Annotated in this window: 51 protein-coding genes, 1 tRNA gene and 1 pseudogene (1 of these 53 cut by a window edge); 36 read left to right on the top strand and 17 right to left on the bottom strand. The window is 66.3% G+C overall.

Features of this window, described 5'->3' with window-relative positions; all coding sequences use genetic code 11:
• The 4 genes from C722_RS0110735 to C722_RS0110720 form a co-directional block, all read left to right on the top strand.
• Nucleotides 1–105 carry the 3' end of a septation protein A gene (locus C722_RS0110735; protein ID WP_017640491.1) on the top strand. The gene continues 480 nt to the left of window position 1, outside the view, so only the last 105 of its 585 coding nucleotides appear in the window; its start codon lies off the left edge, out of view; the stop codon is at nt 103–105.
• A 4-nt stretch (nt 106–109) separates the two neighbouring features.
• Complete coding sequence (locus C722_RS0110730) at nt 110–787, top strand: response regulator transcription factor (protein WP_017640490.1); 678 nt, start codon at nt 110–112, stop codon at nt 785–787.
• Between the two features lie 111 nt (nt 788–898).
• Nucleotides 899–1333, top strand: a complete 435-nt coding sequence (locus C722_RS0110725; RefSeq protein WP_017640489.1) for a Spy/CpxP family protein refolding chaperone — start codon at nt 899–901, stop codon at nt 1331–1333.
• A gap of 243 nt (nt 1334–1576) precedes the next feature.
• Nucleotides 1577–2950: a HAMP domain-containing sensor histidine kinase gene (locus C722_RS0110720; RefSeq protein ID WP_017640488.1), complete on the top strand. Its 1374-nt coding sequence runs from the start codon at nt 1577–1579 to the stop codon at nt 2948–2950.
• On the opposite strand, the gene C722_RS0110715 is transcribed toward C722_RS0110720, so the two are convergent.
• The gene (locus C722_RS0110715; RefSeq protein WP_017640487.1) at nt 2925–3491 is read right to left on the bottom strand and encodes a nitroreductase family protein; all 567 of its coding nucleotides are present in this window, start codon (nt 3489–3491) and stop codon (nt 2925–2927) included. The genes C722_RS0110720 and C722_RS0110715 overlap by 26 nt on opposite strands.
• A gap of 200 nt (nt 3492–3691) precedes the next feature.
• On the opposite strand from C722_RS0110715, the gene C722_RS0110710 reads away from it, so the two are divergent.
• Complete coding sequence (locus C722_RS0110710; RefSeq protein WP_017640486.1) at nt 3692–5074, top strand: adenylate/guanylate cyclase domain-containing protein; 1383 nt, start codon at nt 3692–3694, stop codon at nt 5072–5074.
• A gap of 69 nt (nt 5075–5143) precedes the next feature.
• Here the strand turns inward: C722_RS0110710 and C722_RS0110705 are convergent, their stop codons facing one another.
• Nucleotides 5144–6838 (bottom strand): DEAD/DEAH box helicase, encoded by a 1695-nt coding sequence (locus C722_RS0110705; RefSeq protein WP_017640485.1) that lies wholly within the window; start codon nt 6836–6838, stop codon nt 5144–5146.
• Nucleotides 6839–7119: 281 nt separating this feature from the next.
• Nucleotides 7120–7869 (bottom strand): spermidine synthase, encoded by a 750-nt coding sequence (locus C722_RS0110700; RefSeq protein WP_017640484.1) that lies wholly within the window; start codon nt 7867–7869, stop codon nt 7120–7122.
• Nucleotides 7870–7981: 112 nt separating this feature from the next.
• Between C722_RS0110700 and C722_RS0110695 the strand changes: the two genes are divergently transcribed.
• The gene (locus C722_RS0110695; protein WP_017640483.1) at nt 7982–9328 is read left to right on the top strand and encodes a class II 3-deoxy-7-phosphoheptulonate synthase; all 1347 of its coding nucleotides are present in this window, start codon (nt 7982–7984) and stop codon (nt 9326–9328) included.
• Between the two features lie 16 nt (nt 9329–9344).
• Here C722_RS0110695 and C722_RS0110690 read toward each other — a convergent pair whose 3' ends face one another.
• Both C722_RS0110690 and C722_RS0110685 read right to left on the bottom strand, forming a co-directional pair.
• Nucleotides 9345–10544 carry a winged helix-turn-helix domain-containing protein gene (locus C722_RS0110690; RefSeq protein WP_017640482.1) on the bottom strand — a complete coding sequence of 400 codons (1200 nt, stop codon included), beginning with the start codon at nt 10542–10544 and terminating at the stop codon, nt 9345–9347.
• Nucleotides 10545–10578: 34 nt separating this feature from the next.
• The gene (locus C722_RS0110685) at nt 10579–10830 is read right to left on the bottom strand and encodes a DUF1127 domain-containing protein (RefSeq protein ID WP_017640481.1); all 252 of its coding nucleotides are present in this window, start codon (nt 10828–10830) and stop codon (nt 10579–10581) included.
• A 101-nt stretch (nt 10831–10931) separates the two neighbouring features.
• On the opposite strand from C722_RS0110685, the gene C722_RS0110680 reads away from it, so the two are divergent.
• Complete coding sequence (locus C722_RS0110680; RefSeq protein WP_017640480.1) at nt 10932–11783, top strand: LysR substrate-binding domain-containing protein; 852 nt, start codon at nt 10932–10934, stop codon at nt 11781–11783.
• 176 nt (nt 11784–11959) lie between these two features.
• On the opposite strand, the gene C722_RS0110675 is transcribed toward C722_RS0110680, so the two are convergent.
• From C722_RS0110675 to earP, 3 genes and pseudogenes are all read right to left on the bottom strand, one after another.
• The gene (locus C722_RS0110675; RefSeq protein ID WP_026083774.1) at nt 11960–12700 is read right to left on the bottom strand and encodes a sulfite exporter TauE/SafE family protein; all 741 of its coding nucleotides are present in this window, start codon (nt 12698–12700) and stop codon (nt 11960–11962) included.
• Between the two features lie 259 nt (nt 12701–12959).
• A complete protein-coding gene (gene efp / locus C722_RS26430; protein ID WP_007158497.1) occupies nt 12960–13526 on the bottom strand; it encodes an elongation factor P in 567 nt (188 codons plus the stop codon).
• Nucleotides 13527–13574: 48 nt separating this feature from the next.
• Nucleotides 13575–14702 (bottom strand): annotated as a pseudogene (earP, locus tag C722_RS26425) (elongation factor P maturation arginine rhamnosyltransferase EarP); the annotation flags it as partial.
• Nucleotides 14703–14840: 138 nt separating this feature from the next.
• Here earP and C722_RS0110665 point away from each other — a divergent pair.
• Nucleotides 14841–15533: an endonuclease gene (locus tag C722_RS0110665; protein WP_017640477.1), complete on the top strand. Its 693-nt coding sequence runs from the start codon at nt 14841–14843 to the stop codon at nt 15531–15533.
• Between the two features lie 27 nt (nt 15534–15560).
• Here C722_RS0110665 and C722_RS0110660 read toward each other — a convergent pair whose 3' ends face one another.
• The 3 genes from C722_RS0110660 to C722_RS0110650 all read right to left on the bottom strand — a co-directional run bounded on the left by C722_RS0110660 (nt 15561) and on the right by C722_RS0110650 (nt 18264).
• On the bottom strand, nt 15561–16172 hold the full coding sequence (locus C722_RS0110660; RefSeq protein WP_160922795.1) for a tRNA-(ms[2]io[6]A)-hydroxylase: 612 nt from the start codon (nt 16170–16172) through the stop codon (nt 15561–15563).
• 73 nt (nt 16173–16245) lie between these two features.
• The gene (locus C722_RS0110655; RefSeq protein WP_026083772.1) at nt 16246–16722 is read right to left on the bottom strand and encodes a DUF1289 domain-containing protein; all 477 of its coding nucleotides are present in this window, start codon (nt 16720–16722) and stop codon (nt 16246–16248) included.
• A 96-nt stretch (nt 16723–16818) separates the two neighbouring features.
• Entirely contained in the window at nt 16819–18264 is a 1446-nt protein-coding gene (locus C722_RS0110650; RefSeq protein ID WP_017640474.1) for an NCS1 family nucleobase:cation symporter-1, read from the bottom strand.
• Nucleotides 18265–18562: 298 nt separating this feature from the next.
• Here C722_RS0110650 and C722_RS0110645 point away from each other — a divergent pair, with 298 nt between their 5' ends.
• The 11 genes from C722_RS0110645 to C722_RS0110595 all read left to right on the top strand — a co-directional run bounded on the left by C722_RS0110645 (nt 18563) and on the right by C722_RS0110595 (nt 31793).
• On the top strand, nt 18563–19267 hold the full coding sequence (locus C722_RS0110645) for a GntR family transcriptional regulator (protein ID WP_017640473.1): 705 nt from the start codon (nt 18563–18565) through the stop codon (nt 19265–19267).
• An 8-nt stretch (nt 19268–19275) separates the two neighbouring features.
• Nucleotides 19276–20007 (top strand): aspartate/glutamate racemase family protein, encoded by a 732-nt coding sequence (locus tag C722_RS0110640; RefSeq protein ID WP_017640472.1) that lies wholly within the window; start codon nt 19276–19278, stop codon nt 20005–20007.
• Between the two features lie 360 nt (nt 20008–20367).
• Entirely contained in the window at nt 20368–22968 is a 2601-nt protein-coding gene (acnB, locus tag C722_RS0110635; RefSeq protein ID WP_017640471.1) for a bifunctional aconitate hydratase 2/2-methylisocitrate dehydratase, read from the top strand.
• 157 nt (nt 22969–23125) lie between these two features.
• Nucleotides 23126–23338, top strand: coding sequence for a hypothetical protein (locus C722_RS0110630; protein ID WP_017640470.1), 213 nt, complete (start codon nt 23126–23128; stop codon nt 23336–23338).
• Between the two features lie 328 nt (nt 23339–23666).
• On the top strand, nt 23667–23885 hold the full coding sequence (locus tag C722_RS0110625; protein ID WP_017640469.1) for a hypothetical protein: 219 nt from the start codon (nt 23667–23669) through the stop codon (nt 23883–23885).
• 142 nt (nt 23886–24027) lie between these two features.
• Nucleotides 24028–24117, top strand: coding sequence for a potassium-transporting ATPase subunit F (locus tag C722_RS26190; protein WP_017640468.1), 90 nt, complete (start codon nt 24028–24030; stop codon nt 24115–24117).
• Nucleotides 24118–24126: 9 nt separating this feature from the next.
• Nucleotides 24127–25824, top strand: a complete 1698-nt coding sequence (gene kdpA, locus C722_RS0110615; protein ID WP_017640467.1) for a potassium-transporting ATPase subunit KdpA — start codon at nt 24127–24129, stop codon at nt 25822–25824.
• Nucleotide 25825: 1 nt separating this feature from the next.
• Nucleotides 25826–27856 (top strand): potassium-transporting ATPase subunit KdpB, encoded by a 2031-nt coding sequence (kdpB, locus tag C722_RS0110610; RefSeq protein WP_017640466.1) that lies wholly within the window; start codon nt 25826–25828, stop codon nt 27854–27856.
• Between the two features lie 10 nt (nt 27857–27866).
• Nucleotides 27867–28418: a potassium-transporting ATPase subunit KdpC gene (gene kdpC, locus C722_RS0110605; RefSeq protein ID WP_017640465.1), complete on the top strand. Its 552-nt coding sequence runs from the start codon at nt 27867–27869 to the stop codon at nt 28416–28418.
• Nucleotides 28415–31042, top strand: a complete 2628-nt coding sequence (locus C722_RS0110600; RefSeq protein ID WP_017640464.1) for a sensor histidine kinase KdpD — start codon at nt 28415–28417, stop codon at nt 31040–31042. The genes kdpC and C722_RS0110600 overlap by 4 nt, the downstream gene beginning before the upstream one ends.
• Before the next feature lie 61 nt (nt 31043–31103).
• Entirely contained in the window at nt 31104–31793 is a 690-nt protein-coding gene (locus C722_RS0110595) for a response regulator (protein ID WP_017640463.1), read from the top strand.
• Between the two features lie 28 nt (nt 31794–31821).
• On the opposite strand, the gene C722_RS26185 is transcribed toward C722_RS0110595, so the two are convergent.
• The 5 genes from C722_RS26185 to C722_RS0110575 all read right to left on the bottom strand — a co-directional run bounded on the left by C722_RS26185 (nt 31822) and on the right by C722_RS0110575 (nt 34753).
• Nucleotides 31822–31962 (bottom strand): hypothetical protein, encoded by a 141-nt coding sequence (locus C722_RS26185; protein WP_156522342.1) that lies wholly within the window; start codon nt 31960–31962, stop codon nt 31822–31824.
• Nucleotides 31963–32095: 133 nt separating this feature from the next.
• Complete coding sequence (locus tag C722_RS0110590; protein ID WP_017640462.1) at nt 32096–32470, bottom strand: histone-like nucleoid-structuring protein, MvaT/MvaU family; 375 nt, start codon at nt 32468–32470, stop codon at nt 32096–32098.
• Between the two features lie 362 nt (nt 32471–32832).
• Nucleotides 32833–33408 carry a hypothetical protein gene (locus C722_RS0110585; RefSeq protein ID WP_017640461.1) on the bottom strand — a complete coding sequence of 192 codons (576 nt, stop codon included), beginning with the start codon at nt 33406–33408 and terminating at the stop codon, nt 32833–32835.
• Nucleotides 33409–33563: 155 nt separating this feature from the next.
• Nucleotides 33564–33640, bottom strand: a tRNA-Asp gene (locus tag C722_RS0110580).
• Nucleotides 33641–33805: 165 nt separating this feature from the next.
• Complete coding sequence (locus C722_RS0110575) at nt 33806–34753, bottom strand: LysR family transcriptional regulator (protein ID WP_017640460.1); 948 nt, start codon at nt 34751–34753, stop codon at nt 33806–33808.
• Nucleotides 34754–34931: 178 nt separating this feature from the next.
• Here C722_RS0110575 and C722_RS0110570 point away from each other — a divergent pair, with 178 nt between their 5' ends.
• The 6 genes from C722_RS0110570 (at nt 34932) to C722_RS0110545 (ending at nt 41384) form a co-directional block, all read left to right on the top strand.
• Nucleotides 34932–36230 carry an MFS transporter gene (locus tag C722_RS0110570; RefSeq protein WP_017640459.1) on the top strand — a complete coding sequence of 433 codons (1299 nt, stop codon included), beginning with the start codon at nt 34932–34934 and terminating at the stop codon, nt 36228–36230.
• 13 nt (nt 36231–36243) lie between these two features.
• Nucleotides 36244–37428: an L-rhamnonate dehydratase gene (gene rhmD, locus C722_RS0110565; protein ID WP_017640458.1), complete on the top strand. Its 1185-nt coding sequence runs from the start codon at nt 36244–36246 to the stop codon at nt 37426–37428.
• 21 nt (nt 37429–37449) lie between these two features.
• Nucleotides 37450–38784: an MFS transporter gene (locus C722_RS0110560; RefSeq protein WP_017640457.1), complete on the top strand. Its 1335-nt coding sequence runs from the start codon at nt 37450–37452 to the stop codon at nt 38782–38784.
• A gap of 20 nt (nt 38785–38804) precedes the next feature.
• Complete coding sequence (locus C722_RS0110555) at nt 38805–39605, top strand: aldolase/citrate lyase family protein (RefSeq protein WP_017640456.1); 801 nt, start codon at nt 38805–38807, stop codon at nt 39603–39605.
• A gap of 13 nt (nt 39606–39618) precedes the next feature.
• Nucleotides 39619–41052, top strand: a complete 1434-nt coding sequence (aldA, locus tag C722_RS0110550) for an aldehyde dehydrogenase (RefSeq protein WP_017640455.1) — start codon at nt 39619–39621, stop codon at nt 41050–41052.
• Between the two features lie 107 nt (nt 41053–41159).
• Nucleotides 41160–41384, top strand: a complete 225-nt coding sequence (locus C722_RS0110545; protein WP_017640454.1) for a DUF2188 domain-containing protein — start codon at nt 41160–41162, stop codon at nt 41382–41384.
• Nucleotides 41385–41403: 19 nt separating this feature from the next.
• Here the strand turns inward: C722_RS0110545 and C722_RS0110540 are convergent, their stop codons facing one another.
• The gene (locus C722_RS0110540) at nt 41404–42312 is read right to left on the bottom strand and encodes a LysR family transcriptional regulator (RefSeq protein WP_017640453.1); all 909 of its coding nucleotides are present in this window, start codon (nt 42310–42312) and stop codon (nt 41404–41406) included.
• Nucleotides 42313–42677: 365 nt separating this feature from the next.
• Between C722_RS0110540 and C722_RS0110535 the strand changes: the two genes are divergently transcribed.
• The 11 genes from C722_RS0110535 to C722_RS0110485 form a co-directional block, all read left to right on the top strand.
• Nucleotides 42678–43841 (top strand): isovaleryl-CoA dehydrogenase, encoded by a 1164-nt coding sequence (locus C722_RS0110535; protein WP_017640452.1) that lies wholly within the window; start codon nt 42678–42680, stop codon nt 43839–43841.
• Nucleotides 43842–43851: 10 nt separating this feature from the next.
• A complete protein-coding gene (locus tag C722_RS0110530) occupies nt 43852–45459 on the top strand; it encodes a carboxyl transferase domain-containing protein (protein WP_017640451.1) in 1608 nt (535 codons plus the stop codon).
• A gap of 3 nt (nt 45460–45462) precedes the next feature.
• A complete protein-coding gene (locus tag C722_RS0110525) occupies nt 45463–46263 on the top strand; it encodes an enoyl-CoA hydratase-related protein (protein WP_017640450.1) in 801 nt (266 codons plus the stop codon).
• Nucleotides 46260–48194 carry an acetyl/propionyl/methylcrotonyl-CoA carboxylase subunit alpha gene (locus C722_RS0110520; protein ID WP_017640449.1) on the top strand — a complete coding sequence of 645 codons (1935 nt, stop codon included), beginning with the start codon at nt 46260–46262 and terminating at the stop codon, nt 48192–48194. The genes C722_RS0110525 and C722_RS0110520 overlap by 4 nt, the downstream gene beginning before the upstream one ends.
• Nucleotides 48191–49105, top strand: a complete 915-nt coding sequence (locus C722_RS0110515; RefSeq protein WP_017640448.1) for a hydroxymethylglutaryl-CoA lyase — start codon at nt 48191–48193, stop codon at nt 49103–49105. Before C722_RS0110520 ends, C722_RS0110515 begins: the two co-directional genes overlap by 4 nt.
• Before the next feature lie 79 nt (nt 49106–49184).
• Complete coding sequence (locus tag C722_RS0110510; protein WP_017640447.1) at nt 49185–50219, top strand: LacI family DNA-binding transcriptional regulator; 1035 nt, start codon at nt 49185–49187, stop codon at nt 50217–50219.
• Between the two features lie 148 nt (nt 50220–50367).
• Nucleotides 50368–51723: an MFS transporter gene (locus C722_RS0110505; protein WP_017640446.1), complete on the top strand. Its 1356-nt coding sequence runs from the start codon at nt 50368–50370 to the stop codon at nt 51721–51723.
• 18 nt (nt 51724–51741) lie between these two features.
• Complete coding sequence (gudD, locus tag C722_RS0110500; protein WP_017640445.1) at nt 51742–53100, top strand: glucarate dehydratase; 1359 nt, start codon at nt 51742–51744, stop codon at nt 53098–53100.
• Nucleotides 53101–53304: 204 nt separating this feature from the next.
• Nucleotides 53305–54015, top strand: a complete 711-nt coding sequence (locus C722_RS0110495; RefSeq protein WP_017640444.1) for a YfdX family protein — start codon at nt 53305–53307, stop codon at nt 54013–54015.
• Nucleotides 54016–54125: 110 nt separating this feature from the next.
• A complete protein-coding gene (gene mdcA, locus C722_RS0110490; protein ID WP_017640443.1) occupies nt 54126–55802 on the top strand; it encodes a malonate decarboxylase subunit alpha in 1677 nt (558 codons plus the stop codon).
• The coding region (locus C722_RS0110485; protein WP_017640442.1) for a triphosphoribosyl-dephospho-CoA synthase at nt 55802–56155 on the top strand (354 nt) is incomplete at its 3' end. The genes mdcA and C722_RS0110485, both read left to right, overlap by 1 nt.

Genomic DNA, 56155 nt, shown 5'->3' with positions numbered 1-56155 from the left:
GACTTCAAGGTCTTTGGCAGTCTGGCGATGACCCTGGTATTCATGCTCGGTCAGGGCCTCTATCTGGCGCGCCATCTGCAACCCATGGATGAACCGCGAGACTGATCCCATGAGTCAGATACTGCTGATCGACGACGACCAGGAACTGTGCGACCTGCTCGGTGCCTGGCTGAAACAGGAAGGCTTCGAGGTCACCGCCTGTCATGCCGGCAGCGACGCGCGCATCCAGTTGCGCGAGGCGACACCGGACGTGGTGGTGCTGGACGTGATGCTGCCTGACGGCAGTGGCCTGGAATTGCTCAAGCAGCTGCGCAGCGATCATCCGCAACTGCCCGTGCTGATGCTGTCGGGACGGGGAGAACCGCTCGACCGGATCCTCGGCCTGGAGCTGGGTGCCGATGACTACCTGGCCAAGCCCTGCGATCCGCGCGAACTCACCGCCCGCCTCCGAGCCATCCTCAGACGCAGTCATCCGGCCCAGCCCGCGGCCCGCCTGCAGCTGGGCGACCTGTCGCTGAGTCTGGCGCGCGGCGTCGCCAACATCGGCGAAACCGAGATCACCCTGACCCTCACCGAGAGTCGCATCCTCGAAGCCCTGCTGCGCCAGCCGGGCGATCCCCTGGAAAAGCAGGCCCTGGCCCAGGCGGCCCTGGGCCGCAAGCTGACCCTCTACGATCGCAGCCTGGACATGCATGTCAGCAATCTGCGCCGCAAGCTCGGCAGCCATGCCGACGGTCGTCCGCGCATCCTGGCGCTGCGGGGCCGCGGCTACTACTACAGCGTCTAGCCCACCGCGCAGCCTTTACCCCCTCTTTACGCCCGCTGACCGCCACTGACTCCCCCGCTCCTAGACTGGGCTCATCCGGTGTTGCACCGGTCATCCCAAGGAGATTTCTCGATGCGCAAACTCATGCCCGCCGTGCTGTTCGCCGCCCTGCTGCCGACCCTGACCCTGGCCGCTACCCAGGACAGCACCGACATCACCCCGCCGCCCCACGGCAAGCTGATGGATGGCGGTCCGCGTGGCGACGGCCCCCTGCGCGGTCTCAAGCTGACCCCCGAGCAACGCGAGCAGGTCGGCAAGCTGATGGGCGAGGAACGCCAGCAGCAGCGCGAGATCGTCAAGAGCTACCTCGACAAGCTGCCCGAGGATCAACGCAAGGCTCTGCACGATCAGCTAGATGGCAATCGCGACAAGACCCGCCAGTCCATTCGCGCCCTGCTCAAGCCCGATCAGCAGAAGCGCTTCGACGAAATGGAGAAGAAGCGTGAGGATCGCACCAAGGAGTGGGCCGAGTTCCAGCAGTGGAAGCAGGACCACAAGTCCTCCTGATCCCCGATCGCTGCGCCGATGGTCCTCGGCGCAGCGTCTGACTAAGAATCTGCCCAAAGTCTCGCGAGCTAGAGACAAACAAGGCCTAGGCGGCCCCACGAAAATGCCTAAGGAAGCGGATCGGACCCGCGCTCGGGTTTATAAGTGGTAAATGAGCATTCGGACGGGGCTGGCCTTCCAGGGCATTTTCAACGCCGTTTGGCCGACGCGCAGCAGACTTTGAGCAGCTTCTAAGGCGACTGCATGGTTTTTCGTTCTCTCTTCTGGCGCATCTTCGCCACCTTCTGGCTGGCCATCCTGTCCGCGGTCGGCCTGACCATGCTGCTCGGCCACCTGGCCGATCAGGATTCCTGGATCCTCGCGCAGCATCCCGGCCTGCGCGACCTCCCCGAACAGTGGGTGCAACGTTATGAAAACGAAGGTCCCGCCGCCGCTCAAGGCCTACTCGAACAGCGCAAGGGCCGCTATGGCATCGATGTGCTGGTGCTGGGCGAGAACGGCTCGCCCCTGGTGCGCGGCACCCTGCCACCGCGCATCTTCGACCAGGATCTCGACCAGCCGCAGCGTCAGCAGCGCCCCGGCCCCGGCGCCCGCGACCCCAACCGGCCGTTGCCCTGGCGACGCCTGACCGACGAATACACCAGCCCGAGCGGCCAGACCTACCTGTTCATCTACCACCTGCCCACCCCCGAGCTGGGTGCCTGGCGCCGGCAGAGCCTGTTCTGGCCGGTCGGCATGCTGGCCATCGCCACGGTGGTGCTGACCCTGTTCAGCCTGCTGCTGACCCTCAGCCTGACCCGCCCGCTCAATCATCTAAGGCGTGCGGTCCATGATCTCGGGCAGACCGCCTACCAGCAGGACACCCTCGCCCGCCTCGCCCGCCGCAAGGACGAACTGGGCGTGCTGGCCGAAGACTTCAATCGCATGGGCGCCCATCTGCAGCGCCTGATCGACAGCCAGCGGCAGCTGCTGCGCGACGTGTCCCACGAGCTACGCTCCCCGCTGGCCCGCCTGCGCATCGCCCTGGCGCTGGCCGAACGCTCCGACCCCCATGACCTGGGCAACATGTGGCCGCGCCTGACTCTGGAATGCGACCGCCTGGAAACCCTGATCGGCGAGATCCTCGCCCTGGCGCGTCAGGAAGCGGATCCAGGCCCACCCGAGCAGCTGGAACTGCATCCGCTACTCGAAGGCCTGGTGGACGATGCTCAACTCAGCGCACCCCAGCAGCGGGTGGAACTCGACGTTCCCGCCGCCCTGCGCCTGGACGGCTGGCCGGACGTCCTGGAACGCGCCCTGGACAATCTCCTGCGCAATGCGCTGCGCTTCAATCCGCCCGCCCGCCCCATCGTCATCTCGGCAGCCGCGACCGCCGGCGAGGTACGCATCCAGGTACGTGACCATGGCCCCGGCGTCAAGGCCGACGACCTGCCGCGCCTGGGCGAACCCTTCTTCCGCTCGGACCAGCAGCACGCCACAGGGTACGGCCTGGGGCTGGCCATCGCTCGCCGCGCCGTGGAGCGCCATGGTGGCGAGCTGCACCTGAGCAATCACCCGGACGGCGGCTTTCTCGCCACCGTCACCCTGCCGCTCAGACCGGTGCTGGCCAATGGCTGACCTGAGCGCTCAGATCACGTGGCGCCGGAAGCCGCGGCGCCACCTCGGGCGTGCCCAGGTAGATGTAGCCCACCAGTTGCTCGTCCTCGGTCAGGCCAAGGCCCTGCAGGACCCAGGGATCGTAGCTGAACTCACCGGAGCGCCAGACCGCACCCAGGCCCAGGGCGAAGGCCGCATTGACCAGACCGTGGGCCACGCAACCGGCGGTGATGATCTGCTCCTGAACGGGCACCTTGGGGTGCGCCTGGGGCACGGCGACGACGGCGATCACCAGGGGCGCCCGCAGGGGCATGCGCCGGGCCTTTTCCACGGCCGCGGTATCCGCGTCGGGCTCGCGACGGCGCAAGGCGTCGGCATAGAGCTCGCCAAGCGCCGTGCGACCCTCGCCGGCCACCAGGATCAGCCGCCAGGGGCGCAGCAGCTTGTGGTCCGGCGCCCGGTCCGCGGCGCGCAGCAGGACCTCCAGTTGCTCGGGGGTGGGGCCCGGTTCGGTCAGGCGACCGACCGAGGCGCGATTGCAAAGAGCTTCGAGGGCATCCATAGCGTCTCTCCTGTAAGGATGCCGCAGTGTAACCCAGGGACGACGGCCGAATTTGGCTGTCACAGCAGCGGAATCACTGACATTCTTGGCCGCTACCCGGATGGTCAGCTAAGATCGCGAATGCTAGAAAACCCGGCCGCTTTCATCGTCGCGAACGGAGTTATCCCGACCTCTCGCCTTTCTCGAAACGGACCCGACAGATGAAGTTTGCGCTCAACCGGTTCCTCGCTGCGTCCGGTGACAGCCTGGGCGTCTACTACGCCCGGGTGTTCGCCTATCTGATCGCCGCCGCCAGCGTCACTGCGGGTTACTACACCCAGACCGATGCCGTGGGCCTGTGGTTGATCCCCTATGCCCTGCTCTATCCGCACCTGGCCCAGACCCTGAGCCTCAAGCTCAGACGCGATCGTGGCGCCCAGACCGATATCCTGCTGGCCGCCATAGACGCCATTCACGTCGGCATGGCCGCAGTGGTGTTGCGCTTTCCGCTGATGCCTACCCTGATGCTGCTGTTCATGCTCGGCTACACCAGCATGCTGCGCGGTGGTCCCCGTCTGCTCGGCCTCTGCCTGCTGTTCGCCACCAGTGCCGCGGCGCTGGGCAGTGCCACCTTCTTCCAGGGCGTCGACCTCACCAGCCCGCTACTGGTGGCGGTCACCAGCGTAGTGGGCACCATGCTGCACCTCTGGGGTACCGGCTACTTCCTGCACCGGCAGCGCAAGCGCCTCATCCAGATCAACGACGACCTCAAGCGCGAGCAGGAGAAGTCGGCGATCCTGGCGCATAACTTGGCGAAATACCTCTCGCCCCAGGTCTGGGAATCCATCTTCACGGGCAAGCAGCACATCGCCCTGGGCACCCAGCGCAAGAAGATCACGGTGTTCTTCTCCGACATCAAGGGCTTCACCGAGCTGTCCGAAGAACTCGAGGCCGAAGCCCTCACCGACATGCTCAACAACTACCTCAACGAGATGTCGAAGATCGCCGTGAAGTACGGCGGCACCATCGACAAGTTCGTCGGTGACTGCGTGATGGTGTTCTTTGGCGACGCCAACAGCCAGGGCGCCAAGAAGGACGCCGTGGCCGCGGTCTCCATGGCCATCGCCATGCGCAAGCACATGAAGGTCCTGCGCCAGCAGTGGCGCAGCCAGGGCATCAACAAGCCGCTGGAAATCCGCATGGGCCTGAACACCGGTTACTGCACGGTCGGCAACTTCGGCTCCAGCACGCGCATGGACTACACCATCATCGGTCGCGAAGTGAACCTGGCCAGCCGCCTGGAGAATGCCGCCGATGCCGGCGAGATCCTGATCAGCCACGAGACCTACTCGCTGGTCAAGGAAACCATCATGTGCCGCGACAAGAGCTGGATCACCGTCAAGGGCTTCAGCAAGCCGGTGCAGATCTACCAGGTGGTGGACTTCCGTCGTGACCTGGGCGCCTCCCCCAGCTATGTCGAACACGAACTGCCGGGCTTCTCCATGTACCTGGATACCAACAACATCCAGAACTACGACAAGGAGCGAGTCATCCAGGCGCTGCAACTGGCGGCGGAAAAGTTGAAGGACAAGGTGATCCTCTAACTCCTCCGCCTTTCCTGCAGGCAGAAAAAAGCCCCGGATATCCGGGGCTTTTTCATGGGACCGCGGGAATCAATCCTCGCGATAGCGACGCAGGCGCAGGGCCTTGCCAGCTACACGGGTGTCCTTGAGCTTGGTCAGCAGACGCTCCAGGCCTTCCTCGGGCAGCTCCACCAGGCTGAAGGAGTCACGGATCTGGATGCGGCCGATGGCCTCGCGATCCATGCCGCCTTCGTTGATGATGGCACCCAGCAGGTTCTTGGCGGCAACGCCGTCACGGGCGCCCAGGGCGGTGCGGCAACGCACGCGGCCTTCCGGCAGCGGCTGCATCGGACGACGCTCGCCGCGATCCGGACGCTCGCCGCGCTCAGGGCGGTCGCCCCGCTCAGGACGCTCGCCACGGGGACGTTCGCCACGACCGGCGCCGGGGGTCAGCGGCTGCTCGCGACGCACCGACTCGATATCCAGGGCGCGGCCGCTGGTCAGTTTGGCCAGCAGGGCCGCCGCCAGGGTCGAAGGATCGCACTGCAGACGCTCGCACAGTTCCTGACGCAGGGCGCCGTGAGTGGTGTCGGCATCGGCCAGCAGCGAACCCACGCCATCGGCCAGGCGAGAGATACGGGCTTCCAGCACGGCTTCGGCGTCGGGCAGGCGGATTTCGCCGACGCGCTGACCGGTGACGCGTTCGATGACCTGCAGCATGCGGCGCTCGCGCGGGGTGACCAGCAGCAGCGCGCGGCCTTCACGACCGGCACGACCGGTACGACCGATCCGGTGCACATAGGACTCCGGATCGTAGGGCATGTCCACGTTCAGCACGTGGGTGATACGCGCCACGTCCAGACCGCGGGCGGCCACGTCGGTGGCGACCACGATGTCCAGCGAACCGTCCTTGAGGGATTCGATGGTCTTCTCGCGCTGGGCCTGGGGCATGTCGCCATTCAGGGCGCTGACGCGATAGCCCTGGCGCTCCAGCAGCTCGGCCAGGTCCAGGGTCGCCTGCTTGGTGCGCACGAAGGCGATCAGGGCATCGAAGTTCTCCACTTCCAGCAGGCGCAGCACCGAGGCCGGCTTCTGGTCGGCGTGTACCATCAGGTGCGCCTGCTCGATGCGGGCGACGGTCTGGGTCTTGGCCGCGATGCGGACGTGTTGCGGCTCCTTGAGGTGACGCTCGGCGATGGCGCGGATCGACGGCGGCAGGGTCGCCGAGAACAGCACGGTCTGGCGGGATTCCGGCATGGCTTCGAAGATGAATTCGAGGTCATCCATGAAGCCCAGCTTGAGCATCTCGTCGGCTTCGTCGAGCACCAGGTGCTGGACGGTGGCCAGCAGGTTGTCGTCGCGACGCAGGTGGTCGCACAGACGACCGGGGGTGGCGACCAGCACCTGGGCACCCATGCGCAGGGACTTCAGCTGCGGACCCATGGGCGCGCCGCCGTAGAGGGCCACGACCTTCACGCCGGGCATCTCGGTGGAATAGGTTTCGCAGGCGGTAGCCACCTGCAGGGCCAGTTCACGGGTGGGAACCAGCACCAGAATCTGGGGTTCGCGACGGGACGGGTCGAGCTGCGAGAGCAGCGGCAGAGCGAAGGCTGCGGTCTTGCCGGTACCGGTCTGCGCCTGGCCGATCATGTCGTGGCCGGCGAGGATCACCGGGATGGACTGCGACTGGATGGGCGACGGCTCTTCGTAGCCGACGGCCTTGATGGCGGCGAGGATGGCGGGATTGAGATTGAGCGCAGCGAAATTGCTGATGTCCTGGGTCATTGTCTTGCCTCGTGTGCTTCGCAAAGACCCCAAAGCCAAGAGCTGCGCTTATCCGAATGACCGAAGTCGCCCAGGCAGCCAAGGTGTGAGCTTTTTGCGAAATAAAGATGAAAAAGGGGTGGAGCGTCTAGGATTGTTCGCCGTCGGGCGAACGCACGACCGGCGTAACCATGGCGGCGGACCGGGAAAATGCAGTTCCTGAACGGAAGGTCAAAAAGACCGGGGCGAATAATACCCGAACCCTGGACATTTCTCCAGAGAACCTTGGTCTACTTTTAGGGTCAGGTTGCCGCACGCAGGTTGTTCAGATAGGCCTCCAGATCGAAGCCGATGCGCAGGCTCAGTTCGCGAACGCGCTGCCGTGTGCCAGCCTCGTCCAGCTCCTGCTCCAGGCTCGCCGGTACCAGCAGGATCACGTTGCCCTCCACCACCGGGCACTCCCAGTAATGATGGCGGAACAGCCCGCGCAGCAGCGCCGCGCCCAGCGGCTTGCCGTCGGTGGCGCTCCACTGGTTGATCATCAACCAGCCGCCCGGGTTGAGCTTGGCCTGGCAGTTTTCCAGAAAGCGCCAGGCCAGGTGGGCGCTGGACGGGCCGACATCGGTGTAGAGATCGACAAAGATCAGATCTGCCGGCGCCGCGCTATCGAGCAGCTCCAGGGCATCGCCGATCCGGATCTGCAACCGCGGATCTTCGCCAAGGCCAAGATGCTGCCGCGCCAGGCGCGGCACCGCGGGGCGCAGCTCCAGGGCTTCCACCGCCTCCAGGGGCAGCCACTTGAGGCAGGCCTGAGTCAGGGTGCCGGCGCCCAGGCCGAGAAAGAGCGCCCGCTGCGGCTGCGGGTGGCAGAGCGCGCCCAGCAGCATGGCGCGGTTGTAGTCGTATTCCAGCCAGGCGGGGTCCGTGGTGAAGACACAGCTCTGCTCCACCTCTTCGCCGAATTCAAGGAAGCGATAAGGCCCCACCTCCACCACCCGAATCCGGCCATGGTCGTCGACGACCTCTTCCAGCAACACTTCCGTCTCGACCATCACCACCCTCCTCTATAGCCGCCCATGGTAGCCGCGATGGGCACTGTCTATCGAGAGTTGTCGCTGCTATCGGTTACCATGGAAGGCTTCGTCGCACCACTCAGAGAGAATCATGTCCGCGCCCTGGAGCCCCACCAGCTGGAGAGGCCTGCCCATCCAGCAACAGCCCGAATACCCCGATCAAGCCCGTCTCGCCGATGTCGAGCGCACCCTGGCGGGTTATCCGCCCCTGGTCTTTGCTGGCGAAGCCCGCGAATTGCGCCGACAGTTCGCTGAGGTCACCCAGGGGCGGGCCTTCCTGTTGCAGGGCGGCGATTGCGCGGAAAGCTTCTTCGAATTCTCTGCCGGCAAAATTCGCGACACCTTCAAGGTGCTGCTGCAGATGGCGGTGGTCATGACCTTTGCCGCCGGCTGCCCGGTGGTCAAGGTCGGTCGCATGGCCGGCCAGTTCGCCAAGCCACGCTCTGCGAACGATGAGGTCCAGGATGGCGTCTCCCTGCCAGCCTACCGCGGCGACATCGTCAATGGCATCGACTTCACCGAAGGCAGCCGTGTCCCGGATCCGCAGCGCCTGATCCAGGCCTACAACCAATCCACCGCGACCCTCAACCTGTTGCGCGCCTTCGCCCAGGGTGGGTTCGCCGACCTGCACCAGGTGCATCGCTGGAACCTGGACTTCATCGCCAACTCGGCCCTGGCCGACCGCTATCACCAGTTGGCGGACCGCATCGACGAGACCCTGGCGTTCATGCGCGCCTGCGGCCTGGACACTGCGCCCCAGGTCAAGGAAACCAACTTCTTCACCGCCCACGAGGCGCTGCTGCTCAACTACGAAGAAGCCTTCGTCCGCCGCGACAGCCTGACCGGCGATTGGTACGACTGCTCCGCGCACATGCTCTGGATCGGCGACCGCACCCGTCAGCCCGACGGTGCCCACGTGGAATTCCTGCGTGGCGTGAACAACCCCATCGGCGTCAAGGTCGGCCCTTCCACCACCAGCGAAGACCTGATCCGCCTGATCGACACCCTCAATCCGGAGAACGATCCAGGCCGCCTCAACCTGATCGTGCGCATGGGCGTGGGCAAGGTTGGCGATCACCTGCCGCGGCTGATCCAGACCGTCGAGCGTGAAGGCCGCCAGGTGCTGTGGAGTTCGGACCCCATGCACGGCAACACCATCAAGGCCTCCAGCGGCTACAAGACCCGGGATTTCGCCAGCGTGCTGGGCGAGGTCAAGGAGTTCTTCGGCGTGCACAAGGCCGAGGGCACCTATGCTGGCGGCATCCATATCGAGATGACCGGCCAGAACGTCACCGAGTGCATCGGCGGTGCCCGCCCGGTCACCGAGGACGCCCTCTCCGATCGCTACCACACCCATTGCGATCCGCGCCTGAACGCCGACCAGTCCCTGGAACTGGCCTTCATGATCGCCGAGACGCTCAAGGGCATCCGTCGTTGAGCAGCCTGCGCGGCCTCTAGCGCCGCGCCACTGCCTCCCGCAAGACGTCCGCCGGCCCGTGCAATTGCAGGTCGGCGAGGCCCAGCCAGTCGGCCAGGGCCCATAACTGCCCAGCCAGGGCATCCAGGCCTTCCTCATCCAGCCCCGCCGGCTCCAGGTGCACCGCATGCACTGCCAGGCGCGACTGCGCCCGCTCGGCGCGCAGATCCACCCGCGCGGCCAGCCGCTCTCGGTAGAGAAAGGGCAGCACATAGTAGCCATAGACCCGTTTGGGTGCCGGCGTGTAGATCTCCAGTCGATAGCGGAAACCGAACAACTGCTCGGTGCGCTCGCGCTCCCAGACCAGGGAATCGAAGGGCGACAGCAACGCGGCGGCCTGCACCGGCCGCCCGGGGTTCGGGGTATCCACCACATAGGCTGGCTTCGACCAGCCCTGCACCTGGATCGGCTGCAGACTGCCCTCCTCCTGCAACTCGGCGATACCCTGGCGTGCTTCGGCGGGACTCAGACGGAAGTAGTCGCGCAGCTGGACCTCGCTCGCCACCCCCAGAGCACGGGCGCTGCGCAACAGCAGTGCCCGCCGTGCGGCTTCAGGCGTGGGGGCCGGAGCCGCGAGCAGCGCCGCCGGCAGTACCCGCTCGGGCAGGTCATAGAGCCGCTCGAAACCGCGCCGCCCCGCCACCGTCACCTCGCCGACAGCGAACAGCCACTCCAGCGCCAGCTTGCCCGGACTCCAGTCCCACCAGGGACCGGCCTGCTCGGCACGCTTCGCCAGGCTGCCAGCGCCCAGGGCGCCGCGCTGCACGACCGCTTCCAGGGTCTGGGCGACGACCTGCGGCTGCTCGACGGCGAACCGTGCCAGCTGGCGATAGATGCCGACGCCCTGGCGCGCCTGCTCGCGACGCCAGCGCAACTCGGCCCAGACCTCGGCTGGCACCAGCGAGGCCTCGTGGGCCCAGCACTCATAGAGCTGGCGCTTTCGCCCCCGGCCCCAAGCCAGGGCATCGAAGTCGGCGAAGGCATAGCGGCCGAGACGACTGAACAGCGGTAGATAGTGCGAGCGCACCAGGGCGTTGACCGAGTCGATCTGCAGCACATTCAGGCGCACGGCCTGGCGGTACAGGGCGGCAGCGCCCGCGCCGCCCTTGGGTTGGCTACCGAAGCCCTGGGCGCGCAAGGCCAGGCGTCTGGCCTCGCGCAGGGAAAGGCTTTCCATCCGAACTCCTGATAGCGAGAGGTGATGCTCCACCCTAGCAGGATCGGCGACCGCCCTCCTCTGCCGGCTGCTGCCAGAAGGGCTTGTCAGCCTCCTGCCAGGCATCGGCGCGACTCAGACCCAGGTCGTGCAAGGCACTGTCATCCAGCCGATAGAGCGCACGGCGCTGACGGGAGACCTGCATCGCTCGCTGCAACCAGGCCAGGGCCCGACGCAGGCGGCAGCTGACGTCCAGATATCCACGGGCGCGAGCGAACGAATCATGGTGAGTAGCGAGCCGAGCCATGGTGAAACTCCTTCTCCAGGGGGTATGGCTCAAGTCTGGAAGCTGGCATAACATCAATCCAACGAATCTTTCTGATGCGATCCATTCACCAGGCTGATGCCATGAACTATCCCAGCATAGAGACCGATCTGTTGCGCACCTTTGTCGCCATCGCTGACCAGGGCGGCTTCACCCGTGCCGCCGAGGTGGTCAATCGCACCCAGTCGGCGGTGAGCATGCAAATGCGCAAGCTCGAAGAAGACGTACTGCAGCGGCGGCTGTTCGAGCGGGAGGGCCGCCAGGTACGCCTGACGGCGGAAGGCCAGATCCTGCTGGGCTTCGCCCGGCGGATCCTCAAGCTGCATGGCGAGGTGATGACTACCCTGCGCGAGCCGCACATGGTGGGCACGGTGCGCATCGGCACCCCCGATGACTATGTCATGAGGTTCATTCCGGGCATCCTGGCGGGCTTCGCCAAGGCCTATCCGCTGGTGCAGGTGGATGTCCACTGCGAGACCACCGCGGGCCTGCTGCAACGTCAGGACCTGGATCTGACCATCGTCACCCGCGAACCGGGCAACGAGATCGGCCTGCCCCTGCGTCGCGAGCGCTTCATCTGGGCCGAGGCGCCGGGTTTCGATATCCACCAGCGCGATCCGTTGCCGCTGGCGATGTTCAACACCTCGTGCTTTCTCAGCGAATGGGCCCGACGCGCCCTGGACAGTCGTGGGCGTGGCTATCGCCTGGCCTACAGCAGCCCGAGCCTGGCGGCGCTGCTGGGCATCGTCAAGGCGGGCCTGGCCGTCACCGCGCAATTGGAAAGCCTGTTGCCCAGCGAACTGCGCCGCCTGAGCGAAGCCGAGGGCATGCCCGATCTGCCGGCCTGCTCCATCGAACTGCTGCGCAATCCGCGCAGCGCTTCACCCATCATCGACACTCTCGCCGAGCATATCGCCGAGGGCTTTCGGCAGTAGGACTTGTCTGATAAGTCGCCGAGCGAAGGTGAGGCAAGGCAAGAATCAGCGGGGAAGCGGATCGGACTCGCACTCGAGTTTACAAATGGTAAATGAGCATTCCGACCGAGCTGGCGATCCAGCTGATTTTTAACGCAGGATCACCCATGCGCAGGCAGTTTTCAGACAACGTCTAATCAGCGCAGCGCCAGCAGCACCGCACACAGCAGCAGGAAGCCACAGAACAGCAGCCGCAGCAGGCGCTCTGGCAGCTGGTGCGCCAACTTCACGCCCCAGCTCACGCTGAGCAGCCCACCCAGGGCGAGCGGAATACCCACGCTCCAGTCGACCTCCCCATGCCAGGCGTAGCTGGCCAGGGTGACCCCGGTGGTAGGCAGCGCCATGGCCAGGGACATGCCCTGGGCCGCCACCTGGGTCAGGCCCATGACTCCGGCCAGGATCGGCGTGGCGATCACCGCCCCACCGACACCGAACAGCCCGCCGACCATACCCGCCACCAGCCCCAGCACGCCGAGACCCAGCCGGCTCGGCGTCGTCAGCGGCGGCTGGCCACGACGATAGAGTTGCCAGAGGTTGTAGAGCACCAGCAGGAACAGGAAGCCGACGAAGCCGTGGCGCATCGAGCGGGCATCCAGGGACACCGCCAACGCCGTGCCCACCAGGGCCGACAGCATCCCGGCCGCGGCCAGCAGCCCGGCGCGTTGCCAGTCGATGCGGTTGCGCTGGTTGTACTTGTAGACCGACAGCAGCACGTTGGGCACCACCATCACCAGGGCGGTGCCCTGGGCCAGTTGCTGGTCGAGGCCGAACAGCAGGGCCAGCACCGGAATGGCGATCAAGCCGCCGCCGATGCCGAACAGGCCACCCACCACGCCCAGCAGCGCGCCGAGGACGACATCGATCAACAACGTAAACAGCGATTCCACGATGGCACTATCCAGCAGCGAAGAAAGGTTGAAACAGCGGTCGATCCCGGCAGACACCCAGACAGCAAAAAGCCCGGCAAGCCGGGCTTTCTGTCGAGACGCCTGGATTAGAGCCTGTTCAAAGTCTCGCGAGCTAGAGCCAAACAAGGCGAAAAGGGTTGAGGAAGCGGAGTTTACAAGTAGTAAATGAGCATTCCGAAACCATTTTCAACGCCGTTTGGCCGACGCGCAGCAGACTTTGGATAGGTTCTTAGACCTTGGCGCGCGACTTGTACTCGTTGGTACGGGTGTCGATCTCGATGTGGTCGCCGATATCGCAGAACTCGGAAACCTTCAGCTCGTAGCCATTGTTCAGGCGCGCGGTCTTCATGACCTTGCCCGAGGTGTCGCCGCGAACGGCCGGCTCGGTGTAGGCGATCTGGCGCACGATGGTGGTGGGCAGTTCGATGGAGATGACGCGATCGTTGTAGAACACCGCTTCGCAGACGTCGGTCATGCCGTCTTCGATGAAGGCGATGGCTTCGCCCAGGTCGTCTTTCTCCACTTCGTACTGGTTGTAGTCAGCGTCGACGAAGACGTACAGGGGATCGGCGAAGTAGGAATAGGTCACTTCCTTGCGATCCAGAATCACCGGCTCGAGCTTGTCGTCGGCGCGGAAGACGGTCTCGGTCGCGCTGCCGGAGAGCAGGCTCTTCAGCTTCATCTTGACCACTGCAGCGTTACGGCCGGACTTGTTGTATTCAGCTTTCTGGATGACCCAGGGAGCGTTGTCGATCATGGCCACTTGGCCGGCACGGAACTCTTGTGCGGTTTTCATGCGGTTATCCGTATGGATGGAAGAACGGGATTTCGAGGCGCCATATGATAGCCAATCTGTATGGAAATGCACCAGGCTGGCGGCAAGATCGCTGTGGGAAGCCATCCGATCGCTCCAATCCCGCGCCAGCAGACGCCAGTCCTCGACCTGCGCCTCCAGCGTCGACCAGGCCATCGCCAGGTCGCCGCGACCGTTCCAGGCCAGCCACAGGTCACTGACCGCAGCGCCCAGTTCAGGGGTACCCGAGGCGGCATAGCGCGCCAGAAAGGCCTCGAGCTTGACGAAATGGGCGTCTTCCTCCTGCGGATAGATGTGCCAGACGAAGGGGTGCGCCGCCCACTGGGCACGGACGAAGGAGTCCTCGCCGCGGATGGCATTGAAGTCGCAACACCACAGCAGTCGGTCGTAGTCCTGCTGGGACACGAAGGGCAGCACCTGCACCCGCAGGGCGCCGCGACGGTGGCTGTCGCCGGCCTTGAGCCAGTCGACGCCGAGCCAGGCGGCGACGTTGGCCAGCACCCGGCCCTCCGGTACCAGCAGGCAGGTGGGGCGCGTGCCGGCGCTGAGGGCATCGAGCCAGTCGATCAGCGCCGGGTTCTCGTAGGCGAACAGCGAGAACAGTCGCTCCCCGGGCTGGCGTCGAACGCCCAGCCCAGCCAGAAAGTCGTCCCGGGCCGTGGCCGCCTGGAGGAAGCCGTCACGCTGATCGAGCAGGTCGTGCTCACGCAGCAGTCCGCCCACCTTGGCGGTGAAGCCGGGAAAGAAGAAATACTTGTTCAGCCCGGTGGGTTGCAGCGACGGCAGGGCGTGGCAGCCTTCGATCCATTCCTCCGCGCTCAGGTATTCCAAGTTCAGCCAGAGCGGTCGCTCGGCGCGACGCGCCATGGCCGTGACGAAGCCGTCCGGCAGCTGGCAGGCGAAGGCCTCCACCACCACGTCGCCCGGCTCCGCCGCGGTCCAGTCGGCGTGCCAGCGCCGTACTTCGACGCCGCGGTGCCATTGCTGCTCGGCCGCGCCATCGACCCCCGGCTGGATGCGTGCCAGGGGATAGAGGTCGTCGATCCAGAGGCGGACCTGCTGGTCATGTTCGGCGACCAGCTGATGGGCCAGACGCCAGGTGATACCCGCGTCGCCATAGTTGTCCACCACCGTGCAGAAGATGTCCCAGGCTGCCATGCCATACCTCTAAGTCATTGATATCGAATCGTGTTCTGCGCCCTTGCCAGGCGGTCGCGAGGCGGATTCCAGTGAACCCAATCACACCGCGACCCCAAGCGGGTCGGTAGTATCCGCGCTTTTTCGGACGGATTCTCCATGTCGTTGCGCCCCGCCCTGCTGTTCTGCCTGAGCCTGGCTTCCTTGAGCGCCCTGGCGACCCCCCAGCCGCCTCGCACCTTCAGCGAAGCCAAGGTGGTCGCGGCCAAGGTCTATGCCAAGCAGGGCGTGGATTTCTATTGCGGTTGCCACTACAACGGCAAGACCGTGGACCTCAAGAGCTGTGGCTACGTCCCGCGCAAGAGCGCCCAGCGCGCCAGCCGCATCGAATGGGAACACATCGTGCCGGCCTGGGTGATCGGCCATCAGCGCCAATGCTGGCAGAAAGGCGGCCGCAAGAACTGCACCGCCAACGATCCGGTGTACCAGAAGGCCGAGGCCGATCTCTTCAACCTGGTGCCGGTGGTCGGCGAGGTCAATGGCGATCGCAGCAACTTCGCCTTCGGCTGGCTGCCGCAGAAACCGAGCCAGTACGGTGCCTGCCAGATGGTGGTGGACTTCAAGGCCAAGACCGCCATGCCGCGCCCGGAGATCCGCGGCATGGTGGCGCGCACCTACTTCTACATGAGCGACCGCTATGGTCTGCGCCTGTCCAAGCAGGACCGCCAGCTCTATACCGCCTGGACCAAGCAGTATCCGCCGGAAGCCTGGGAGCGCCAGCGCAACCAACGGCTGGCCTGCATCATGGGGCGTGGCAATCCCTATGTAGGCGAGACCAAGGCCTGCAAGTAAGGCGGTACAGAGCCAGTTCAAAGGCTCTCAGGCTGCGGAGGGGATGCCGCTATGGAATCTCAGCTCGCGGTCGCTGGAGGTGATCAGCTCCACTTCCAGGGCGCGCACCTCGGCGATCTTGGCGTCGACGTCGTCGCGCTCGCCATAGAGATAGGCGAGCTTGAGATAGTCCTGGAAATGCCGGGCCTCGGAGGCCAGCAGGCCGCTGTAGAACTTGCCCAGCTCCGCGTCCAGGTGGGGCGCCACGGCACCGAAGCGCTCACAGGAGCGGCACTCGATGAAGGCGCCGATCACCAGGCTGTCGGTCAGCTTCAGCGGCTCGTGGTTGCGACAGAGCTTGCGCAGGGCGCCGGCATAGCGCGCCGAACTGACATTGCGGTGCTCGATGCCGCGGCGCTTCATGATCTGCAGCACCTGTTCGAAATGGCGCAGCTCTTCGCGGGCGATGCGGGACATCTTCCAGGACAGCTCGGCGCGATTGGAATAGGTGAACAGATAGTGAAAGGCGGCGCCAGCGGCCTTCTTCTCGTTGTTGGCGTGGTCCTGCAGCAGCGTCGGCAGATCCTGCAGCGCGGCCTCGACCCAGGCATCCGGCGTGCGGCAACCGAGGAATTCGTTCATCTCGGGCAAGGACATCAGCGTAATCCCGTGCAAAAGCCGCGCATTATAGAGAAAGGCGCGCGCCTGGGCAGCGCCACTCGCCCGGCAGCACTCAGACGCGGCTGTCGACGCCTTCGAGCAGGAAGCGTGGGGCGATGTAGCGATCGTAGTGGGCTTCGGACAGCAGGAAGAATTCCCGGTCGATGGCGTCACGCAGATCGGCCAGGGGGCGCTCGCGAAACTCCGGCAAGAGGCGCACGCCATAGGCATCCAACTGCTGGATGTGGCGCGCACCGCGGGCCAGCAGCTGGTAGGCCCAGCAGTATTCCGACTGATCCGGCCGGAAGCGGATGCTGCGCTGCTGCAATTGCTGGCGCAAGAGCCCCGGATCGAAGACATCGACCTTGGCCGACACCACCTGCACCAGCAGCAATTCCAGACGCGCCCAGACGGCGCGGCGCTCTTCTTCGCCGTAGAGATTCCAGTTCACCACCTCGTGGTGGAATCTCTTGCAGCCACGGCAGACGTGGTCGCCGAACATCGTCGAGCACAGGCCGACACAGGGCGTCTTGATGACAGGAGCGGGCATGGGCGGCAAGCCTTGGAGCAAAACGCCTAGTCTAGCCGGAAACGTCGACGACCGGCGCGGGCCACCCGCGCCGGTCGTGCAGAACCCCAGGCCAAATCACACCGCGGCGACGCTCCGGCTTGGCAGCGGATTGGCGCTACGGCGGCTCAGCCCGTAGAAGAACAGCCCGCCCAGGAAGCAGCCGGTGAACCAGGCGAAGTTGGCGATGGGCTTGAACCAGGGCACGAATGTGAAGCACAGCCCGATCAGCGCCGCGGCCACCAGTGCCTGGACCGCGACCCAATTGATGCCGCCGCTATACCAGTAGGCGCCACTCGGGCTGTCGTCGAACAGCGCATCGACATCGATGCGGCCCTTGCGCAGCAGGTAGTAGTCCACCAGCAGGATGCCGAACAGCGGGCCGATGCAGGACGCCAGGACGTCCAGGGTGTAGTGGATCACCTCGGGGTTGTTGAACAGATTCCAGGGGGTGAGAAAGATCGAGGCCACGGCAGCGATCATGCCGCCGGCGCGCCAGCTGATCTTGCTCGGGGCCACGTTGGCGAAGTCGAAGGCGGGCGAAACGAAGTTGGCGACGATGTTGATGCCGATGGTGGCGGTGACGAAGGTGAAGGCACCCAGCAGCACCGCGGTCGTGTTGTCGATGCGGGCCACGGTGGCGATGGGATCGTGGATCATCTCGCCGAACACCGGAAGGGTGCCGGAGACGATCACCACGGTGACCAGGGAAAAGGCCAGGAAGTTGATCGGCAGCCCCCAGAAATTCCCGCGACGAACGTCCTGCATGGAGCGGCAGTAGCGGCTGAAGTCACCGAAGTTGAGCGTGGGCCCGGAGAAATAGGACACCACCAGGGCGATGGCGACGATCACCTGGCCAAAGGCCGCCCAGCCAGTCAACTGCTTTTCCGCCAGGGTAAAGCTGATATTGCTCCAGCCGGCGCGCCAGACGATCCAGGCGGCGAGCAGGAACATCACCGCATAGACGGCAGGGCCAGCCCAGTCGATGAAGCGGCGAATGGACTCCATGCCGGCCCAGAACACGCAGGCCTGCAGGAACCAGAGGGTCAGGAAGCCACCCCAGCCCAGGTAGGAAAGACCCAGGAAATCGCTGTCGCCATAGACCGCCAGCGCGGGGAAGAAGCGCAGCACCACGATGACCAGGGCGCTGGAGGCCAGGTAGGTCTGGATGCCGTACCAGGCCACCGCGATCAGGCCACGGATCACCGCTGGAATGTTCGCGCCGAAGACGCCGAACGCCAGCCGGCAGACCACCGGATAGGGTACGCCAGCCTGCTGGCTGGGCCGGGCGACCAGATTGGCGATGACCTGAACGATGCAGATCCCCACCAGCAGCGCGATCAACACCTGCCAGCTGGCCAGCCCCAGGGCGAACAGGCTGGCGGCGAAGACATAGCCGCCGACGCTGTGCACGTCGCTCATCCAGAAGGCGAAGATGTTGTACCAGCTCCATTTCTGCTCGACCGGGCCGAGGTCTTCGTTGTACAGACGTGGGCTGTAGCCCGGGGGAATCTGCTGGTTCATGAATCGCCTCCTCCGTGGTGGCGGGTACCTGCATACGGCGCCCGCCTTGTTTTGTATACAATCCCACCGAGCAGAGACCGTGCCAGTTACCGCGAAATACCCTTAACTCGCTGGCTCACTAGGGATTTTTCACAGGAAAAGCTACCAATGCAGCATTCCAGACGTTACCGGACGTGCACTTCCCTGGGGCGTTTGGTGGCAGACAGGCGCTACCTTGGCGCACAGAGTCAACCAGATTCCCCCATCGTCGAGGCCCCATAACTTGTATACAATCTAGGCAAATCGCCGGAGCCAGCCCATGAGTGCAGTACCCTCGCCGCTCGCCGTTGCCGCCTCTCCCCGGGACGAGCGGATCTACCAGGACATCCTCGACGCCATCGTCGAGCATCGCCTGACTCCGGGCACCCGGCTGCCGGAAGACACCCTGGCGGAAACCTTCGGCATCAGTCGTACCGGCATCCGCAAGGTGCTGCAGCGGCTGGCCCTGGAACGCCTGGTGACCCTGCGCGCCAATCGCGGTGCCCAGGTCGCCCAGCCCAGTGCCAAGGAGGCCCAGGACATCCTCGCCGCACGCCAGCTGATCGAACCGGCGCTGATGCCCCTGGTGGCCGCACGGGTCGACAGCGCCCAGCTCGCGCCCCTGCGGCAGCTGTGCCTCGAGGAGCATGAGGCCCAGCATGGCGGCCGCCACAGCCTGGCGATCCAGCTGTCCGCGCGCTTCCACGTCGAACTCGCCGCCCTCGCCGACAACCAGGTGCTGACCGAGCAGGTCGCCCAACTGGCCAGTCGCTCCTCGCTGCTGATCGCCATCTATGGCTCGCGGCACAGCCTGGGTTGCGATTGCGGCCAGCACGAAGACCTGCTGGACCTGCTCGTTCAGGGCAAGGGCGCGGCCGCCAGCGACTGGATGGCGCAGCATCTGCGCCTGATCCGCGAATCCCTCCGGATCGACCGGCCCGTGGCCGCCGAGCCCGATTTCCGCAGCATCTTCAAACGCAGTTGAGGCGTCCCATGCAGATTCAGGTCATCAATCCCAATACCAGCGCCAGCATGACCGCCAAGATCGGTCGTGCGGCCCAGGCCATCGCCCGCCCGGGCACCACCATTTTCGCCAGCAACCCCGAAGCCGGTCCGGTCTCCATCGAGAGTCACTACGACGAAGCCGTGGCTGCGGTTGGCGTGATCGAGGAAATGCGCAAGGGCGTCGACGCGGGCTGCGCGGCCCATGTCATCGCCTGCTTCGGCGATCCGGGCCTGCTGGCCGCGCGGGAAATGGCCAAGGGGCCGGTGCTGGGCATCGCCGAGGCCGGCTTTCACCTGGCCAGCCTGCTGGCCACCCGCTTCGCCGTGGTGACCACCCTCACCCGCACCCGCATCATCGCCGAGCACCTGCTGCAGCGTTACGGCTTCGCCGAGCTGTGCACCTCGGTGCGTTGCATCGACCTGCCAGTGCTGGCGCTGGAGGCCGCCGACGACAGCCTGATCGAGCTGATCGCCGCCGAGGGGCGTCGCGCCCGGGACGAGGAAGGTGCCGGGGCCATCGTGCTGGGCTGTGGCGGCATGGCCGATCTGCGCGAAGCCCTGAGCGAGGCCATCGGCATTCCGGTGATCGAAGGTGTCAGCGCCGCGGTCAAGCTGGCCGAATCCTTGGTCGACCTGGGCCTGGGCACCAGCAAGCACGGTGACCTGGCCTATCCCATCGCCAAGCCCTTCACCGGACGCTTCGCGCATCTGGGTCGTTAAGCTACGGCCAAGGTCTAACGGCATAACGCACAGGATGCGACAACGCGGCGCTTAACTTCGTCAGAGGCTTGGCGTAGAATTAGGCAGCCTTATAGGCGCAATGTCCGATACGAAGCTGTTTTCAAAGCGTCACGAGTAAAGTTTCCGGCGACCCTCCAGGCAGCGGCGGCCTCATCAACCGCCCTGCTGTCTGACCTGCTCCCCGCAGCAGCCGGCGTAAAACTTTGAAAACAGCTTCCAGCGGAATGCGTCCGGCGCGACGGCGGTCCTGCCCGCAGCCTCCCCCGTCATACCCTGCCGGATACATTTCGGGGCGCCAGCCCCCGGACGCAATATTGGACCACTGATGAGGGTCAACCTGTGCTTGAAGCCTATCGTAAACACGTAGAAGAGCGTGCCGCCCAGGGCATCGTGCCCCAGCCGCTGAACGCCGAACAAACGGCCGGTCTGGTCGAACTGCTGAAGAATCCCCCGGCCGGTGAGGAAGAATTTCTCGTCGACCTCATTACCAACCGCGTACCGCCGGGCGTCGACGAAGCCGCCTACGTGAAGGCCGGTTTCCTCTCCGCCATCGCCAACGGCGAAGCCCAGTCCCCGCTGATCTCCCGTCGGCGCGCCACCGAGCTGCTGGGTACCATGCAGGGCGGCTACAACATCGCCACCCTGGTCGAGCTGCTGGACGACGCCGAACTGGGCGCCGTGGCCGCCGAGCAACTCAAGCACACCCTGCTGATGTTCGACGCCTTCCACGACGTGGCCGAGAAGGCCAAGGCGGGCAATGCCCACGCTAAAGCCGTCATGCAGTCCTGGGCCGAAGGCGAGTGGTACAAGAAGCGTCCGGAAATCGCCGAGAAGTACACCCTGACCGTGTTCAAGGTGCCGGGCGAGACCAACACCGACGACCTCTCCCCCGCCCCTGACGCCTGGTCGCGTCCAGACATCCCGCTGCACGCCCTGGCCATGCTGAAGATGGCCCGCGACGGCATCGTGCCCGAGCAACAAGGCAGCATCGGTCCGCTCAAGCAGATCGAGGAAGTGCGTGCCAAGGGTTTCCCGGTCGCCTACGTCGGTGACGTGGTCGGCACCGGTTCTTCCCGCAAGTCCGCCACCAACTCCGTGCTGTGGTTCTTCGGCGACGACATCCCCTACGTGCCCAACAAGCGCGCGGGCGGTTTCTGCTTCGGCTCCAAGATCGCGCCGATCTTCTACAACACCATGGAAGACGCCGGTGCCCTGCCGATCGAATTCGACGTGTCTGAGCTGGAAATGGGCGACGTCATCGACGTCTATCCCAAGGCTGGCAAGGTCACCCGCCATGGCAGCGACGAGGTGCTCGCCACCTTCGAACTCAAGACCCCCGTGCTGCTGGACGAAGTCCGCGCCGGCGGCCGTATCCCGCTGATCGTCGGCCGTGGCCTGACCGAGAAGGCGCGTGCCGAACTGGGCATGGGTCCGACCGACCTGTTCAACAAGCCGGACCAGCCGGCCGAGAGCAGCAAGGGCTACACCCTGGCGCAGAAGATGGTCGGCAAGGCCTGCGGCGTCGAGGGCGTGCGCCCCGGCACCTACTGCGAACCGAAGATGACCACCGTCGGCTCCCAGGACACCACCGGCCCGATGACCCGCGACGAGCTGAAGGACCTGGCCTGCCTGGGCTTCTCGGCTGACCTGGTGATGCAGTCCTTCTGCCACACCGCGGCCTATCCCAAGCCCATCGACGTCAAGACCCACCACACCCTGCCGGATTTCATCCGCACCCGTGGCGGTGTTTCCCTGCGTCCGGGCGACGGCATCATCCACAGCTGGCTGAACCGCATGCTGCTGCCCGACACCGTCGGCACCGGTGGCGATTCCCACACCCGCTTCCCGATCGGCATCTCCTTCCCGGCCGGTTCCGGTCTGGTCGCCTTCGCCGCGGCCACCGGCGTCATGCCGCTGGACATGCCGGAGTCGGTACTGGTGCGCTTCAAGGGCAAGATGCAGCCCGGGATCACCCTGCGTGACCTGGTGCATGCCATTCCCTACTACGCCATCCAGAAGGGCCTGCTGACCGTCGAGAAGAAAGGCAAGAAGAACATCTTCTCCGGCCGCATCCTCGAGATCGAAGGCCTGGAAGACCTGACCGTGGAGCAGGCGTTCGAGCTGTCCGATGCCTCCGCCGAGCGCTCCGCCGCCGGCTGCACCATCAAGCTGTCGCCGGAGTCCATCACCGAGTACCTGCAGTCCAACATCACCCTGCTGCGCTGGATGATCGAGGAAGGCTACGGTGACCCGCGTACCCTGGAGCGCCGTGCGCGCGCCATGGAAGCCTGGATCGCCAACCCGGAACTGCTCGCCGCCGATGCCGACGCCGAATACAGCGAAGTCATCGAGATCGACCTGTCCGAGGTCAACGAGCCCGTCCTGTGCGCCCCGAACGATCCGGACGACGCCCGCCTGCTGTCCCAGGTGGCCGGCGACAAGATCGACGAGGTGTTCATCGGTTCCTGCATGACCAACATCGGTCACTTCCGCGCCGCCGGCAAGCTGCTGGACAAGGTCAAGGGCTCGATTCCGACCCGCCTGTGGCTGTCGCCGCCGACCAAGATGGACCAGCACCAGCTGACCGAGGAAGGCTACTACGGCATCTACGGCAAGGCTGGCGCACGCATGGAAATGCCGGGCTGCTCGCTGTGCATGGGCAATCAGGCCCGCGTAGCCGCCAACGCCACCGTGGTGTCCACCTCCACCCGTAACTTCCCCAACCGCCTGGGCGACGGCGCCAACGTCTACCTGGCGTCGGCGGAACTGGCCGCGGTGGCCTCGATCCTGGGCAAGCTGCCCAGCGTCGAGGAATACATGGAATACGCGAAGAGCATCGACAGCATGGCCGCGGACGTCTACCGCTACCTGAGCTTCGACCAGATCGCCGAATTCCGTGAAAGCGCCGAGAAGGCCCGTATCGCCGCCGTCGAAGTCTGACGTTAGCGTTAGGTACTGAAAAACCGCCCTTCGGGGCGGTTTTTTATTGCGCCGCGATCCTGGCTGTCCAGGACAGCTGCCTCCCCTTGAACCGGTCTTAAGCGGCGGTTAACCCAAACGCCCTACCCTCAAGTTTTCCTTCTATCGAGATCACCCTATGAAACGTCTTGTCATTGCGAGCCTATCCACCCTGTTGCTCGGTCTCAGCCAAACGACGATGGCAGCGGGCTGTATCAAGGGCGCCGTGGTTGGCGGCGTGGCGGGACATGTGGCTGGTCACCACGCCATCGCCGGTGCCGTCGCCGGTTGCGTCATCGGCCATCACATGGCGGCGAAGGCCAAGGAAGAGCAGCAGCACGGTCACGCCTGAATGCGATGAGGCGCTTTCCAGCGGTGGACATGAGTCGCTATCAACATCGCGACTATTCACCGAAGCAGCCATTCGCACGGCGCCTGAGACGGCTTTAACGCAGACTCTTCACGCTCTCCCCAAGCCCAGTCCGTATCGCGGCCATGGGCCGCTCCTGCAGCTTCAGGCATGGCTGTAGGAGCGGCCCATGGCCGCGATATCGATAGTCCGCCAACGACCCAGCGTCCAGGGCGACTTGCCGGCCAAGCTGTAGCGCAGGAGAACTGGCGAGGCTCGTCAAGGTCAATTGTTACAGGACATTACTTCGCACCCACGAGAGGTCGCCACCATGAAGCTCCTGCCTACCCTTGCCCTTTCTGCTCTGCTACTCGGCGCCAGCCAAGCCACCTTTGCCGCTGGCTGTGTCAAGGGCGCCGTGGTCGGCGGCGCCGCGGGCCATGTCGCCGGGGGTCACGGCGTCGCCGGTGCCGCCGCGGGCTGCGCCATCGGGCACCACGAGGCCAACAAGAAGGCCAAGGAAGACCAGCAGGCCGCGCCCAAGCAATAGTCGCAAGGCCCCGCCAGCCCTGGCGGGCGGGGCCGATTTAACGCTTTCTTTACGCCCCGCCACCGCTCCCCGCCTCGCTTCTTTACGCCCCTCCTCCCGACAATTTCTCCACGCGGCAACGGCCGTCTCTGGAGAACTCGTGATGACCCCCTGGAATCTTCTGGCCCTGCTCCTGGCACTGGGTCTGTTCGTCTATCTGCTGGCGGCGCTGCTGCGCGCCGGCCGATCCTAGGGAGGCGGCATGGATAGCCAAGCCGCGTTCCTGATCCTGGCCTTCCTGGCCCTGACCTTTCTTCCTGCCCCTTTCCTGGGGCGTTACTTCTACCGTGCGCTGGAAGGCGAGCGGACCTGGCTGACCTTTGTCGGCGGCCCCTTGGAGCGCCTGACGCTGAAGGTGGTAGGCACAGATGGTCGCGGCCAGGACTGGCGCACCTATGCCATCGCCCTGGTGCTGTTCAACGGGCTGGGCATCGGTCTGCTGTTCGCCATCCTCGTACTCCAGGGCGGTCTGCCGTTGAATCCGCAGCAGCTGCCCGGGCTGGAATGGACCCTGGCGCTGAACACCGCCATCAGTTTCGTCACCAACACCAACTGGCAGGCCTATAGCGGCGAAGCCTCGCTGAGCTACTTCAGCCAGATGGTTGGCCTGGGCGTGCAGAACTTCGTCAGCGCCGCGGTGGGCGTCGCCGTGCTGGCCGCCCTGGCCCGCGGCATCACCCGCCGCAGTGCCCAGGAGATCGGCAACTTCTGGGTCGATCTGTTTCGCGCCACCTTCTATGTGCTGCTGCCGCTGTGCGTGCCCCTCGCGCTGCTGCTGATCTGGCAGGGCGTGCCCCAGACCTTCGCCGCCTATGTCGATGCCACCACCCTGCAGGGCGCTAGCCAGACCCTGCCACTGGGCCCGGCGGCCAGCCAGATCGCGATCAAGCAGCTGGGTACCAACGGCGGCGGCTTCTTTGGCGTCAACTCGGCGCACCCCTTCGAGAACCCCACGGCGCTGAGCGATCTGCTGGAGCTGTCGGCCATCCTGATGATTCCGGCCGCGCTGGTGTTCAGCTTTGGCCACTACGTCAAGGATCGGCGGCAGAGCTGGGCGATCTTCGCCGCCATGTTCAGCCTGCTGGTGGTCGGAGGCGCCGTGGCCATCGGTGCCCAGAACCACGCCAACCCCGCGCTGGCCGGCCTGTCGATCACCCAGGGGGCGTCCCTGGAAGGCCTGGAGACCCGCTTCGGCGGTACCGCCTCGGCGCTCTGGGCAACGGTGACCACCGCCGCCTCCAACGGCTCGGTGAACGCCATGCATGACAGCCTGGCACCCCTGACCGGCCTGATCGCCCTGTTCAACATGATGCTCGGCGAGGTGATCTTTGGCGGCGTCGGCGCCGGTCTCTACGGCATGCTGCTCAATGTGCTGATCGCCGTCTTCATCGCCGGCCTGATGGTGGGTCGTACCCCGGAATACCTGGGCAAGAAGCTGGAAGCCCCCGAGGTGCGGCTGCTGGTGGCGACCCTGCTGGTCATGCCGCTGGGCGTGCTGGTGCTGGGCGCCATCGCTGCCGGCGTTCCGGCCGGCGTGGCCGGGATCGGCGCCAGCGGCCCCCATGGTTTCAGCCAGCTGCTCTATGCCTACACCTCGGCCACGGCCAACAACGGCTCGGCCTTTGGCGGTTTCAGCGCCAACACCCCCTTCCACAACCTGATGCTGAGCCTGGCCCTGCTGATCGGTCGCTTCGGCTACATCCTGCCGATCCTGGCCATCGCCGGCAGCCTGGCCGCCAAGCGACCCGTGCCGCTCGGCCCCAACAGCTTTCCCACCCACGGGCCGCTGTTCGTCACCCTGCTGGTGATCACCCTGCTGCTGGTGGGCGGCCTGACCTTCCTGCCGACGCTCGCCCTGGGGCCGATCGCCGACCATCTGCAACTGTTCGGAGTCCGCTGAAATGGATGCCCAGACCCACACCCTGCCCACTCCTACCCCTGGCACCCTGTGGCGCCAGGCGCTGCGGCAGGCCTTCGTCAAGCTCGACCCGCGCCAGCAGATCCGCTCGCCGGTGATGTTCGTGGTGGAGATCACCGCGCTGTTCTCCACCCTGCTGTGCCTGGCGCCGGACAATGGCGTGAGCACCGGGGTGGCGGTGCAGCTCACCCTCTGGCTGTGGTTCACCCTGCTGTTCGCCAACTTCGCCGAAGCCCTCGCCGAGGGACGTGGCAAGGCGCGCGCCGACAGCCTCAAGGGCATCGGCCAGAATCTCGCCGCTCGCCTGGAGGAAAACGGCGAGCACCGGATGGTGCCGGCCAGCGCCCTGCGCAAGGGCCAGATCGTGCGGGTGGAAGCCGGCGAGCTGATCCCCGGTGACGGCGAGATCGTCGAAGGCGTGGCCGCGGTCAACGAGGCGGCCATCACCGGGGAATCGGCGCCGGTGATCCGCGAGTCCGGCGGCGATCGCTCGGCGGTCACCGGCAACACCCGGGTGGTGTCGGACTGGATCCGGGTGCGCATCACCGCCAACCCCGGCGAGTCGACCCTGGATCGGATGATCGCCCTGGTGGAAGGCGCCAAGCGGCAGAAGACCCCCAACGAGGTCGCCCTGGACATCCTGCTGATCGGCCTGACGCTGATCTTCCTGCTGGTGGTGGTGACCCTGCAGCCCTTTGCCGCCCTGGCCGGTGGCGAGCTGCCGCTGCTGTTCCTGGTAGCGCTGCTGGTGACCCTGATCCCCACCACCATCGGCGGCCTGCTCTCGGCCATCGGCATCGCCGGCATGGATCGCCTGGTGCGGCTGAACGTGATCGCCACCTCGGGGCGCGCCGTGGAAGCCGCCGGTGACGTCCATACCCTGTTGCTGGACAAGACCGGCACCATCACCTTCGGCAACCGCCGCTGCAGCGCCCTGTACGCGGCCCAGGGCATCACGCCCAAAGCCCTGGCCGAGGGCGCGCTCTATGCCTCGCTGGCCGACGAGACTCCGGAAGGCCGTTCGGTGGTGGAATACCTGCGCAACCTGCACCCGCTGGAGGAGCCGCCGCGCGCCCAGGTCACGCCCATTCCCTTCAGCGCCGAGACGCGCCTGTCGGGCATCGACTGGCAGGGCCGCGAGTATCGCAAGGGTGCGGTGGACGCCGTGCTGATGTTTCTCGGCCAGACCCGCGCCGACCTGCCGGAGGTATTGGCCCGGGAGATCGAGACCATCGCCAAGAGTGGCGGCACCCCGCTGCTGGTCTGCGGCGAAGGCCGGCTGCTGGGCGCCATCCACCTCAAGGACGTGGTCAAGCCGGGCATCCGCGAGCGTTTCGCCGAGCTGCGTACCCTGGGCATCCGCACCGTGATGGTGACCGGCGACAACCCCCTGACCGCTACCGCCATCGCCGCCGAGGCCGGGGTGGATGATGTCATCGCCGAAGCCACGCCCGAGAAGAAGCTGGAGCGCATCCGCAGCGAACAGGCCGAGGGCAAGCTGGTGGCCATGTGCGGTGACGGCGCCAACGACGCCCCGGCCCTGGCCCAGGCCGATGTCGGCATGGCGATGAACGATGGCACCCAGGCCGCCCGCGAGGCCGCCAACCTGGTGGATCTGGATTCGGACCCCACCAAGCTGCTCGACGTGGTGCAGGTGGGCAAGGAGTTGCTGGTGACCCGCGGCGCCCTGACCACCTTTTCGGTGGCCAACGACGTGGCCAAGTACTTCGCCATCCTGCCCGCGCTGTTCGCCGGCATCTATCCGCAGCTGAACGTGCTCAACGTGATGCACTTGGCCAGTCCGCAGAGCGCCATCCTGTCGGCCATCGTGTTCAACGCCCTGATCATTGTCGCGCTGATTCCCCTGGCGCTGCGCGGGGTACGGGTCAAGGCCGCCAGCGCCGCCGCCCTGTTGCGCCGCAACCTGCTGATCTATGGGCTGGGCGGCATCGTCGTGCCCTTCATCGGCATCAAAGCTATCGACCTGGCGCTCGGCGCCCTGGGTCTGGTCTGAGGAGACCGCCATGCTCATGCAATTACGTTCCGCCGCGCTGATGCTCCTGTTGCTCAGCGCCTTGACCGGGGGCGCCTACCCCCTGCTGGTGACGGTGCTCGGCCAAGTGCTGTTCGCCGACCAGGCCGGCGGGAGCCTGATCCGCCGCGACGACGGCAGCGTCATTGGCTCCCGCCTGATCGCCCAGCAATTCACCGGCCCCGAGTGGTTCCAGCCGCGCCCTTCCGCCGGCGACTACGCCACCGTCTCCAGCAGTGCCAGCAACCTGGCGCAGTCGTCGCCAGCGCTGCGCGAGCGGATCGAGAAGGCGCTGCCCGACATCCAGATGGCTGGCCAAGGCCCGGTGCCCCAGGAACTGGTGACCACCTCCGCCAGCGGCCTCGACCCGGACCTCACCCCGGCCGGCGCCCGCTATCAGATCGCCCGGGTCGCAGCCGCGCGCGGCCTGGCGCCGGAGCGCCTGGAAGCCCTGGTGAGCGAACAGACGCGCACCTCGCGCTTCGGTCCGGCAACGGTTAATGTCCTGCTCCTCAACCTGGCCCTGGCAGACCTGAGCAAATGACCGACAGCACCGGGCGCGCCGAAGCGCTGCTCGCCGAACACCGCGAAGGCCGTGGCCGCCTCAAGGTCTTCCTGGGGGCGGCGCCCGGCGTGGGCAAGACCTACGCCATGCTGCAGGCGGCCCAGACCGCGCTGCGCCAGGGCCGCCGGGTGCGCGCCGGGATCGTTGAAACCCATGGGCGGCGGGAGACCGCCGCCCTCCTCGCCGGCCTGCCCCAGCAACCGCTGCGGCGGGTCGAGCACCGCGGCCTCAAGCTCAGCGAACTGGATCTAGAAGGCCTGCTGGCCGATCCGCCGGAGCTGGTGCTGGTCGACGAACTGGCCCACAGCAACGCCCCCGGCAGTCGCCATGCCAAGCGCTGGCAGGACGTGGAGGATCTGCTCGCCGCCGGCATCCACGTCTACACCACGGTCAATGTCCAGCACCTGGAAAGCCTCAACGACGAGGTGCGCGACATCACCGGCGTCCAGGTCCGCGAGACCGTGCCCGACCTGGTGCTGCTCGACGCCGATGACCTGGTGCTCATCGACCTGCCGCCGCGAGAGCTGCTGGAGCGGCTGCGCGAGGGCAAGGTCTATGTGCCCGAGCAGGCCCGCGCAGCCATCGATGCCTTCTTCAGCCAGACCAATCTCACCGCCCTGCGTGAACTGGCCATGCGCACCGCCGCAGCCCAGGTGGATTCGGCGCTCGCCCTGAGATACCGCCAGCAGGGCCAGGCTGCCCCGCCGCTGCTGGGCCGATTGATCGTCGGCGCCGGCACCGCGCCTTCGGCGGAGCGCCTGGTGCGCCATGCCAGTCGCCTCGCCGACCAGCGCCACCTGCCCTGGACCCTCGTCCACGTCGATACCGGCCAGCCGCTGGACGATGCTGCCCGCGCCAACCTCCAGGCTAGCCAACGCCTGGCCGAACGCCTGGGTGGCGAGGTGCTGACGCTGCGCGACAGCGATCCGGCCCGCGCCCTGGTCCGCCATGCCCGCGACCAGCGCGCCAGCGTGCTGCTGATCGGCCGCGGCCGCCCGCGCGGCTTCAGTCTGAGGCGTCGCCTGGCCAGTCGTCTGTTGCGCCTGGCGCAGGGACTGGAGATCGCCATCCTCGATCTGGATCGCGACGCCCCACCGGCCGCCCGCCCGCGCCGGTCCATCAAGCCCGGCCCCTATGGCGCCGCGATCCTGGCGACCACGGTAGCTGCGGCCATCGCCGAAGGCCTGTCCGGGCTGCTGGAACTGCCCAATATCTCGCTGATCTTTCTTGCCGCCGTCCTGCTGGTGGCGGTACGTAGCAGTCGCGGCCCGGCGCTGTTCTGCGCCTTGCTGGGCTTTCTCGCCTACGATTTCCTGTTCATTCCGCCGGCCTTCTCGCTGACCATCAACCGCGAGCAGGATGTCCTCACCCTGGCCTTCTTCCTGCTGATGGCGCTGCTCACCGGGGATCTGGCCGCTCGCCAGCGGCGCCAGCTGCAGGCGCTACGCCTGACCCAGCGCGAGACGCTGGCGCTACTGGACTTCACCCGTCAGCTGAGCGCCGCCAGCGATCGCCAGGCGGTGGTCAGTGTCACGCTCAAGCAATTGGGCGACGCGACTCGCCACGTCTGCCTGCTGCTGCCGGAAAAGGCCGGGCAGTTGGTGACCCAACCGGGCGATCTGACCCTGGCCGACAACGAACGCATCGCCGCCGAATGGGCCTGGAAGCAGGAAAAGCCAGCCGGTTGCGGCACCGACACCCTGCCCTCCGGCGGCTGGTGGTGGTGGCCGCTGCTGAGTGAGAGCGGCAGCTTGGCTGTGCTGGGCGTGCGACGGGACAACGCCCACCCCCTGGACCACGCGGAGCGTCGCCAGCTGGCCAGCCTGGCGCAGCCCCTGGGCCAGGCCCTGGCACGGGTCCGCCTCAGCGAGGATCTGGAGGCCGCCCGCCTGCACGGCGAGACCGAACAGCTGCGCAGCGCCCTGCTCGCCTCGGTGTCCCATGACCTGCGCACGCCGCTGACGGTGATGCGCGGCTCCATCGACGCCTTGGCCACCCTCGGGGACGCCATTCCCGCCAGCGATCGACAGGAATTGCTGGAAGCCACCCGCCAGGAGGCCGAACGCCTTGATCGCTATATCCAGAATCTGCTGGACATGACCCGCCTCGGCCACGGCAGCTTGCAGCTGGCACGGGACTGGGTCGACCCCGGCGACATCCTCGCCAGCGCCCTGCAGCGCCTGAAGCCGCTGCTGAGCGGATTGCAGGTAGCCACCCGGATCGAGGCGGGTCTGCCACTGCTCTGGATTCATCCGGCGCTGATCGAACAGGCGCTGGTCAATGTGCTGGAGAACGCCATCCGCTTTTCCGTACCCGGTGGCCGGCTGGAGATCAGCCTGCTACGCCAGGGAGGTGAACTGCAGATCGCCGTAGCCGACGAAGGCCCGGGCATCCCGCCGGAAGAGCGCCCACGGATCTTCGACATGTTCTATACCGCCGCGCGGGGTGACCGGGGCGGCCAGGGCACCGGCCTGGGCCTGGCGATCTGCCAGGGCATGGTGGGCGCCCATGGCGGGCGGGTCAGCGTGGAAGACGGCCTGGACGGTCGTGGCACCACGCTGCGGATGCACCTGCCGCTACCGGCGGCGCCACCTGCGGAATAAGGCTGCGTATCCCTGCAGTACCAGACGCTATGATGATGCCCTCTTGCCTGGAAAGCCCCAGATGCCCGCTCACGTCCTCGTCATCGACGACGAACCCCAGATCCGCAAATTCCTGCGCATCAGCCTCGCGGCCCAGGGCTATCAGGTCAGTGAAGCCGCCACCGGCACCGAGGGCCTCGCCCAGGCGGCGCTGGGCCAGCCGGATCTGGTCATCCTCGACCTGGGCCTGCCCGATCGCGACGGCCAGGAGGTGCTGGTCGAATTGCGCGAATGGTCCGCGGTGCCGGTGCTGGTGCTGTCGGTGCGGGCGGACGAGCGCGAGAAGGTGCGCGCCCTGGATGCAGGCGCCAACGACTATGTGACCAAGCCCTTCGGTATCCAGGAATTCCTGGCGCGCAGTCGCGCCCTGCTCCGCCAGAGCCCGGCCACGGCGACCCCGCAGATCACGGCCTTGGACGTGGGTGACTTGAGAGTGGATTTCGCCTATCGCCGGGTCACTCTGGCCGCGAGCGAGATCGCTCTGACGCGCAAGGAATACGCCGTGCTGGCTGCCCTCGCCCACTATCCAGGACGCGTAGTAACTCAGCGCCAGTTGCTGATCGATATCTGGGGCCCGACTCATGCGCAGGACAGTCATTATTTGCGCATCGTGATCGGCCATCTCCGACAGAAGTTGGCAGACGATCCAGTCGCCCCGCGTTATATCGTGACGGAACCCGGTGTGGGCTATCGCCTGCGTTACGACGGTTAGTCCGCCTAGGCTGGATAGGATTCGTCCATTAAGAAAAGCACCTGCCCGCCCAGTCTTCACCACTTTCCGAAGCGCCTGCAAAAGCGCGACCGGCATGGCCTTCCAATCCCGGCGTAGAAGCATTGAAGATATGATGAATATGACCGGAATCGGCGACCAGGATGCGCATGGACGACAATCGCCCGATCTTGGCGGTCTGATGCTGGCGGAATTGCGGAACGTGCTCAGGCGGCTCTAGCGGTAGAAAGATTCCGGTCGGTAGACACGTCTTGCACGGCACCGACCGAAACCCGGGTAACGCCTTACTGCAACCAGCCTTCCACGGTATCGGCGCCGTGTTCGGCTTTCCAAGCCTTGAGCACCTTGTGGTTGCCGCCCTTGGTCTCGATGATCTCGCCGGTCTTGGGGTGCTGATAACGCTTGGTGCTGCGTGGGCGACGCTTGCCAACCGGCTTTTCCGGATGCGGCGTCTGGGCCTTGTGCTTGGGGGCGGCGTTCGGATCCAGGATGCCGATGATATCGCCCAGATTCATCTGGTATTCGTCCATCAACTCCTGCAGCTTGCTTTCGAATTCGATTTCCTTCTGCAGGGAACTGTCCTGTTTGAGGTCTTCGAGCAATTGCAGCTGAGCACGAAGTTGTTCTTCGGCAGCACGGAATTCGGCGAGACGGGACATGGACGCTCCTGACAACAACATGAAAAAGGGAATGTATGATTTCGCCCGCGGGCGAAACTTGAACGCGAAGATAAAGGATTGATGTCTTGGTTGCCAGTGGCAAATAACCTTTTTGAAAAATAGGGGGCATTATGCGCGATGGCAAGTTTGAATGTTAAGAAGACGTTAATCCAAGCCGATGAGTCGGTGCTGTCAGACGCCAATACTCAAGGTTTCCAGTGAATTAGGTAGTGGCAGGCTATAGCGCAAGGAAGACCGACCGATTAAAAGTTCCAATCTCAACTTGCATAATCAATGAGAACTCGGTTGAACCGCGGTCAGTTCCTTGGAAAAAGCGTTGGAGAAACGCGCTGGAATGGACCTCAGGCGGACGCATCCAGATCCAGCTGCGCTTCAGGCGCGGGCTGCCAATTGAAGGTATGGGCTATTACCCGCCGGTATTCGGTATCTATGGCCACCGGCGTTCGGCGAATATAGTCCCGCGCGTGAGCCTGGCGCTCAGGATCGAGTTTACGCAGGTAGTCGAGCGCCTCTTCCACGCTGGGCATGCGCTGATTGAGGCCACCGCTGCGTGGCGGCAAGGCGGTCCAGACCACCGCATCGAGCCCCTGCTCGCCTGCCCACGCCGCGATTCGTTGCTGGAATGGCGATTGCGGACCGCCTGGCCAGCTGCCAATGCACGCGGGCTGCTCGACTGGAACGCCTTCCCGCTCGCGCAGGGCTTCGCGGGCCGCTTCCAGGGTGTCGACCTCAAGAAACGCCCAGAGTACCTGGACCTCGGCCACACCTTCGCAAAGCACCGTGGCCAATTCGCCGCTGTCGCCCTCCCGGGCGAATTCGATGGGCAACAGGGGGCCCTCGGCGAACCAGTCCGAGGCGACCGGCAATTCCGCCGCCTTCCAGATCAACGAACCCCAACCCAGACAGGCGATCTTCATGGCCACTCCCATAAACCGACAATAGCCATTGGAGGCTACCGAGGCGTTGGGGTTTCCAGGCAGCAAGACTTGGCGACAAAAGTACCGGACGAAAAAAAGCGGCCACAAGGGCCGCTTCTTTCGATACCCGCGAGGCAGAGCTCATGGGTGGTATATGGCGCAGCGGACGGGACTCGAACCCGCGACCCCCGGCGTGACAGGCCGGTATTCTAACCGACTGAACTACCGCTGCGCATGGAAGCCTTGCGGCATCCGGCTGGCAGTTGCCGAGAACCTGTTCAGCGGGGGTTCTCTGCACCAGCGGCGGCTAAGATACTGATTTATCAGGGAAGAAACAACAGGCGTAGAGAAAATATTTCTCGCCGTGCACCGGCGGCGGCGAAAGCCCTCGTCTCGTTCAGGCCGTGGCGCCAGCGGCCTGCTGCCTGAGCAGGCCGAGAAATCCTTCCAGGGCCGCGCTGGGTACCTGCCCCGTGCGCAGCAGGATACCGAAGGGCGTCAGGGGTTCGGTGATTTCCAGGTCGAGCGAGACCATCAGCCCGGTACGCAGGTGATCGCGCACCACCGCCTCGGTTAATACCAGGATGGCGTCGGTGATCTGCACCAGTTGCAGCATGGCGAACACCGAGCCGCATTCGATGACGTCTGCGGGGGGCGGCAGCTGACGGCGGGCGAAAGCCGCTTCCAGCGCCACCCGTGCCGGACTGGCATCGGGTTGCAGGATCCACGGCCAGTCCGCCACCAGTTCCGCCAGATCGGGCGTGATGCGACCGGTCAGCGGATGTCCGGTACGCACCACTACGGCCAGATGCTCGTTGCCCAGCGGCTCGAAGACGAAACGCCCGCGGTCCGCCGGCTGGGTGAACCGGGCGATGGCCACGTCGATCCGTTCCTGCTCGAGCAATTCGGTGAGCTGATCGCTGGTGTCGCCTAGGATGCGTAGCTGCAGGCCCGGCTGGCGCGCCTTGCTTTCGGCGATGGCCCGCACCACGAGGTCGGGCAAGGCACCCATGATGGCGCCGATTGCGAGATGCCCGTACCCCCCGGCGCGTCGCGCATTGAGATCTTCGGCGCAACGATCCAGACCGTTGAGGGCGCGCCTGGCGAAGTCGAGGACCTCTTCTCCCAGCGCGGTCGCTTGCAACCCGCGCGCCTGACGCTCGAACAGCACGCAGCCAAAGGCTTCCTCGACGTCCTGCAGCATCCGTGTGGTCGCTGGCTGCGACATGTGCAGGGCTTCCGCGGCGCGGTGCAGATTGCGGGTACCGGCCAGGGTCACCAGCATCAGCAGGTGCTTGTAGCGCAGCCGACCGAATAGCGCGCGGGCATGGGGGGAGGCATTCATCGGCAGCATCCTGGTAGCGCGAGTGGAGGCGTCCAGCAGGGCTCCCTGGCTCTGGCCAGGCCCCTACCGCGAACCGATACCTTAAGGGTATCGGACCTAAACAAAAAGCGATTATCCAGGCATTGCGACTGCGACTACCTTGAGCCGTGGCCGAATCACAACAACAAGAGAGATCGCCATGCACACCACCCTGTCACCGGGGCTGGTCGCCAAGGTCACCCGGCGCCTGCTGCCCTTCCTGCTGCTGATGTACGTCATGGCCTTTCTCGACCGGGCCAACGTAGGCTTCGCCAAGGTCGCCTTCCAGGCCGATACCGGCATCTCCGACGCGGCCTTCGCCCTTGGCGCCGGGATCTTCTTCGTCGGCTACGCCTTTCTCGAGATTCCCAGCAACCTGATCATGCACCGCGTCGGCGCCCGGCTGTGGATGTGCCGCATCATGGTGACCTGGGGGTTGATCTCCGCCGCCATGATGTTCGCCCATACGGCGACGGCCTTCTATGTGCTGCGCTTCCTGCTCGGGGTAGCCGAAGCCGGCTTCTTTCCCGGGGTCATCCTCTACCTCACCTACTGGTTTCCCTCGCGCTATCGCGCCCGGGCGCTGGGTTTCTTCTATTTCGGCGCGCCCCTGGCCTTCATCTTCGGCAGCCCGTTGTCGGGGCTGCTGCTGGAATTCGACGGCTTCGGCGGCCTGCACGGCTGGCAATGGATGTTCCTGGTGGAAGGGGTGCTGGCCAGCCTGGTGGGGGTCTGGGCCTGGTTCTACCTGGACAACCGGCCGCGCGATGCGCGCTGGCTGAGCGATGCGGAAAAGCAGGCGCTGCAAGAAGCGCTGGATGCCGAGGACGCCGCCAAGCCCCATCACGGCGGGCTTCTTCGTCTGCTCGGTCAGCCGCGCATCCTCCTACTGTGCAGTATTTACCTGCTGATCCAGGCCAGCGTCTATGGCGTGGTCTTCTACCTGCCGACCCAGGTGGCTGGCCTCCTGGGGCAGAAGGTCGGTTTGCTGGTCGGCCTGGTCTCGGCGATTCCCTGGGTCTGCGCCCTGCTCGCCGCCTGGCTGATCCCCAGCTGGTCGGATCGTACCGGCGAACGCCGCCGCACCGCGGCCGCCACCCTGGCCATTTCCGGACTGGGCATCGCCGCCTCGGTGACCTTCTCGCCGCTCTATGCGCTGATCGCCCTGTGCTTCGCCGCCGCCGGCTTCATCGCCGTGCAGCCGCTGTTCTGGACCTTTCCGTCCGACCAGTTGCGCGGCAGCGCCGCGGCCGGCGGCATCGCCCTGATCAACACCTGCGGCGCCATCGGCGGCTTCATCGCGCCCCTGGCCAAGCGCTGGGCCGAGGTGACCTTCGCCCACCCCGGCGCCGGCCTCTATCTGCTCGCCGGGACCACCCTGGTGGCGGCCGCCCTGATTCTCGGCCTGCGCCAGCGTCGCCAGGTCGATCCCCAAGCCCAGCTCACGCCCAGTCACTAAGGGAGCCCTTTCCATGACCCTACCCACCATCAAGCAGGTTCGTGCCTACACCCTTCGTGGCGGCGGCGCCGATTATCACGACCAGGGCGACGGCCACTGGATCGACGACCACATCGCCACGCCCATGGCCAAGTACCCGGAATACCGCCAGAGCCGCCGCAGCTTCGGCATCAATGTGCTGGGCACCCTGGTGGTGGAAGTCGAGGCCAGCGACGGCACCGTGGGCTTCGCCGTCACCACCGGCGGCGAGCTGGGCGCCTTCATCGTCGAACGCCACCTGGCGCGCTTCCTGGAGGGCGCCAAGGTCACTGACCTGGAAAAGATCTGGGACCAGATGTACCTCTCCACCCTCTACTACGGGCGCAAGGGCATCGTGCTCAACACCATCTCCGGTGTGGATCTCGCGCTCTGGGACCTGCTCGGCAAGCTGCGCCAGGAACCGGTGCACCAGTTGCTCGGCGGCGCCGTGCGCGACGAATTGCAGTTCTATGCCACCGGCGCCCGGCCGGACCTGGCCAAGGAGATGGGTTTCATCGGTGGCAAGCTGCCGCTGCAGCACGGCCCGGCCGAGGGTGAAGAGGGCCTGCGCAAGAATCTCGAGGCCCTGGCGACCATGCGCGAACGGGTCGGCGACGACTTCTGGCTGATGCTCGACTGCTGGATGAGCCTGGACCTCAACTACGCCACCCGCCTGGCCCAGGGCGCCCAGCAGTACGGTCTGAAGTGGATCGAAGAGGCGCTACCGCCGGACGACTACTGGGGCTATGCCGAACTCAAACGCAACGTGCCGAAGGGCATGCTGGTCACCACCGGCGAGCACGAGGCCACCCGCTGGGGCTTCCGCCTGCTGTTGGAGATGGGTTGCTGCGACATCCTCCAGCCGGACGTCGGCTGGTGCGGCGGCCTCACCGAGCTGATCCGCATCTCGGCACTGGCCGATGCCCACAGCGCCCTGGTGGTGCCCCACGGCTCCTCCGTCTACAGCTACCACTTCGTCATCACCCGCACCAACAGTCCCTTCGCCGAGTTCCTGATGATGGCGCCCAAGGCCGACGAGGTGGTGCCCATGTTCCATCCGCAGCTGCTCGACGAACCCGTCCCGGTGCGGGGCCGCATGCGCGCCTCGGCGCTGGATCGGCCCGGCTTCGGCGTGCGCCTCAATCCGGAGTGCGCCCTGGAACGTCCCTATCGCCACTGAGGCGTTGCCCAGGAGGGCTGGATGAAAGCGACCCAAGACACCCTGGCGGCACCCGTGGCGGATGCACGTCCCGCGGCGACGCCGCTGCCACCCAAGAGCGCTCGCCTCAAGCGGATCCAGGTGATCGCCCTGGCGCTGCTGGTACTGGCCGGCTTCGTCAACTACCTCGACCGTAGCACCCTGGCCATCGCCAACCAGACCATCAGCGGCGAGCTTGGCTTCACGCCGACTGAGATGGGCCTGCTGCTGTCGGCCTTCGCCTGGGCCTATGCCTTCGCCCAGCTGCCCATCGGCGGCCTGCTGGATCGCTTCGGCGCGCGCCTGACCCTAGGCCTGGGCATCTGCCTCTGGTCCATCGCCCAGGGCGTGCTCGGGCTGCTCAGCAGTTTGCACCTGATGATCCTTGCCCGCGTCGGCCTGGGCATCGGCGAGGCGCCGCAATTCCCGGCCGGCGCCAAGGTGGTCAGCGAGTGGTTCAACGTGCGCGAGCGCGGCCTGCCCTCCGGCATCTTCAACCTCTCCTCCTCTCTGGGGCCGGCGATCTCCCAGCCGATCCTCACCGCCCTGCTGCTGTGGCTGGGCTGGCGGCAGATGTTCATCGCCATGGGCGTGCTGGGCGTCTTGGTGGCGGCGCTCTGGTACCTGAGCTATCGCGATCGGGTCCAGGTAGCGCTGGACGCCGCCGAGCGGGCACACCTGGACGCCGGACTGCCACCCCAGGACGCCGGCCAGCGGCTGACCTTCGCCGACTGGCTGGGGTTGTTCCGCCGCCGCCTGACCTGGGGCGTGGTGATCGGCTACGTGGGCATCATCTACATGCTGTCGCTGTTCCTGACCTGGCTGCCGGCCTACCTGGAACGGGTCCACCACCTGTCCCTGGCCCAGGCCGGCTGGGTTGCCAGTCTGCCGTTCCTGGCCGGCGCCTGTGGCGTGATCGGCGGGGGCCTGTTGGTGGATCGCCTGACCCGCAGCGGGCGCAGCCTGGCCTTCAGTCGCAAGCTGCCGATCTGCGGCGGTCTGGCCGCGGCCGGATTGTTCGCTCTGTGCAGCGCCGGGGTGACCGGCATCGGCAGCGTCATCCTCTGCTTCAGCCTGGCGCTGTTTAGCCTCAACGTGGCGGTGGCCGGCACCTGGTCGCTGGTGAGCGTCGCGGTGCCCTCGCACCAGGTGGCCTCGCTGGCCAGCATCCAGAACTTCGGTGGCTACTTCGGCGGCGCCTTCGCCCCGGTCATCACCGGCATGATCGTCCAGCAGACTGGCTCCTTCGGCCTCGCGCTCGGCATCGCCGCCGCGGTCGCGGTGGCCGGTGCCCTGAGCTATGGGCTGCTGGTGCGCCTGCCGGACACCCCTTCCTGATTCCCCTGGAGACGACCGTCATGGATCTGCCTCGCAATCCCTTCAAGGCCCGCCTCACGGGCAGCGACACCCTCTACGGCCTCTGGGCCGGCTTCGCCACCGGCTATGCCGCCGAGATCGCCGCCGGCACCGGCTACGACTGGCTGCTGATCGACGGCGAGCACGCCCCCAACACGGTGCCAAGCATCCTCGCCCAGTTGCAGGCGGTGGCGCCCTACCCCACGGCGCCGGTGGTGCGTTGCGTGACCGGCGATGCGGTGCTGATCAAGCAATTGTTGGACATCGGCGTGCAGACGCTGATGGTGCCCATGGCGGAGACCGCCGAGCAGGCCCGCGCCCTGGTGCGCGCCATGCGCTATCCGCCCCACGGCATCCGTGGCGTCGGCGGCGGCTTGGCCCGCGCCACCCGGTGGGACGCAGTGCCCGACTACCTGCACACCGCCCATAGCGAGCTGTGCCTGATCGTCCAGGTGGAATCGCGCTTGGGCAGCGACAACGTTGCCGAGATCGCCGCGGTGGAGGGCGTGGACGCCGTCTTCGTCGGCCCGGCGGACCTCTCCAGTGGCCTGGGGCATGCCGGCAATCCGGGCCACCCGGAGGTCCAGGCGCGCATCCGCGCCGCCATCGAGGCGACCCGCGCTGCCGGCAAGGTGGCCGGGATCCTGGCGCCCCAGGAAGACGATGCCCGGCGCTATCGCGACTGGGGGTGCCAGTTCGTTGCCGTCGGTATCGACATCAGCCTGTTCCGCCAGGCGGCGCTGGCCAACCTGGCCCGCTATCGCCCCCTCGAAGCGCCCCAGCCGCCCTCTCGCACCTACTGACCCGGAGTCCGCCATGGCCGATCTGCCCCTCTACCAGAACTACATCGATGGCCGTTTCCTGCCGGCCGCCGAGGACTTTCTCGTCCATAACCCGGCCACCGGCGAGGCCCTGGCCCGGGTGCCGGCGTCCAGTCGTGAAGACGTCGATCAGGCCATCGCCGCCGCCCGCCGTGCCCAGAAGGCCTGGGCGCGCAAACCAGCCATCGAGCGCGCTGGCTATCTGCGGCGCATCGCGGCAAAGCTGCGTGAGCACGCACCGCGGCTGGCCCAGACAATCGTCGGTGAACAGGGCAAGGTCCGTGGCCTGGCCGAAGTGGAGGTCAATTTCACCGCCGACTATCTCGACTACATGGCCGAGTGGGCGCGGCGCATCGAAGGCGAGATCATCACCAGCGACCGGCCCGACGAGCAGATCTTTCTGCTGCGCAAGCCGCTGGGCGTGGTGGCCGGCATCCTGCCCTGGAACTTCCCCTTCTTCCTCATCGCCCGCAAGCTGGCGCCGGCACTGCTCACCGGCAACACCATCGTCATCAAACCCAGCGAAGAAACCCCGATCAATGCCCATGAATTCGCCCGCCTGGTGGCCGAGACCGACCTGCCGCCCGGGGTCTTCAACCTGGTCAGCGGTGCCGGCGCCTTGGGGGGCCAGCTCAGTGCCCATGCCGGCATCGACATGGTCAGCTTTACCGGCAGCGTCGCCACCGGCTCGCGGATCATGGCCGCTGCCGCGCCGAATCTGACCAAGCTCAACCTGGAGCTGGGCGGCAAGGCGCCGGCCATCGTCCTGGCAGATGCCGATCTGGACCTGGCGGTCCGGGCGATCCGTGACTCGCGCATCATCAACACCGGCCAGGTGTGCAACTGCGCCGAGCGGGTCTATGTGGAACGCGCGGTGGCCGAGGACTTCATCGAGCGCATCGGCCGCGCCATGGCCGCCACCCGCTATGGCGACCCTCAGGCCGACACCGGCGTGGAGATGGGACCGCTGATCAACGCCGCCGGCCTGGACAAGGTGGCGGCCAAGGTCGACGTCGCCCTCGGCCAGGGCGCCCGCCTGGTCACCGGTGGCAGTCGCGCCGACCTGGGTCGCGGCTTCCACTTCCAGCCCACGGTACTGGCAGACTGTCGCGCCGAGATGCCGATCATGCGCGAAGAAATCTTCGGCCCGGTGCTGCCGATCCAGGTGGTGGACGATCTCGACGAAGCCATCGCCCTGGCCAACGACTGCCAATACGGCCTCACCTCCTCCGTCTATACCCGCAGCCTGGGCAAGGCCATGCACGCCATGCGCGAGATCGACTTCGGCGAGACCTACATCAACCGGGAAAACTTCGAGGCCATGCAGGGCTACCACGCCGGGGTGCGCAAGTCCGGCATCGGCGGCGCCGATGGCAAGCACGGCCTCTATGAGTACACCCATACCCAGGTGGTCTATCTGCAGGGCTGAGACTGGCTACCTGGTCCAACCGCTTCGCTCGAATGTTCTCGGGCGAACGCGGGTCGAAACAGGCGCAACCAAGACCAGGCGAGGGCCAGCGGCCCCAGGGAGATCAGATGCAGAACTACCACATCCTACCCACCGACACCGGCTGGGAATTCAAGGAAGAGCACGGCGATCGCGCCCTGCTCAAGGCCTCTACCAAGGACGCCATCGTCCACCAGGCTGCGCAGTTCATGGACGGCAAGACCGGCAGCGTCAAGATCCACACCAGCGACGGTCGTATCGAGGAAGAGCGCACCTATCCGCGCAGTGCGGATCCGGCGCAGTCCAAGGGCTGACTCCAAGCAGGTGCCTCCGCTATCCCGCCGCCGATACCAGAAACTGCCGAAACGCCTGGGCCCCAGGGCTCAGGCGTTCCTCGGGACTCCAGATCAGGCCCAGCTCCATGGGTGGGATGGCATCGGCCACCGGGCGGGCTTCCAGCTTGCGCCCTTCCAGGGACCAGCCGCGATAGAGCATGTCGGACAGGATGGTCACGCCAAAGCCATGGGCGACCAGGCCGCGCAGGGACTCCATGGACGAGGTCTTGAACACCACGTTGGGTTCCAGGCCGGCCGCGCGCCAGTAGCGCAGCGTGGAGGTTTCTCCTTCGTCCACCGTGGCGAGGATATAGGGATAGGGCGCGATGTCGGCCAGGGTGACGCGTTCCGCAGCCAGCAGCGGATGAGCGCTGGGCAGCCAGAGCTGGCGCGGCGAGCGCATCAACAGATGCCGCTCGAAGGGCTGGGCGGCGTCGACGTTGGAGATGACCGTGAGGCCGAGCTCCAGGGTGCCATCGTTGATGCCCGCCTCGATACTGGGTCGATCCATGTCGCGCAGGTCGATGTCGATCTGCGGATAGCTGCGCTTGAAGCGCGCCAGCAGGGTCGGCAGGTAGTAGCCGAGCACCGCATAGGAAGCGCCGACCCGGGCCTGGCCGGTCAGGGCATGACTCTGGAACAGCGGCTGACTCACGGCGTCCTGCAGGGTATCGAGGATGTGCCGGGCATGGTGGTAGAACTGGTGCCCCTCGGCGGTCAGCTTGACTCCATGGGGCAATCGCTCGAACAACCGCACCGCAAGCATCGTCTCCAACTGGCTGACCGCCGTGGTCACGGCCGACTGGCTGACGTTGACCGCGCTGGCGGCCAGGGAAAACTGGCTGTTCTCGGCGGCGGCGACGAAATAGCGCAGTTGCCGCATCGAGATGTCCTTGTGCAGTGCCATCTGATTTTCCAATACCTGGATTCTATTTTTATCGTTTCACGATAGCGCATTTCTCCTCCTAGACTCAGAGGCACAGGCACCGCCTCCCTCTCGCGGTCGCCATGACAAGAATAATGAACAGGAGGACGGACCATGCGCGCCCTGGCGCCATCGCTCCGCAGGCGCGTCTCCCCCGCGCCCATAGCGTGCCGTCGGCAGCCACGTCCGACGCCTTTCCTGCCCGTGCTCCCGGGCCGCGCAGGATTCTGCTTGCCAGGTCTTCCCGTATTTCCTCTGAGCCCTGGTACGCCCGGCGCTGCCCCGCTGTGCCCGCACAGCCTCCTGTGCCCTCTCCTCACCCGACAATCCCAACAACAGGTGACCCCATGAGCTATCCGAGTCTCAACTTCGCCCTGGGCGAGACCCTCGATCTGCTGCGCGATCAGGTGCGCAACCTGGTCACGCGCGAGGTAGCACCGCGCGCGGGCGAGATCGATGCCAGCAACAGTTTCCCCATGGACCTCTGGCGCACCTTTGGTGACCTCGGGCTGCTCGGCATCACCGTGGGGGAAGAATACGGCGGCTCGGGACTTGGCTACCTGGCCCATGCGGTGGCCATGGAGGAGATCAGCCGCGGCTCGGCTTCGGTGGCCCTCTCCTATGGCGCCCACTCCAATCTCTGCGTCAACCAGATCCATCGCAACGGCACCGCCGCGCAGAAGGCGCGCTACCTGCCCAGGCTGGTCAGCGGCGAGCACATCGGCGCCCTAGCCATGAGCGAGCCCAATGCCGGCTCGGACGTGGTCTCCATGAAGCTGCGCGCCGAGCGGCGTGGCGATCGCTTCGTGCTCAATGGCAGCAAGACCTGGATCACCAACGGCCCCGATGCCCATACCTATGTGATCTATGCCAAGACCGAACCGGAACAAGGCGCCCATGGCATCACCGCCTTTATCGTCGAGCGTGACTGGACCGGTTTCAGCCGCGGCAGCAAGTTCGACAAGCTGGGCATGCGCGGCTCCAACACCTGCGAGCTGTTCTTCGACGACGTCGAGGTGCCGGAGGACAACGTGCTGGGACAGGTGAACGGGGGCGTGAAGGTGCTGATGAGCGGCCTGGACTATGAGCGGGTGGTCCTCGCCGGTGGTCCGGTGGGCATCATGCAGGCCTGCCTGGACGTGGTCCTGCCCTATATCCACGACCGCCGGCAATTCGGCCAGAGCATCGGCGAATTCCAGCTGATCCAGGGCAAGGTGGCCGACCTCTACACCGGCCTCAATGCCAGCCGCGCCTATCTCTATGCCGTGGCCCAGGCCTGCGACCGTGGCGAGACCACCCGCAAGGACGCCGCCGGGGTGATTCTCTACACCGCCGAGAAGGCCACCCAGATGGCCCTGGAAGCCATCCAGATCCTCGGAGGCAACGGCTATATCAACGAGTACCCCACCGGCCGCCTGCTGCGCGACGCCAAGCTCTACGAGATCGGCGCCGGCACCAGCGAGATCCGCCGCATGCTGATCGGGCGCGAGCTGTTCAACGAAACCCGGTGAGGAGCCCTCCATGACCGTGCTGACCTCCACCCTGAACCGCCGCACCCCGGACTACCAGCGCAATGCCGCCGCCATGGCCGAGCAACTGGCCCGGCTCGACCAGCTCCTGGCACGCATCCGTGAAGGCGGCGGCGCCAAGGCCCAGGCGCGCCATACCGCCCGCGGCAAGCTGCTGCCCCGCGAGCGCATCGACCAACTGCTGGACCCCGGCTCGCCCTTTCTGGAAATCGGCGCCCTGGCGGCCCTCGACGTCTATGAGGAAGAGGTACCGGCGGCCGGGGTGGTGGCCGGTATCGGCCGCATCGAGGGCGTCGAGTGCATGATCATCGCCAACGACGCCACCGTGAAAGGCGGCTCCTATTATCCGCTGACGGTGAAGAAGCACCTGCGCGCCCAGGCCATCGCCCTGCAGAATCGCCTGCCCTGCCTCTATCTGGTGGATTCCGGTGGCGCCAACCTGCCGCGCCAGGAGGACGTCTTCCCCGACCGCGAGCACTTCGGGCGGATCTTCTTCAACCAGGCGACCATGAGCGCCCAGGGCATCCCCCAGATCGCCGTGGTGATGGGCTCCTGCACGGCCGGCGGGGCCTATGTGCCAGCGATGAGCGACGAGACCATCATGGTCCGCCAGCAGGCCACCATCTTTCTCGCTGGCCCGCCGCTGGTGAAGGCCGCCACCGGCGAGGTGGTCACCGCCGAGGAACTGGGCGGCGCTGATGTCCATTGCCGCATTTCCGGCGTGGCCGACCACTATGCCGAGAACGACACCCATGCCCTGGCCCTGGCGCGGCGCTGCATCGCCAACCTCAACTGGCGCAAGCTGGGTGACCTGCAGCTCAAGGCGCCAGTCGCCCCGCTGTATCCGGCCGAGGACCTTTACGGCCTGGTCCCGGCCGATCCCAAGCAGCCGCTGGAGGTGCGCGAGGTGATCGCCCGGCTAGTGGACGGCAGCGTCTTCGATGAATTCAAAGCGCAGTTCGGCACCACCCTGGTCTGTGGCTTCGCCCATCTGCAGGGTCATCCGGTGGCCATCCTCGGCAACAACGGCATTCTCTTCGCCGAATCGGCGCAGAAAGGCGCGCACTTCATCGAGCTGGCCTGCCAGAGGCGCATCCCCCTGCTCTTCCTGCAGAACATCACCGGCTTCATGGTCGGGAAGAAATACGAGGAAGGCGGCATCGCCAAGCACGGCGCCAAGCTCGTCACCGCAGTGGCCTGCGCCCGGGTGCCCAAGTTCACCGTGATCATCGGCGGCAGCTTTGGCGCCGGCAACTACGGCATGTGCGGTCGCGCCTACGATCCTCGCTTCCTGTGGATGTGGCCCAACGCACGCATCGGCGTGATGGGTGCCGAGCAGGCGGCCGGGGTGCTGGTGCAGGTCAAGCGTGAGCAGGCCGAACGTGCCGGAGAAGCCTTCGACGACGAAGAGACGGCGCGCATCAAGGCACCCATCGTCGAGCAGTACGAGCGTCAGGCCCATGCCCACTATTCCAGCGCGCGCCTATGGGACGACGGAGTGATCGACCCGGCCCAGACCCGCGAGGTCCTCGCCCTGGCGCTGTCGGCCAGTCTCAACGCCCCCCTCGAGCCGACGACCTTCGGCGTCTTCCGGATGTAGGCCATGACTGATTTCCACACCCTGGATCTGACCCGCGACCCGCGCGGCTTCGCCACCCTCTGGCTCGACCGTCCGGACCGCCACAACGCCCTGGATGCACGGATGATCGCGGAGCTGGGCACGGCGCTCGCCGAGATCGCCGCCGATGCGGAGCTGCGCTTTCTGCTCGTGCGCGGGCGCGGCCGGCACTTCTGCGTCGGCGCGGATCTCGCCTGGATGCAGGCGTCCGCTACCCTGGACGCGGCCGCCAATCAGGCCGACACCGAGCGCCTGGCCGAGGTGATGTATCGCCTGCAGGCCTTGCCGATGCCCACCCTCGCCGTGGTGCAGGGCGCAGCCTTTGGCGGCGCGGTAGGGCTGGTCAGCTGCTGCGACCTGGCACTGGCCGCCAGTGACGCCACCTTCTGCCTGTCGGAGGTGCGCATCGGCCTGGTGCCCGCCGTCATCGGCCCCTTCGTCATCCGCGCCCTGGGCGAACGGGCGGCCCGGCGCTACATGCTGGGTGCCGAACGCTTCTCCGGCGCGCGCGCGGCCGAGCTGGGGCTGGTGGCCGAGACCGCGCCCGCCGCCGACCTGGAGACCCTCGTGGACGCCTGGATCGCTCGCTTGCTGGACAACGGTCCTCAGGCCTTGCGGGCCTGCAAACGGCTGCTGGACGGCGCTGGCGCAGGCGCACCCAGTGCCACGGTGCGCCCGTTCACCGAGGGCCTGATCGCCGCCGTCCGCGTCACCCCTGAAGCCCAGGAAGGCCTTGCCGCCTTCCTGGAAAAGCGCCGCCCCGCCTGGCAGGAGACCACGCCATGACCTTCGACCGTCTGCTCGTCGCCAACCGCGGCGAGATCGCCTGCCGGGTGATGCGTACCGCCAAGGCCCTGGGCCTGGGCACCGTCGCCGTGCACAGCGCCATCGACGCCAGGGCACGCCATGTGCGCCAGGCCGACCTGGCGGTAGACCTCGGGGGCGCCAAGCCAGCAGATAGCTATCTGGCCGGCGAACGCATCATCAAGGCGGCCCTCGCCACCGGCGCCCAGGCGATCCATCCGGGCTATGGCTTTCTGTCCGAGAACGCCGCCTTCGCCGAGGCGGTGGCTGCGGCGGGGCTGGTCTTCGTCGGTCCTCCCGCCGCGGCGATCCGCGCCATGGGCAGCAAGTCCGCGGCCAAAGCGCTGATGACCGATGCCGGGGTGCCCCTGGTGCCGGGCTATCACGGCGAGGACCAGTCCCTGGCCACCTTTCGCGACGCCGCGGCGCGCATCGGCTATCCGGTCCTGCTCAAGGCCACCGCCGGTGGCGGCGGCAAGGGCATGAAGATCGTCGAACGCGAAGCCGACCTGGCCGAGGGCCTCGCCTCGGCCCAGCGCGAGGCGCTCTCGGCCTTTGGCGATGCACGGATGCTGGTGGAGAAATACGTGCTGCAACCGCGCCACGTGGAGATCCAGGTTTTCGCCGATGCGCACGGCCATTGCCTCTATCTCAACGAACGCGACTGCTCCATCCAGCGCCGCCACCAGAAGGTGATCGAGGAGGCGCCCGCGCCGGGTCTCACACCCGAATTGCGCCGGGCCATGGGCGAGGCGGCGGTGCAGGCGGCCCAGGCCATCGGCTACGTCGGCGCCGGCACCGTGGAATTCCTGCTCGACGCCCGTGGCGACTTCTTCTTCATGGAGATGAACACCCGGCTGCAGGTGGAGCACCCGGTCACCGAGGCCATCACCGGCCTGGACCTGGTGGCCTGGCAGCTGCGCGTGGCCGCGGGCGAAGCCCTGCCCCTCACCCAGGCCCAGGTGCCGCTGCACGGCCACGCCATCGAGGTGCGCCTCTATGCCGAGGACACCGACCAGGGCTTCCTGCCGGCCTCGGGTACCTTGCAGCTCTATCGCGAGCCCGCGGCCGGTCCCGGGCGGCGGGTGGACAGCGGCGTGGAGGAAGGCGACGAGGTCTCGCCCTTCTACGATCCCATGCTGGCCAAGCTGATCGCCTGGGGCGACAGCCGCGAACAGGCGCGCCAGCGGTTGCTGGCCATGCTGATGGAGACCGCGGTGGGTGGCTTCGCCACCAACCTGCCCTTTCTGCAGCGTCTGCTCGCTCACCCGGCCTTTGCCGCGGCCGAGCTGGATACCGGCTTCATCGAGCGTCACCGGGACGCCTTGCTGCCCGCACCCGGAGAGCTGACCGACGTCTTCTGGACCTTGGCGGCCCAGGCCTGGCTGGCGACGCTGGCGGCCGCTGCCGACCCGACGTCACCCTGGGCTTCCCGTCAGGGCTGGCGCCTGGGTGGACCGCCCCAGATAGCGCTGCGCCTGGCCTGCCGCGGTGAGGTGCGCGCCGTCGCCCTGCCCGGTTCGGCGGCGGTCGAGCGGAATGGTGATCGCCTCCACTGGCAGGCCGAAGGCATTCGCCAGAGCGCCCGCCTCTATCGCCGTGGGCAGACGCTGTTCCTCGAGTGGCAAGACCATTTCGAAGCCGTCACCTGGGCCGACCCCCTCGCCGAGGTCGCGCGCCAGGCGGATGCCGGTGGTCTCACCGCACCGATGAACGCCAGCGTGGTCGCCGTACCGGTAGCCGTGGGCGATGCCGTGGAAGCCGGCGCACCGCTGGTGGTGCTGGAGGCGATGAAGATGGAGCACAGCATCCGCGCGCCCCGCGCCGGCGTCGTGGCCGCGCTGTTCTGCAGCCCTGGCGAACTGGTGGCCGAGGGCACTGCCCTGGTGGAACTGGAGGAGTCGGCACCATGAGCGAGGCCCTGCCGTCCCGGGTGCGGGTGGTCGAGGTCGGGCCACGCGATGGCCTGCAGAACGAACCCCAGGCGCTGGGCATTGCCGAGCGCATCCAGCTGTGCGAGGCCCTGGTCGCCAGCGGCGTGCGGCATCTGGAAGTGGGCAGCTTCGTCTCGCCCAAGTGGGTGCCGCAGATGGCCGGGACCGCCGAGGTGCTGGCGGGACTGGGCCGCCCAGCGGGCGTGGTGCGCTCGGTGCTGGTGCCCAATATGAAAGGCTTCGAAGCCGCCCTGGCGGCGGGCGTGGAGGAAATCGCCGTCTTCGCCGCCGCCTCGGAGGGCTTCTCCCAGCGCAACATCAACTGTTCCATCGCCGAGAGCCTCGCGCGTTTCGTGCCGGTGGTCGAGGGCGCGCAGGCGGCGGGCATCCGGGTGCGCGGCTATGTGTCCTGCGTGCTGGGCTGTCCCTACGACGGCGGGATCGCACCCGACCAGGTGGCCAGCGTGACCCGCGAGCTGCTGGAGCTGGGCTGCGCCGAGGTTTCCCTCGGCGATACCATCGGCGTCGGTACCCCCGGCCGAACCCGGGCGCTCTGGCAGCGGCTGGGGCGGGAGGTGCCGCTCAGCCAGCTGGCCGGGCATTTCCACGACACCTATGGCCAGGCCCTGGCCAACGTCTACGCCAGCCTGCTCGAAGGGGTCGCGGTGTTCGACAGCTCCGTCGCCGGGCTCGGTGGCTGCCCCTATGCAAGCGGCGCCAGCGGCAATGTCGCCAGCGAGGACCTGGTCTATCTGCTCGACGGTCTGGGCATCGCCACCGGCCTCGACCTGGCCAAGTTGGTGGCGACGGGACAGGCCGTTTCCGCGCAGTTGGGACGACCCTATCAGTCGCGGGTCGGCCGCGCCTGGGCCGCCAGAGGGCTCAACTAGCCAGCGCTCTGGCGGACGCCCATGGCAACCGCCGGGGCTTGCTCCCATAATGGCGGTCTCTCTCATCCAAGGACCCGTTTTGGCCAGGAAGTCCCGACGCGAACTCGCCCAGCTCGATGGCACCACCGAGCTGCCCCTCACCGTGCGCGAGGTCGCCCTCGCCGCCGGGGTGTCGCCCATCACCGTGTCCCGGGCGCTGCATCGGCCGAGTCTGGTGAGCGCCGCCACTCGCGAGCACGTCCTGGCGGTGGTCAAGGAGCTGGGCTATGTGCCCAATCTGCTGGCGGGCAGCCTCGCCTCCAGCAAGAGTCGCCTGGTGGCCATCCTGCTGCCCACCATCGCCAATTCCATCTATGCCACCGTGGTGCAGGCGATCATGGAGCGGCTCACCGAGGCGGGCTACCAGGCGCTGATCGGTCCCACCGGCTATTCACCGGAAAAGGAAGAGGAACTGCTGGAAGCCATCCTCGGCCGCAGGCCCGATGGCATCGTCCTTACCGGCACCCTGCACACCCCGGCCAGTCGCGAGCGGCTGGCGGCCCTGAACATCCCGGTGGTGGAAGCCTGGGACCTGAGCGCCGAGGCCCTGGACATGCAGGTGGGCTTTTCCCATGAGCAGGTCGGCATGGCCCTGGCGGATCACTTCGTCGCCCGCGGCTATCGCCGCTTCGGGGTGATCTCGGTGGACGATCCCCGCGCCATGCGTCGCAACCTGGCGCTGCAGGCGCGGCTGGCCACGCTGGGTATCGACGAAGTGCCCATGGAAGTGCTGCCGCTGCCCGCCACCTGGGAGGTCGGGCGGATCGGCCTAGCGCGCCTGCTGGAACGCCCGGCGCCTCCGGAACTGGTGCTGTGCAGCTCCGATACCCTGGCCCTGGGCGTGGTGGCCGAGGCCAACAGCCGCGGCCTGCGCATTCCCGAGCAGCTGGCGGTGATGGGTTTCGGCGACACCACCAATGGCCGCTTCGCGACCCCGGCGCTGTCCACCGTCAGCGTCAACGCCGATGTCATGGGCCGCAGCGTCGCCCAGTCGCTGCTCGACCGGCTCGCCGGCGAGCGGACCGCGGTCAATCTCGACACCGGTTTCGTTCTCATCGAGCGCCAGAGCTCCTAACGGGTTTTTTGCACCCGACCACAGATTTACCGGTTGAATGATAGCGTTATCTGTTTAATGATAACGCTATCGTTGTCAGACGACTTACAACATAAGACCGCTGCTCGATCTCCGCCCGCACACAAAAACAAACCAGTGGGAGCTCTCCATGCAAGAAACCAAGCAGACGCGCGTCCGCTATCTGATCCTGTTCATGCTGTTCGTCGTGACCACGATCAACTATGCCGACCGCGCCACCATTTCCATCGCCGGCTCCGCCCTGCAAAAAGACCTCGGCATCAGTGCCGTCTCCCTCGGCTACATCTTCTCCGCCTTTGGTTGGGCCTATGTGCTCGGTCAGATCCCGGGCGGCTGGTTGCTGGATCGCTTCGGTTCGAAGAAGGTCTATGCGGCGAGTATCTTCACCTGGTCGGTGTTCACCTTGCTGCAAGGCTACATCGGTGAATTCGGCATCGGCACCGCGGTATTCCTGCTGTTCGCCCTGAGATTCATGGTCGGTCTGGCCGAGGCGCCCTCCTTCCCCGGTAACGCCCGCATCGTCGCCGCCTGGTTCCCCACCAAGGAGCGCGGCACCGCCTCGGCGATCTTCAACTCGGCGCAATACTTCGCCACCGTGCTGTTCGCGCCGCTGATGGGCTGGATCGTTTATCACTTCGGCTGGCAGCACGTCTTCGTGGTGATGGGCGTCCTGGGCATCGCCTTCTCGGCGGTCTGGATGGCGGTGATCTACAGCCCCCGTGAACATCCCCGGGTCAATGCCGCCGAAGTCGAGTACATCGCCAGCAACGGCGGTCTGGTCGACCTGGATACCCCCGGCAAGAAGAGCGAAGGCCCGAAGTGGAGCTACATCGGCCAGCTGCTGACCAATCGGATGATGGCCGGCATCTACCTGGGCCAATTCTGCATCAACGCCCTCACCTACTTCTTCCTGACCTGGTTCCCCGTGTACCTGGTGCAGGAACGCGGCATGACCATCCTCAAGGCCGGCATCATCGCCTCCCTGCCGGCCATCTGCGGCTTCATCGGCGGCGTGCTGGGCGGGGTGATCTCCGACTACCTGCTGCGTCGCGGCAACAGCCTGAGCGTGGCACGCAAGACCCCCATCGTCGCCGGCATGCTGCTGTCGATGAGCATGATCCTCTGCAACTACGTCGACGCCGACTGGATGGTGGTGGGCTTCATGGCCATGGCCTTCTTCGGCAAGGGTATCGGCGCCCTGGGTTGGGCGGTGGTGTCCGACACCTCACCCAAGCAGATCGCCGGCCTTTCCGGTGGCCTGTTCAACACCATCGGCAACCTGTCCTCCATCACCACCCCGATCATCATCGGCTACATCATCGCCGCCACCGGCTCCTTCAAGATGGCCCTGGTGTTCGTCGGCGCCAATGCCCTGGTGGCCGCCATCAGTTATCTGTTCGTCGTGGGCGAGATCAAGCGCGTCGAGTTGCGTGGGGTACCCACGCCGCCCGCCGAAGCCCCGCTCGCCGCTGAAACCTCTCGCTGATCGACAAGGAGCCCGACCATGACTCAATTCAATGCCACCCCGGCCCTGCACACCGGCACCCCGGTGGTCACCTCCCTGGAGGTCGTCCCCGTCGCCGGCCAGGACAGCATGCTGCTCAACCTCAGCGGCGCCCACGGCCCCTACTTCACCCGCAACGTGCTGATCCTCAAGGACAACGCCGGTCGCACCGGCGTCGGCGAGGTGCCCGGCGGCGAGACCATCCGCCAGACGCTGGAAGACGCCCGCCAATTCCTGATCGGCCAGCCGTTGGGCCAGTACCAGCGCATCCTCGGCCAGGTCCGCCAGGCCTTCGCCGGCCGCGATGCCAGCGGTCGTGGCCTGCAGACCTTCGATCTGCGGGTCACCATCCACGCGGTGACCGCCATCGAAGCCGCCCTGCTCGACCTGCTCGGTCAGCACCTGGAGGTGCCGGTGGCCGCCCTGCTCGGCGAAGGTCAGCAGCGCGATGCCGTGGAGATGCTCGGTTACCTGTTCTATGTCGGCGACCGCAACAAGACCACGCTGGACTATCGCAGCGAAGCCGAGAGCGACGACGCCTGGTTCCGCGTGCGCAACGAAGAGGCCCTGACCCCCGAGACGGTGGTGCGACTGGCCGAGGCCGCCTATGACCGCTACGGCTTCAAGGACTTCAAGCTCAAGGGCGGCGTGCTCAGCGGCGACGCCGAGATCGAGGCGGTCACCGCCCTGGCCGAGCGCTTCCCCGAGGCACGCGTGACCCTGGACCCCAACGGCGCCTGGTCGCTCAAGGAAGCCATCCGCCTGTGCCGCGACCAGCACCACGTACTGGCCTATGCCGAGGATCCCTGTGGCGCCGAGAACGGCTATTCCGGACGCGAGGTGATGGCCGAATTCCGTCGCGCCACCGGCCTGCCCACCGCCACCAACATGATCGCCACCGACTGGCGCCAGATGGGTCACGCCATCCAGCTGCAATCGGTGGACATCCCCCTGGCCGATCCGCACTTCTGGACCATGCAGGGCTCGGTGCGGGTGGCGCAGATGTGCAACGACTGGGGCCTGACTTGGGGTTCGCACTCCAACAACCACTTCGACATCTCCCTGGCCATGTTCACCCACGTCGCCGCCGCGGCGCCGGGCAAGATCACCGCCATCGACACCCACTGGATCTGGCAGGACGGTCAACGCCTCACCCGCCAGCCGCTGGAGATCAAGGGCGGCCTGGTCGAGGTGCCGCAGCAGGGTGGCCTGGGCGTGGAGCTGGACCTGGACGCCCTCGCCCGCGCCCATGAGCTGTACAAGACCAAGGGCCTGGGGGCGCGGGACGACGCCATGGCCATGCAATTCCTTTCGCCCAACTGGACCTTCGATAACAAGAAGCCCTGCCTGGTGCGCTAGGCCCTCGGCCCGCCAACAGCGCCCGCTCCGGACTCTCCGGGGCGGGCGCTGTTTCCGTTCCAGCGTCCGAAACATCGTTTTACACTTACCGATAGCCTGCTAAGCGTTCGTTAAGCTCACCGGATCGACACTGAACCCAAGGTATCTCGCAACCCTGCCCGATACCCCCGCGGTTCCAGTTACTTTCGTATCCGGGAGAAGCACATGAACCTCAATCGTCGTATCGCCAAGAGCCTTCTCGTCCTGACCCTCACCTCGATGTTTTCCACCGCCGCCCTGGCCGACACCCGACCCGACATCGCCACCCAGCAGGTCGCCACTCTGCCGGCGATCTCCCAGCAGGGCCAGCAGGCCTTCATGGACGTGGTCGCCGCCCGCCAGGACCTCTTCGAGGCCCATGTCGATCAGGCCAAGCAGCAACTGGCCGCCGCCGAAAGCGCGCTGCAGACCGCCCAAACCGACAAGACCGCCTACCTCAAGTCGGCCAGGGACCTGCGGGGTCAGGACGGCAAACTCATGCAGGTCTCCGCGCAGGACGCCAAGGCCACGTCCTGGCTGCCGATCTGGAGCGGTATGGCGCTGCGTGACGACTATGTCGCCACCCCGGCCAAGAATCAGGCCGTGGCCCAGGCCAACGAGAAGATCCAGCAGGGCGACACCCAGGGCGTCGGCGAGATCCTCAAGGTGGCCGGCGTCGACGTCGACTACTCCACTGCGGTGCTGCCGGCCCAGGAAACCCTAGACCTGGTGCACCGGGCCAACCAGGAGCTGGGCCACGAGCAATACTGGCAGGCGAACCTGACGCTCAAGCAGGTGCAGAACAGCCTGAGATTCGACAACGCCAATGTCGACGTGACCCCCACCAGCTGGTTCTCCAAAACCACCTCGATCTTCACCCCGGTCGCAAGCACCTGAGCTCAACGGAATCGTTAACTTCAGCGTAACGTTTCCGCCCTCAGGTTGATTGAACGCCCGGCAGTCGAAGGCTAGGGTGGCTCCACGACAGGTGATTCGTGGAGACCCCAATGACAACGACATCCCACCCACCGGCTCGGATCGCCAGGCGCCGCAGCGACAAGCAGCAGCGCCTGGACCGGGTGGCTGCGCTGGCCGATGGCAAGGTGCTGCCCACCGCCTCCATCGTCGCGGCCCTGGAACAGCTGCTGGCCCCCGGCGACCGGGTGGTGCTGGAAGGCAACAACCAGAAGCAGGCCGATTTCCTCTCCCGCAGCCTCGCCCAGGTCGATCCGGCCCGGCTGCACGACCTGCACATGATCATGCCCAGCGTCGGTCGCGCCGAGCACCTGGACCTGTTTGAGCGCGGCATCGCCCGCAAGCTGGACTTCTCCTTTGCCGGCACCCAGAGCCTGAGGATCAGCCAGCTGCTGGAGGACGGCCTACTGGAAGTCGGCGCCATCCACACCTACATCGAACTCTATGCCCGGCTGCTGGTGGACCTGATTCCCAAGGTGGTGCTCAGCGCCGGCTTCATGGCCGATCGCGCCGGCAACATCTATACCGGCCCTAGCACCGAGGATAGCCCGGCGCTGATCGAGCCGGCGGCCTTCAGCGACGGCATCGTCATCGTCCAGGTCAACCAGTTGGTGGACGACGTGTCCGAACTGCCGCGAGTCGACATCCCGGCGGACTGGGTGGATTTCGTGGTGGTGGCCGACCGGCCCTTCTATATCGAGCCGCTGTTCACCCGCGATCCGCGCCACATCAAGCCGGTCCACGTGCTGATGGCGATGATGGCGATCCGCGGCATCTACGAACGCCACCAGGTGCAGTCGCTCAACCATGGCATCGGCTTCAACACCGCGGCCATCGAACTGATCCTGCCCACCTACGGCGAGCGCCTGGGCCTCAAGGGCAAGATCTGCCGGCACTGGACCCTCAATCCCCACCCCACGCTGATCCCGGCCATCGAGAGCGGCTGGGTGGAAAGCGTGCACTGCTTTGGCACCGAACTGGGCATGGAGGGCTATATCGCCCAGCGCCCGGACGTCTTCTTCACCGGTCGCGATGGCTCGCTCCGCTCCAACCGGCTGCTCTGCCAGCTGGCCGGCCAGTACGCCGTGGACCTCTTCATCGGCGCCACCCTGCAGGTGGATGGCGACGGCCATTCCTCCACCGTGACGCGGGGTCGCCTGGCCGGCTTCGGTGGCGCGCCCAACATGGGCCATGATCCGCACGGTCGGCGTCACCCCACCCCGGCCTGGCTGGACATGCGGCAGCAGACCGGCGACGGCGCACCGGCTCTGCTCGAACGCGGCAGGAAGCTGGTGGTGCAGATGGTCGAGACCTTCCAGGAAGGCGGCAAACCCACCTTCGTCGATACCCTGGATGCGGTGGAGGTGGCGCGCAAGAGCGGCATGCCGCTGGCGCCCATCATGGTCTATGGCGACGACGTCACCCACCTGCTCACCGAAGAAGGCATCGCCTATCTCTACCGCGCCCGCTCCCTGGAAGAGCGCCGCGCGATGATCGCCGCCGTGGCCGGGGTCACCGCCATTGGCCTGCGCAGCGACCCGGCCGAGGCCCGGCGCCTGCGCCAGGAAGGCCTGGTGGCCCTGCCCGAAGACCTCGGCATCCGCCGCACCGATGCCAGTCGCGAGCTGCTCGCGGCCAAGAGCATCGGCGAGCTGGTGGAATGGTCCGGCGGTCTCTATCAACCCCCGGCCAAGTTCAGGAGCTGGTGATGCGCGCCCTCGCCCGCCGTACCTCATCGCCCGCCGAGCGCCTGGCCGAGTTGGCCGTATCCGCCCTGGTGGACGAAGCCGAACTCTCGCCCAAGCCGGCCCTGGTGGATCGCCGCGGCCAGGGCGCCCACAGTGATCTCAGCCTTGGCCTGATGCTGACCTCGGCCCAGGCCCTGCAGCCCAGTTTCCAGGCCATGGCCGAAGCCGCAGAGCGAGGGCTGCCTGCCGCCGAACTGCGCCGCCTGATCGGCCAACTGGGACGTGACGGCGAAGCCGCCATGCTGCAGGTCACCGGCGGGGTCAATACCCATCGCGGCGCCATCTGGGCGCTGGGGCTGCTGGTGACGGCGGCG

Origin of the sequence: Pseudomonas sp. 313 (assembly GCF_000316965.1) — a bacterium.
GTDB classification, from domain to species: Bacteria; Pseudomonadota; Gammaproteobacteria; order Pseudomonadales; family Pseudomonadaceae; genus Chryseomonas; species Chryseomonas benzopyrenica.
The sequence above is the reverse complement of the archived record's forward strand: the minus strand, read 5'-3'. Positions and strand labels throughout refer to the sequence as shown.

What these genes read in the sequence shown, in the direction of transcription:
- C722_RS0110725 (WP_017640489.1), top strand. Translation starts at nt 899, where the DNA reads ATGCGCAAACTCATGCCCGCCGTGCTGTTCGCCGCCCTGCTGCCGACC.
- C722_RS0110730 (WP_017640490.1), top strand. Translation starts at nt 110, where the DNA reads ATGAGTCAGATACTGCTGATCGACGACGACCAGGAACTGTGCGACCTG.
- C722_RS0110560 (WP_017640457.1), top strand. Translation starts at nt 37,450, where the DNA reads ATGAAAGCGACCCAAGACACCCTGGCGGCACCCGTGGCGGATGCACGT.
- C722_RS0110555 (WP_017640456.1), top strand. Translation starts at nt 38,805, where the DNA reads ATGGATCTGCCTCGCAATCCCTTCAAGGCCCGCCTCACGGGCAGCGAC.
- kdpA (WP_017640467.1), top strand. Translation starts at nt 24,127, where the DNA reads ATGGATAGCCAAGCCGCGTTCCTGATCCTGGCCTTCCTGGCCCTGACC.
- kdpC (WP_017640465.1), top strand. Translation starts at nt 27,867, where the DNA reads ATGCTCATGCAATTACGTTCCGCCGCGCTGATGCTCCTGTTGCTCAGC.
- C722_RS0110695 (WP_017640483.1), top strand. Translation starts at nt 7,982, where the DNA reads ATGTCCGCGCCCTGGAGCCCCACCAGCTGGAGAGGCCTGCCCATCCAG.
- C722_RS0110720 (WP_017640488.1), top strand. Translation starts at nt 1,577, where the DNA reads ATGGTTTTTCGTTCTCTCTTCTGGCGCATCTTCGCCACCTTCTGGCTG.
- C722_RS0110600 (WP_017640464.1), top strand. Translation starts at nt 28,415, where the DNA reads ATGACCGACAGCACCGGGCGCGCCGAAGCGCTGCTCGCCGAACACCGC.
- C722_RS0110650 (WP_017640474.1), bottom strand. Translation starts at nt 18,264, where the DNA reads ATGAACCAGCAGATTCCCCCGGGCTACAGCCCACGTCTGTACAACGAA.
- C722_RS0110700 (WP_017640484.1), bottom strand. Translation starts at nt 7,869, where the DNA reads ATGGTCGAGACGGAAGTGTTGCTGGAAGAGGTCGTCGACGACCATGGC.
- C722_RS0110530 (WP_017640451.1), top strand. Translation starts at nt 43,852, where the DNA reads ATGACCGTGCTGACCTCCACCCTGAACCGCCGCACCCCGGACTACCAG.
- efp (WP_007158497.1), bottom strand. Translation starts at nt 13,526, where the DNA reads ATGAAAACCGCACAAGAGTTCCGTGCCGGCCAAGTGGCCATGATCGAC.
- C722_RS0110710 (WP_017640486.1), top strand. Translation starts at nt 3,692, where the DNA reads ATGAAGTTTGCGCTCAACCGGTTCCTCGCTGCGTCCGGTGACAGCCTG.
- C722_RS0110535 (WP_017640452.1), top strand. Translation starts at nt 42,678, where the DNA reads ATGAGCTATCCGAGTCTCAACTTCGCCCTGGGCGAGACCCTCGATCTG.
- C722_RS26190 (WP_017640468.1), top strand. Translation starts at nt 24,028, where the DNA reads ATGACCCCCTGGAATCTTCTGGCCCTGCTCCTGGCACTGGGTCTGTTC.
- C722_RS0110595 (WP_017640463.1), top strand. Translation starts at nt 31,104, where the DNA reads ATGCCCGCTCACGTCCTCGTCATCGACGACGAACCCCAGATCCGCAAA.
- C722_RS0110570 (WP_017640459.1), top strand. Translation starts at nt 34,932, where the DNA reads ATGCACACCACCCTGTCACCGGGGCTGGTCGCCAAGGTCACCCGGCGC.
- C722_RS0110540 (WP_017640453.1), bottom strand. Translation starts at nt 42,312, where the DNA reads ATGGCACTGCACAAGGACATCTCGATGCGGCAACTGCGCTATTTCGTC.
- C722_RS0110655 (WP_026083772.1), bottom strand. Translation starts at nt 16,722, where the DNA reads ATGCCCGCTCCTGTCATCAAGACGCCCTGTGTCGGCCTGTGCTCGACG.
- C722_RS0110585 (WP_017640461.1), bottom strand. Translation starts at nt 33,408, where the DNA reads ATGAAGATCGCCTGTCTGGGTTGGGGTTCGTTGATCTGGAAGGCGGCG.
- C722_RS0110505 (WP_017640446.1), top strand. Translation starts at nt 50,368, where the DNA reads ATGCAAGAAACCAAGCAGACGCGCGTCCGCTATCTGATCCTGTTCATG.
- kdpB (WP_017640466.1), top strand. Translation starts at nt 25,826, where the DNA reads ATGGATGCCCAGACCCACACCCTGCCCACTCCTACCCCTGGCACCCTG.
- mdcA (WP_017640443.1), top strand. Translation starts at nt 54,126, where the DNA reads ATGACAACGACATCCCACCCACCGGCTCGGATCGCCAGGCGCCGCAGC.
- C722_RS0110525 (WP_017640450.1), top strand. Translation starts at nt 45,463, where the DNA reads ATGACTGATTTCCACACCCTGGATCTGACCCGCGACCCGCGCGGCTTC.
- aldA (WP_017640455.1), top strand. Translation starts at nt 39,619, where the DNA reads ATGGCCGATCTGCCCCTCTACCAGAACTACATCGATGGCCGTTTCCTG.
- rhmD (WP_017640458.1), top strand. Translation starts at nt 36,244, where the DNA reads ATGACCCTACCCACCATCAAGCAGGTTCGTGCCTACACCCTTCGTGGC.
- C722_RS0110630 (WP_017640470.1), top strand. Translation starts at nt 23,126, where the DNA reads ATGAAACGTCTTGTCATTGCGAGCCTATCCACCCTGTTGCTCGGTCTC.
- C722_RS0110640 (WP_017640472.1), top strand. Translation starts at nt 19,276, where the DNA reads ATGCAGATTCAGGTCATCAATCCCAATACCAGCGCCAGCATGACCGCC.
- C722_RS0110705 (WP_017640485.1), bottom strand. Translation starts at nt 6,838, where the DNA reads ATGACCCAGGACATCAGCAATTTCGCTGCGCTCAATCTCAATCCCGCC.
- C722_RS0110645 (WP_017640473.1), top strand. Translation starts at nt 18,563, where the DNA reads ATGAGTGCAGTACCCTCGCCGCTCGCCGTTGCCGCCTCTCCCCGGGAC.
- C722_RS0110715 (WP_017640487.1), bottom strand. Translation starts at nt 3,491, where the DNA reads ATGGATGCCCTCGAAGCTCTTTGCAATCGCGCCTCGGTCGGTCGCCTG.
- C722_RS0110685 (WP_017640481.1), bottom strand. Translation starts at nt 10,830, where the DNA reads ATGGCTCGGCTCGCTACTCACCATGATTCGTTCGCTCGCGCCCGTGGA.
- C722_RS0110545 (WP_017640454.1), top strand. Translation starts at nt 41,160, where the DNA reads ATGCAGAACTACCACATCCTACCCACCGACACCGGCTGGGAATTCAAG.
- C722_RS0110575 (WP_017640460.1), bottom strand. Translation starts at nt 34,753, where the DNA reads ATGAATGCCTCCCCCCATGCCCGCGCGCTATTCGGTCGGCTGCGCTAC.
- gudD (WP_017640445.1), top strand. Translation starts at nt 51,742, where the DNA reads ATGACTCAATTCAATGCCACCCCGGCCCTGCACACCGGCACCCCGGTG.
- C722_RS0110665 (WP_017640477.1), top strand. Translation starts at nt 14,841, where the DNA reads ATGTCGTTGCGCCCCGCCCTGCTGTTCTGCCTGAGCCTGGCTTCCTTG.
- C722_RS0110680 (WP_017640480.1), top strand. Translation starts at nt 10,932, where the DNA reads ATGAACTATCCCAGCATAGAGACCGATCTGTTGCGCACCTTTGTCGCC.
- C722_RS0110690 (WP_017640482.1), bottom strand. Translation starts at nt 10,544, where the DNA reads ATGGAAAGCCTTTCCCTGCGCGAGGCCAGACGCCTGGCCTTGCGCGCC.
- C722_RS0110625 (WP_017640469.1), top strand. Translation starts at nt 23,667, where the DNA reads ATGAAGCTCCTGCCTACCCTTGCCCTTTCTGCTCTGCTACTCGGCGCC.
- C722_RS0110495 (WP_017640444.1), top strand. Translation starts at nt 53,305, where the DNA reads ATGAACCTCAATCGTCGTATCGCCAAGAGCCTTCTCGTCCTGACCCTC.
- C722_RS0110590 (WP_017640462.1), bottom strand. Translation starts at nt 32,470, where the DNA reads ATGTCCCGTCTCGCCGAATTCCGTGCTGCCGAAGAACAACTTCGTGCT.
- C722_RS0110515 (WP_017640448.1), top strand. Translation starts at nt 48,191, where the DNA reads ATGAGCGAGGCCCTGCCGTCCCGGGTGCGGGTGGTCGAGGTCGGGCCA.
- C722_RS0110520 (WP_017640449.1), top strand. Translation starts at nt 46,260, where the DNA reads ATGACCTTCGACCGTCTGCTCGTCGCCAACCGCGGCGAGATCGCCTGC.
- C722_RS26185 (WP_156522342.1), bottom strand. Translation starts at nt 31,962, where the DNA reads ATGCGCATCCTGGTCGCCGATTCCGGTCATATTCATCATATCTTCAAT.